Source organism: Halomonas rhizosphaerae, from assembly GCF_030012485.1.
GTDB lineage: Bacteria > Pseudomonadota > Gammaproteobacteria > Pseudomonadales > Halomonadaceae > Halomonas > Halomonas rhizosphaerae.
This window is the reverse complement of sequence record NZ_JASCQQ010000017.1, coordinates 1-56,454: the sequence shown is the minus strand read 5'-3', so window position 1 is coordinate 56,454 and position 56,454 is coordinate 1. Positions and strand designations below refer to the sequence as shown.

The 56,454-nt window shown below is 66.0% G+C and carries 51 protein-coding genes and 4 tRNA genes (1 of these 55 only partly in view); 39 read left to right on the top strand and 16 right to left on the bottom strand.

Annotated elements, in window-relative coordinates; genetic code table 11:
- The 4 genes from QLQ86_RS08610 to folD form a co-directional block, all read right to left on the bottom strand.
- On the bottom strand, window positions 1-443 hold the beginning of the coding sequence (locus tag QLQ86_RS08610; RefSeq protein WP_282816590.1) for an alpha/beta hydrolase. 469 nt of this gene lie to the left of the window's left edge; only the first 443 of its 912 coding nucleotides appear in the window; its start codon is at window positions 441-443; its stop codon lies beyond the left edge, outside the window.
- Between the two features lie 2 nt (window positions 444-445).
- On the bottom strand, window positions 446-1,180 hold the full coding sequence (gene mtnN, locus QLQ86_RS08605; RefSeq protein WP_282816637.1) for a 5'-methylthioadenosine/S-adenosylhomocysteine nucleosidase: 735 nt from the start codon (window positions 1,178-1,180) through the stop codon (window positions 446-448).
- Complete coding sequence (locus QLQ86_RS08600; protein WP_282816589.1) at window positions 1,177-1,644, bottom strand: S-ribosylhomocysteine lyase; 468 nt, start codon at window positions 1,642-1,644, stop codon at window positions 1,177-1,179. The genes mtnN and QLQ86_RS08600 overlap by 4 nt, the downstream gene beginning before the upstream one ends.
- A gap of 104 nt (window positions 1,645-1,748) precedes the next feature.
- Window positions 1,749-2,612 (bottom strand): bifunctional methylenetetrahydrofolate dehydrogenase/methenyltetrahydrofolate cyclohydrolase FolD, encoded by an 864-nt coding sequence (gene folD / locus QLQ86_RS08595; RefSeq protein ID WP_282816588.1) that lies wholly within the window; start codon window positions 2,610-2,612, stop codon window positions 1,749-1,751.
- A gap of 361 nt (window positions 2,613-2,973) precedes the next feature.
- On the opposite strand from folD, the gene QLQ86_RS08590 reads away from it, so the two are divergent.
- The 11 genes from QLQ86_RS08590 (at window position 2,974) to QLQ86_RS08540 (ending at window position 13,429) form a co-directional block, all read left to right on the top strand.
- Window positions 2,974-3,050 (top strand) — tRNA-Pro (locus QLQ86_RS08590).
- Window positions 3,051-3,117: 67 nt separating this feature from the next.
- Window positions 3,118-3,194, top strand: a tRNA-Arg gene (locus QLQ86_RS08585).
- Window positions 3,195-3,266: 72 nt separating this feature from the next.
- Window positions 3,267-3,341, top strand: a tRNA-His gene (locus QLQ86_RS08580).
- 24 nt (window positions 3,342-3,365) lie between these two features.
- Window positions 3,366-3,440: transfer RNA gene (locus QLQ86_RS08575), tRNA-His, on the top strand.
- Window positions 3,441-3,703: 263 nt separating this feature from the next.
- The gene (tig, locus tag QLQ86_RS08570) at window positions 3,704-5,074 is read left to right on the top strand and encodes a trigger factor (RefSeq protein WP_282816587.1); all 1,371 of its coding nucleotides are present in this window, start codon (window positions 3,704-3,706) and stop codon (window positions 5,072-5,074) included.
- Between the two features lie 89 nt (window positions 5,075-5,163).
- A complete protein-coding gene (clpP, locus tag QLQ86_RS08565; RefSeq protein ID WP_278030914.1) occupies window positions 5,164-5,784 on the top strand; it encodes an ATP-dependent Clp endopeptidase proteolytic subunit ClpP in 621 nt (206 codons plus the stop codon).
- Between the two features lie 125 nt (window positions 5,785-5,909).
- Window positions 5,910-7,190, top strand: a complete 1,281-nt coding sequence (gene clpX / locus QLQ86_RS08560) for an ATP-dependent Clp protease ATP-binding subunit ClpX (RefSeq protein WP_282735846.1) — start codon at window positions 5,910-5,912, stop codon at window positions 7,188-7,190.
- A gap of 178 nt (window positions 7,191-7,368) precedes the next feature.
- Window positions 7,369-9,777 carry an endopeptidase La gene (lon, locus tag QLQ86_RS08555; RefSeq protein ID WP_282816586.1) on the top strand — a complete coding sequence of 803 codons (2,409 nt, stop codon included), beginning with the start codon at window positions 7,369-7,371 and terminating at the stop codon, window positions 9,775-9,777.
- Window positions 9,778-9,955: 178 nt separating this feature from the next.
- Complete coding sequence (locus tag QLQ86_RS08550) at window positions 9,956-10,228, top strand: HU family DNA-binding protein (RefSeq protein WP_106231210.1); 273 nt, start codon at window positions 9,956-9,958, stop codon at window positions 10,226-10,228.
- A 181-nt stretch (window positions 10,229-10,409) separates the two neighbouring features.
- Window positions 10,410-12,227: a SurA N-terminal domain-containing protein gene (locus QLQ86_RS08545; RefSeq protein ID WP_282816585.1), complete on the top strand. Its 1,818-nt coding sequence runs from the start codon at window positions 10,410-10,412 to the stop codon at window positions 12,225-12,227.
- 176 nt (window positions 12,228-12,403) lie between these two features.
- A complete protein-coding gene (locus tag QLQ86_RS08540) occupies window positions 12,404-13,429 on the top strand; it encodes a CobW family GTP-binding protein (protein ID WP_282816584.1) in 1,026 nt (341 codons plus the stop codon).
- A gap of 51 nt (window positions 13,430-13,480) precedes the next feature.
- Here the strand turns inward: QLQ86_RS08540 and QLQ86_RS08535 are convergent, their stop codons facing one another.
- The gene (locus QLQ86_RS08535) at window positions 13,481-14,242 is read right to left on the bottom strand and encodes a UDP-2,3-diacylglucosamine diphosphatase (RefSeq protein WP_282816583.1); all 762 of its coding nucleotides are present in this window, start codon (window positions 14,240-14,242) and stop codon (window positions 13,481-13,483) included.
- Between the two features lie 85 nt (window positions 14,243-14,327).
- On the bottom strand, window positions 14,328-14,834 hold the full coding sequence (locus tag QLQ86_RS08530) for a peptidylprolyl isomerase (RefSeq protein WP_282816582.1): 507 nt from the start codon (window positions 14,832-14,834) through the stop codon (window positions 14,328-14,330).
- Window positions 14,835-15,169: 335 nt separating this feature from the next.
- Here QLQ86_RS08530 and QLQ86_RS08525 point away from each other — a divergent pair, with 335 nt between their 5' ends.
- Window positions 15,170-16,867: a glutamine--tRNA ligase/YqeY domain fusion protein gene (locus QLQ86_RS08525; RefSeq protein ID WP_282816581.1), complete on the top strand. Its 1,698-nt coding sequence runs from the start codon at window positions 15,170-15,172 to the stop codon at window positions 16,865-16,867.
- 1 nt (window position 16,868) lies between these two features.
- Window positions 16,869-18,290, top strand: a complete 1,422-nt coding sequence (cysS, locus tag QLQ86_RS08520) for a cysteine--tRNA ligase (RefSeq protein WP_282816580.1) — start codon at window positions 16,869-16,871, stop codon at window positions 18,288-18,290.
- A 96-nt stretch (window positions 18,291-18,386) separates the two neighbouring features.
- Here cysS and QLQ86_RS08515 read toward each other — a convergent pair whose 3' ends face one another.
- Window positions 18,387-19,379, bottom strand: coding sequence for a DUF1853 family protein (locus tag QLQ86_RS08515; RefSeq protein ID WP_282816579.1), 993 nt, complete (start codon window positions 19,377-19,379; stop codon window positions 18,387-18,389).
- A gap of 92 nt (window positions 19,380-19,471) precedes the next feature.
- Between QLQ86_RS08515 and osmF the strand changes: the two genes are divergently transcribed.
- The 16 genes from osmF (at window position 19,472) to QLQ86_RS08435 (ending at window position 37,156) form a co-directional block, all read left to right on the top strand.
- On the top strand, window positions 19,472-20,398 hold the full coding sequence (gene osmF, locus QLQ86_RS08510; protein ID WP_282816636.1) for a glycine betaine ABC transporter substrate-binding protein OsmF: 927 nt from the start codon (window positions 19,472-19,474) through the stop codon (window positions 20,396-20,398).
- Between the two features lie 7 nt (window positions 20,399-20,405).
- Window positions 20,406-21,566: an ABC transporter permease gene (locus QLQ86_RS08505; protein ID WP_282816578.1), complete on the top strand. Its 1,161-nt coding sequence runs from the start codon at window positions 20,406-20,408 to the stop codon at window positions 21,564-21,566.
- Window positions 21,563-22,507 carry an ABC transporter ATP-binding protein gene (locus QLQ86_RS08500; protein WP_282816577.1) on the top strand — a complete coding sequence of 315 codons (945 nt, stop codon included), beginning with the start codon at window positions 21,563-21,565 and terminating at the stop codon, window positions 22,505-22,507. The genes QLQ86_RS08505 and QLQ86_RS08500 overlap by 4 nt, the downstream gene beginning before the upstream one ends.
- Entirely contained in the window at window positions 22,500-23,228 is a 729-nt protein-coding gene (locus QLQ86_RS08495) for an ABC transporter permease (protein ID WP_282816576.1), read from the top strand. The genes QLQ86_RS08500 and QLQ86_RS08495 overlap by 8 nt, the downstream gene beginning before the upstream one ends.
- 164 nt (window positions 23,229-23,392) lie before the next feature.
- Complete coding sequence (locus QLQ86_RS08490) at window positions 23,393-24,607, top strand: thiamine pyrophosphate-dependent dehydrogenase E1 component subunit alpha (protein ID WP_282735859.1); 1,215 nt, start codon at window positions 23,393-23,395, stop codon at window positions 24,605-24,607.
- Between the two features lies 1 nt (window position 24,608).
- Window positions 24,609-25,586 carry an alpha-ketoacid dehydrogenase subunit beta gene (locus QLQ86_RS08485; RefSeq protein ID WP_282735860.1) on the top strand — a complete coding sequence of 326 codons (978 nt, stop codon included), beginning with the start codon at window positions 24,609-24,611 and terminating at the stop codon, window positions 25,584-25,586.
- Between the two features lie 29 nt (window positions 25,587-25,615).
- On the top strand, window positions 25,616-27,232 hold the full coding sequence (locus QLQ86_RS08480) for a dihydrolipoyllysine-residue acetyltransferase (protein WP_282816575.1): 1,617 nt from the start codon (window positions 25,616-25,618) through the stop codon (window positions 27,230-27,232).
- Window positions 27,233-27,393: 161 nt separating this feature from the next.
- On the top strand, window positions 27,394-29,223 hold the full coding sequence (locus tag QLQ86_RS08475) for a protein kinase domain-containing protein (RefSeq protein ID WP_282816574.1): 1,830 nt from the start codon (window positions 27,394-27,396) through the stop codon (window positions 29,221-29,223).
- 32 nt (window positions 29,224-29,255) lie between these two features.
- On the top strand, window positions 29,256-30,245 hold the full coding sequence (locus QLQ86_RS08470; protein ID WP_282816573.1) for a LysR family transcriptional regulator: 990 nt from the start codon (window positions 29,256-29,258) through the stop codon (window positions 30,243-30,245).
- A 94-nt stretch (window positions 30,246-30,339) separates the two neighbouring features.
- The gene (locus tag QLQ86_RS08465) at window positions 30,340-31,143 is read left to right on the top strand and encodes a putative hydro-lyase (protein ID WP_282816572.1); all 804 of its coding nucleotides are present in this window, start codon (window positions 30,340-30,342) and stop codon (window positions 31,141-31,143) included.
- 35 nt (window positions 31,144-31,178) lie between these two features.
- Complete coding sequence (locus tag QLQ86_RS08460) at window positions 31,179-32,243, top strand: TRAP transporter substrate-binding protein (protein ID WP_282816571.1); 1,065 nt, start codon at window positions 31,179-31,181, stop codon at window positions 32,241-32,243.
- 63 nt (window positions 32,244-32,306) lie between these two features.
- Window positions 32,307-32,903, top strand: coding sequence for a TRAP transporter small permease subunit (locus QLQ86_RS08455; RefSeq protein ID WP_282816570.1), 597 nt, complete (start codon window positions 32,307-32,309; stop codon window positions 32,901-32,903).
- Complete coding sequence (locus QLQ86_RS08450) at window positions 32,900-34,183, top strand: TRAP transporter large permease (RefSeq protein ID WP_282816569.1); 1,284 nt, start codon at window positions 32,900-32,902, stop codon at window positions 34,181-34,183. Before QLQ86_RS08455 ends, QLQ86_RS08450 begins: the two co-directional genes overlap by 4 nt.
- Window positions 34,184-34,287: 104 nt before the next feature.
- Window positions 34,288-34,965, top strand: coding sequence for a DUF2848 domain-containing protein (locus tag QLQ86_RS08445; protein WP_282816568.1), 678 nt, complete (start codon window positions 34,288-34,290; stop codon window positions 34,963-34,965).
- 28 nt (window positions 34,966-34,993) lie between these two features.
- A complete protein-coding gene (locus QLQ86_RS08440; protein ID WP_282816567.1) occupies window positions 34,994-35,818 on the top strand; it encodes a hypothetical protein in 825 nt (274 codons plus the stop codon).
- Between the two features lie 141 nt (window positions 35,819-35,959).
- Window positions 35,960-37,156, top strand: coding sequence for an NADH:flavin oxidoreductase/NADH oxidase (locus tag QLQ86_RS08435; protein WP_282816566.1), 1,197 nt, complete (start codon window positions 35,960-35,962; stop codon window positions 37,154-37,156).
- Between the two features lie 3 nt (window positions 37,157-37,159).
- Here QLQ86_RS08435 and QLQ86_RS08430 read toward each other — a convergent pair whose 3' ends face one another.
- From QLQ86_RS08430 to QLQ86_RS08415, 4 genes are all read right to left on the bottom strand, one after another.
- Window positions 37,160-37,678, bottom strand: coding sequence for a winged helix DNA-binding protein (locus QLQ86_RS08430; RefSeq protein WP_282735864.1), 519 nt, complete (start codon window positions 37,676-37,678; stop codon window positions 37,160-37,162).
- A 29-nt stretch (window positions 37,679-37,707) separates the two neighbouring features.
- On the bottom strand, window positions 37,708-39,003 hold the full coding sequence (locus QLQ86_RS08425; RefSeq protein WP_282816565.1) for a TRAP transporter large permease: 1,296 nt from the start codon (window positions 39,001-39,003) through the stop codon (window positions 37,708-37,710).
- A gap of 16 nt (window positions 39,004-39,019) precedes the next feature.
- Window positions 39,020-39,571: a TRAP transporter small permease gene (locus QLQ86_RS08420; RefSeq protein ID WP_282816564.1), complete on the bottom strand. Its 552-nt coding sequence runs from the start codon at window positions 39,569-39,571 to the stop codon at window positions 39,020-39,022.
- 215 nt (window positions 39,572-39,786) lie between these two features.
- Complete coding sequence (locus tag QLQ86_RS08415; protein WP_282816563.1) at window positions 39,787-40,788, bottom strand: TRAP transporter substrate-binding protein; 1,002 nt, start codon at window positions 40,786-40,788, stop codon at window positions 39,787-39,789.
- A gap of 201 nt (window positions 40,789-40,989) precedes the next feature.
- Between QLQ86_RS08415 and QLQ86_RS08410 the strand changes: the two genes are divergently transcribed.
- Genes QLQ86_RS08410 through QLQ86_RS08400 form a run of 3 tightly spaced genes read left to right on the top strand, consistent with a single transcriptional unit; the run spans window position 40,990 to window position 43,399 of the window.
- The gene (locus QLQ86_RS08410) at window positions 40,990-41,745 is read left to right on the top strand and encodes a 5-oxoprolinase subunit PxpA (RefSeq protein WP_282816562.1); all 756 of its coding nucleotides are present in this window, start codon (window positions 40,990-40,992) and stop codon (window positions 41,743-41,745) included.
- Window positions 41,742-42,470 (top strand): 5-oxoprolinase subunit PxpB, encoded by a 729-nt coding sequence (gene pxpB / locus QLQ86_RS08405; protein WP_282816561.1) that lies wholly within the window; start codon window positions 41,742-41,744, stop codon window positions 42,468-42,470. The genes QLQ86_RS08410 and pxpB overlap by 4 nt, the downstream gene beginning before the upstream one ends.
- Entirely contained in the window at window positions 42,467-43,399 is a 933-nt protein-coding gene (locus QLQ86_RS08400; protein WP_282816560.1) for a 5-oxoprolinase subunit C family protein, read from the top strand. The genes pxpB and QLQ86_RS08400 overlap by 4 nt, the downstream gene beginning before the upstream one ends.
- Window positions 43,400-43,433: 34 nt before the next feature.
- On the opposite strand, the gene QLQ86_RS08395 is transcribed toward QLQ86_RS08400, so the two are convergent.
- A complete protein-coding gene (locus QLQ86_RS08395; protein ID WP_282735871.1) occupies window positions 43,434-43,646 on the bottom strand; it encodes a hypothetical protein in 213 nt (70 codons plus the stop codon).
- A 176-nt stretch (window positions 43,647-43,822) separates the two neighbouring features.
- On the bottom strand, window positions 43,823-44,509 hold the full coding sequence (gene csiR / locus QLQ86_RS08390) for a DNA-binding transcriptional regulator CsiR (protein WP_282816559.1): 687 nt from the start codon (window positions 44,507-44,509) through the stop codon (window positions 43,823-43,825).
- Window positions 44,510-44,652: 143 nt separating this feature from the next.
- Here csiR and lhgO point away from each other — a divergent pair, with 143 nt between their 5' ends.
- On the top strand, window positions 44,653-45,852 hold the full coding sequence (gene lhgO / locus QLQ86_RS08385) for an L-2-hydroxyglutarate oxidase (protein WP_282816558.1): 1,200 nt from the start codon (window positions 44,653-44,655) through the stop codon (window positions 45,850-45,852).
- A gap of 86 nt (window positions 45,853-45,938) precedes the next feature.
- Here lhgO and QLQ86_RS08380 read toward each other — a convergent pair whose 3' ends face one another.
- From QLQ86_RS08380 to QLQ86_RS08370, 3 genes are all read right to left on the bottom strand, one after another.
- On the bottom strand, window positions 45,939-46,754 hold the full coding sequence (locus QLQ86_RS08380; protein WP_282816557.1) for an IclR family transcriptional regulator: 816 nt from the start codon (window positions 46,752-46,754) through the stop codon (window positions 45,939-45,941).
- A 137-nt stretch (window positions 46,755-46,891) separates the two neighbouring features.
- A complete protein-coding gene (locus QLQ86_RS08375; RefSeq protein ID WP_282816556.1) occupies window positions 46,892-48,097 on the bottom strand; it encodes a 3-oxoadipyl-CoA thiolase in 1,206 nt (401 codons plus the stop codon).
- A gap of 12 nt (window positions 48,098-48,109) precedes the next feature.
- Window positions 48,110-49,657, bottom strand: coding sequence for a 3-hydroxyacyl-CoA dehydrogenase (locus QLQ86_RS08370; protein WP_282816555.1), 1,548 nt, complete (start codon window positions 49,655-49,657; stop codon window positions 48,110-48,112).
- A gap of 222 nt (window positions 49,658-49,879) precedes the next feature.
- Here QLQ86_RS08370 and QLQ86_RS08365 point away from each other — a divergent pair, with 222 nt between their 5' ends.
- The 6 genes from QLQ86_RS08365 to QLQ86_RS08340 all read left to right on the top strand — a co-directional run.
- On the top strand, window positions 49,880-51,031 hold the full coding sequence (locus QLQ86_RS08365; RefSeq protein ID WP_282816554.1) for an acyl-CoA dehydrogenase family protein: 1,152 nt from the start codon (window positions 49,880-49,882) through the stop codon (window positions 51,029-51,031).
- Window positions 51,031-52,632, top strand: a complete 1,602-nt coding sequence (locus tag QLQ86_RS08360; RefSeq protein ID WP_282816553.1) for a class I adenylate-forming enzyme family protein — start codon at window positions 51,031-51,033, stop codon at window positions 52,630-52,632. The genes QLQ86_RS08365 and QLQ86_RS08360 overlap by 1 nt, the downstream gene beginning before the upstream one ends.
- Window positions 52,629-53,048: a PaaI family thioesterase gene (locus tag QLQ86_RS08355; protein ID WP_282816552.1), complete on the top strand. Its 420-nt coding sequence runs from the start codon at window positions 52,629-52,631 to the stop codon at window positions 53,046-53,048. Before QLQ86_RS08360 ends, QLQ86_RS08355 begins: the two co-directional genes overlap by 4 nt.
- 8 nt (window positions 53,049-53,056) lie before the next feature.
- Entirely contained in the window at window positions 53,057-54,439 is a 1,383-nt protein-coding gene (locus QLQ86_RS08350) for a hypothetical protein (protein WP_282816551.1), read from the top strand.
- A gap of 131 nt (window positions 54,440-54,570) precedes the next feature.
- On the top strand, window positions 54,571-55,752 hold the full coding sequence (locus QLQ86_RS08345; protein WP_282816550.1) for an acyl-CoA dehydrogenase: 1,182 nt from the start codon (window positions 54,571-54,573) through the stop codon (window positions 55,750-55,752).
- Between the two features lie 13 nt (window positions 55,753-55,765).
- Window positions 55,766-56,454: electron transfer flavoprotein subunit beta/FixA family protein (locus tag QLQ86_RS08340; RefSeq protein ID WP_282816549.1), on the top strand; the 689-nt coding region annotated here is incomplete at its 3' end.

The window sequence follows — 56,454 nt, the reverse complement described above, 5'->3', positions numbered from 1 at the left end:
GTGTCGATGCGCCATTCCTCGGCCCTGTCGTGGATCCAGCCCATGGCCTGCTGCAGGTCATGGAGCTGCGCGGGGAAGCGATAGGTCGGGGCGAAGCGGTAGGCGATATTGACCGTCACGTAGCCGCGTTCGGCTAGCCGCTCGGCGATCTCGTCCATGTCGTCGGGGGTGCGCCGCTGCCATCCCCCGCCGTGCACCAGAAGGGCCGCCGGGCGCAGCCGGCCCTCGGGGGTATCCGGGAGCAGGACGCGTGCCTCGAGCGCCTCTGGCCAGTCGGGTGGGGTATAGGTGAGCGGCGCGAGGCGCTCGAAGGCGAAGTCGGCCGGCTCCGCCAACCCCGAGGCCGTGACCGGGCCGTTACTGTCCAGGTGGGTGGCGCAGCCAGCCATCAGCAGGGGCAGGCACAGGGCAAGACCCCACCAGCCACGCGTGGTGCGAGCCATGCTCAGCCCTCGACCGTCTCGGCCTGCCGGCTGTGGTGACCCAGGCGGTCGACCATGGCCGTGACCATGCGCGTGGAGTGATCGGCGGCCTTCTCCAGGAACTCTGCGAAGGAGAGGTGGTTGTCGCCACCGCCGGCGATGTCGGAGAGCGCGCGAATCACTACGAAGGGGCAGCCGTAGTGGCGGCAGGTCTGGGCGATCGCCGCGGCTTCCATCTCGGCGGCCATCATGGTGGGGAAGCGTGAGCGGGTCGTGGCCACCAGCTCGGGGCAGGCCATGAAGACGTCGCCGGTGGCGATCAGGCCCTCCACGACGTTGACCTCGCCCAGCGCCTCGACGCACTCCCTGGCCATGGTGACCAGCCGCGCGTCCGGGAAGTAGGCGGCCGGCATGTTGGGCACCTGGCCGTGCTCGTAGCCGAACACCACGGCATCCACGTCGTGGTGGCGTACCTCGCTGGAGACGACGATATCCCCGATCTCGAGCCCCTCACCGAAGCCGCCGGCGGAGCCGGTGTTGATGATTGCCTCGGGATGGTAGACGTCCAGCAGCAGGGTGGTGCCGATGGCGGCATTCACCTTGCCGATGCCGGACTGCAGGATCACCACCTCGACGCCATGCAGCTTGCCCAGGTGGAAGGTGCAGCCCACGTGCTGGCGGGTGTGGCGATCCTCCAGCTGTGCGGCGAGCGCCGCGACCTCCTGGGCCATGGCGCCGATGATGCCGATGCGCTTCATGCGAAGACCCGGGTCCATTCGTCGCGCTTGGCGAGGAAACCGCGGGCAATCTGCTTGGCGCCTTCCAGGCTGTGGCTTGCCGCCCAGCCGCACTGCATCTCGTTGCAGGCGGGCACCTCGTCGGCCTCCAGCACGTCCTTCAGGGTCCCCTCGACCAGATCGAGCACGCCGTCGTAGTCGTCGTGGTTGATCATCGCGATGTAGAAACCGGTCTGGCAGCCCATGGGGCTGATGTCGACGACCTTGTCGGAGTGCTTACGGGACATCTCGGCCATCAGGTGCTCCAGGGAGTGCAGGCCGGGCATCTCCATGTGGTCCTGGTTGGGCTGGCAGATCCGCATGTCGTACTTGTGGATGGTATCGCCGTGCTCGCCGGTCTTGACATCGGCAAGGCGGATATAGGGCGCCTTCACCTTGGTGTGGTCGAGATTGAAGCTTTCGACGTTCATCTTCTTGTCGGTCATCGGACGACCTCGCGAGTCGGGAAAAATGGGCAGGGTATTCTAGCCGACTTCGACGAAAGGTGCACGACGCTCCTTGCTCCTTGCTCCTTGCTCCTTGCTCCTTGCTACTTCTTCTCGGCGTCATGCATATCGGCGGCCTGCAGGGTGTTCTCGAGCAGGGTGGCCACGGTCATGGGGCCGACGCCGCCGGGGACCGGGGTGATCCAGCTGGCGCGTTCGGCGGCCGGGGCGAAGTCGATGTCGCCGATCAGGCGACCGTCCTCCTGGCGGTTGATTCCGACGTCGATGACGATGGCGCCGGGCTTGATCCATTCGCCCTTGACCAGGCCGGGCTTGCCGACCGCGACCACCAGCAGGTCGGCACGCCGGACGTGCTCCTCCAGGTTCTGCGTGAAGCGATGGCAGACGGTGGTGGTGCAGCCGGCGAGCATCAGCTCCAGCGACATGGGGCGGCCGACGATGTTGGAGGCGCCGACCACGGTGGCGTCCAGCCCGCGGACCTCGAGCCCGCTCGCCTCCAGCAGGGTCATCACGCCCTTGGGGGTGCAGGGGCGCAGCAGCGGCAGGCGCTGGGCCAGGCGGCCGAGGTTGTAGGGGTGGAAGCCGTCGACATCCTTGTGGGGCAGGATGCGTTCGAGGATCGGGCGGGCGTCGAGGTGCTCGGGAAGCGGCAATTGCACCAGGATGCCATCGATGCGTGGGTCGTCGTTGAGCTGGTCGACCAGGGTCTCGAGTTCGGTCTGGCTGGTATCCGACGGCAGCTGGTACTTGAAGGAGCGGATGCCGGCTTCCTCGCAGGCGCGGTGCTTGTTGCGCACGTAGACGGCAGAGGCGGCGTCCTCGCCCACCAGGACCACGGCCAGTCCGGGAATGCGCCCTCCGGCCTCGCGGCGTGCCTGCACCTGGCGAGCGACCTGCTGGCGGACTCGGGCGGCAATGGACTTGCCATCGATCAGTTGGGCGGTCATCGAGCTTCCCTCTGGTGGGTGGTGGATGGGCTTCGGTCGGGGCGGGGGATTTTCGCATGCCGGGGCCCCTAGGCAAAGCGGCCCGGCGGCAGTGGCGCGGTTCGTGCAGATAGCAGCATTGCTCGGGCTGATCCGTCGGCAGGCCTGCGAGGAGGCGCTGTAAACCCTTCCCTGGGCGCTACCGACGCCATCCTTGGCGTAGGACCTCCTCTTCGGCCTGCCCCCGGCGCCCTCGCTATGTTCAACTGTGTCGCGATGGCGGCAGTGGCGCGGTTCTCGCTTGACCCGCCGGGAAAGTTCCGTAGAATACGCAGCGCTTGACGAGGCCCCTGCGGCGGCGTCAGGGCCGTGCAAGAGCCGGCGGGGTGTAGCGCAGTCTGGTAGCGCGCCTGCTTTGGGAGCAGGATGTCGGGGGTTCGAATCCCTCCACCCCGACCACAACCCATTGATTGGGAAGTTTTATTTCTCATTTCGGGTTGCGGTCAGGCGCTCTGAGACGTAGAATGCGCCCATAGCTCAACCGGATAGAGCAACGGCCTTCTAAGCCGTAGGTTGCAGGTTCGAGTCCTGCTGGGCGCGCCATGTGTCGCATGGAGTGGCCGGTAGCGGTTCAGCCGACGCGTTAGAGCTTTCAGCAAGACCCGTGTCGTAGTGGTGGATGTAGCTCAGTGGTAGAGCCCCGGATTGTGGCTCCGGTGGTCGTGGGTTCGATCCCCATCATCCACCCCACCTCGACATGACCCCCAGGCAGTGGTGGATGTAGCTCAGTGGTAGAGCCCCGGATTGTGGCTCCGGTGGTCGTGGGTTCGATCCCCATCATCCACCCCATTGCCTCCCTCAGCAGGTCCCGCGTCTCCCGGTTCATCCCCTGATGCTTCGTGCGTGTCATGTCGCCCGTCGCGACCCGCCTTCCCGTAGTCGAACGCGACAGTAGCCGGTGCGGAAAAATCCCGGTGATACCCCTTGTAATGTGCCGTCAGGCCCCCATCTGTTCAGGCACGGCGCTTGCCAGTACCGGGCGGGATTCTTAGAATCAGCCCTTTGACCCTTTCACGCTTTCACAGAACGCCCCAGTCGGTAGAGGACATTTCATGCAAGTTTCCGTCGATACGACCTCCCAGATTGAACGCCGCATCAAGGTCCAGGTGCCGGCCGCCGAGGTCGACGAGGCCGTTGCCGCCCGTCTCAAGGATGCCGCCAAGAACGTGCGCATGGATGGCTTCCGCAAGGGCAAGATCCCGATGTCGGTGATACGCCAGCGTTACGGACGCGGCGTGCGCGACGAGGTGGTGGGCGAAGTGATGCGCGAGCGCTATGTGCGTGCCATCTCCGAGCACGAGCTCAATCCGGCCGGGTATCCGCAGATCGAGGCCACCGTCAACGAGGCGGGTAAGGACCTGGAGTTCACCGCGACCCTCGAGATCTACCCCGAGGTCGAACTGGCCTCCATCGAGGGCACCGAGGTCGAGCGTCCGGTGGTCGAGGTGACCGAAGCCGACGTCGACGAGATGATCGATACCCTGCGCAAGCAGAATGCCGGCTGGGAAGAGGTCGAGCGTGCCGCCGAGGAGGGTGACCAGGTCACGATCGACTTCCAGGGCTTCCTGGGGGATGAGCCCTTCGAGGGTGGCAGCGCCGAGGGCCACGAGCTGGTGATCGGGTCCGGCAGCTTCATCCCCGGCTTCGAGGAGCAGCTGATCGGTGCCAAGGCGGGCGAGGAGAAGGAACTCAAGGTCACCTTCCCCGAGGACTACCAGGCCGAGCAGCTGGCCGGTCAGGAAGCGACCTTCAAGGTCAAGGTCCATGCCGTGAAGGGCCAGGCCCTGCCCGAGGTGGATGCCGAGTTCGTCGAGAAGTTCGGGGTCGAGGACGGCGATCTGGACAAGTTCCGCGCCGAGGTCAAGAAGAACATGACCCGTGAGGCGACCCAGGCGGTCGACAATCGCGTCAAGCAGCAGGTGCTCGAGGCGCTGAAGAAAGCCAACGACATCCCGGTGCCCCAGGCGCTGGTGCAGCAGGAGACCGAGGGCCTCAAGCGTCAGGCGGCCCAGCAGTTCGGCCTCGGCGAGGACTTCGACGTCAGCCAGCTGCCCGACGAGCTGTTTGCCGAGCAGGCCAGAAGCCGCGTCCAGGTGGGCCTGCTGCTGGCCGAGGTGATCAAGAGCCATGAGCTCGAGGCCACCGACGACGAGATCAAGGCCAAGGTCGAGGAGCTGGCCCAGCAGTATCAGGACCCCGAGCAGGTGGTCGAGCACTACATGGGCAACGACCAGCTCAAGACCCAGGTCCAGTCGGCTATCCTTGAAGAAAAGGCCGTCGATGTCCTGCTCGAGCAGGCCAGCGTCAAGGACGTGGAAATGAGCTACCAGGAGGCCCTCGCCGCGGCTCAGCAGCAGGGCGAGGCCGCCGAGGAAGGCGAAGAGGCCGAGGCAGAAGAGCAGGGCGAAGAGAAGCAGGCCTGATCGCGTCTCGGCGCACCCTGTCTGGCCTCGTGGCCGGGCAGGGACGTTACCCTACGCTTCCATTCATCGGATCCAAGGACATCACCCAGATGAGCAACCCGTTCGATATCCAATCCGCCGGTGGCCTGGTGCCCATGGTGGTCGAGCAGAGCGCGCGCGGCGAGCGGGCTTACGACATCTATTCCCGCCTGCTCAAGGAGCGCGTGATCTTCCTAGTGGGCCCGGTGGAAGACTACATGTCCAACCTGCTGGTGGCACAGCTACTGTTCCTGGAGTCCGAGAACCCGGACAAGGACATCCACCTGTACATCAACTCGCCGGGCGGCTCCGTGACGGCCGGCATGTCCGTCTACGACACCATGCAGTTCATCAAGCCCGACGTCTCCACGGTCTGCATCGGCCAGGCCGCGAGCATGGGCGCACTGCTGCTGGCCGGCGGTGCCGCAGGCAAGCGTTATTGCCTGCCCAATTCGCGGATGATGATCCACCAGCCGCTGGGTGGCTACCAGGGTCAGGCCTCGGACATCGAGATCCACACCCGCGAGATCCTTGGTATCCGCGACAAGCTGAACCAGATCCTCGCCCACCACACCGGCCAGGACATCGAGACCATCGCCCGGGATACCGACCGCGACAACTTCATGAATGGCCCGCAGGCCGCGGAGTACGGCCTGATCGATGCGGTGCTGGAACAGCGGCCGACATCCTGATAGCGTGAATTTCACCCGAGTGACCTTCATGCACTAAGACGTTTCCCGGCGGCCGAGACCGCCGTGGTGAACCCGACGCCTCATGAGCCATACTGTGGGGGCGTCACTATGAAAGAGGTACGCGAATGGCCGACGGCAAAGGCAAGGACGAAGGCGGCAAGCTGCTCTACTGCTCGTTCTGCGGCAAGAACCAGAATGAAGTACGCAAGCTGATTGCCGGCCCGTCCGTGTATATCTGCGATGAGTGTGTCGACCTCTGCAACGACATCATTCGCGAGGAGGTGCTCGATGCCGATGCCGAGACCGACGAGGAGCGTCTGCCCGCTCCCCGCGAGATTCGTCACACCCTCGATGACTACGTGATCGGCCAGGACCGCGCCAAGATGGTGCTGTCGGTGGCGGTCTATAACCACTACAAGCGCCTGCGCTTCGGCGCCAAGGACGACGACGTCGAGCTTGGCAAGTCGAACATCCTGCTGATCGGTCCCACCGGCAGCGGCAAGACCCTGCTGGCCGAGACCCTGGCGCGTCTGCTCAATGTGCCCTTCACCATCGCCGACGCCACCACCCTCACCGAGGCGGGCTACGTCGGCGAGGATGTCGAGAACATCATCCAGAAGCTGCTGCAGAAGTGCGACTACGATGTGGAGAAGGCCCAGCGCGGCATCGTCTACATCGACGAGATCGACAAGATCTCGCGCAAGTCGGACAACCCGTCCATCACCCGTGACGTCTCGGGCGAGGGCGTGCAGCAGGCGTTGCTGAAGCTGATCGAGGGCACCACCGCCTCGGTGCCACCTCAGGGCGGACGCAAGCATCCCCAGCAGGAGTTCCTGCAGGTCGACACCGGCAACATCCTGTTCATCGTCGGCGGCGCCTTCGCCGGCCTGGACAAGGTGATCCGTGATCGCGCCGAGAAGGGCGGCATCGGCTTCAACGCTGTGGTCAAGAGCAAGGACGAGACCAAGGGCGTGGGTGACCTGCTGCTTGACGTGGAGCCCGAGGACCTGGTCAAGTTCGGCCTGATCCCCGAGTTCGTCGGTCGCCTGCCGGTGATCGCGACGCTCACCGAGCTCACCGAGGACGCCCTGATCCAGATCCTCACCGAGCCCAAGAACTCGCTGATCAAGCAGTATGCTCGGCTGTTCGAGATGGAAGGCGTGGAGCTGGAGTTCCGCGAGGATGCCCTGCGTGCGGTGGCCGGCAAGGCCATGGCGCGCAAGACCGGCGCCCGTGGCCTGCGCTCGATCCTCGAGTCTGTCCTGCTCGATACCATGTACGAGATTCCCTCCCTGGAAGGCGTGTCCAAGGTGGTGATCGACGCCTCGGTCATCAGCGGCGAGAGCGAACCGCTGTTGATCTACTCCCAGCAGGAGGCGCAGCGGGTCGACGGCACCGACGGCTGAACCACCGGGCGCAAGACGCCCTGAGAGGGAGCGGCTTCATCCGCGAGGTGCCCAGCCGGCATCTCGGGTGATGGACCGCTCCCCTTCTTTTGCGCGCCGGCGCGTGTTGCCTTGCAATGCCGCCGGTTCGCCCCCACTCCTTGGGTATCCATCCGATTTCGTGTGAGGAACGTCTGCGATGCAGCAGAACGCCGAACAGACCCTGAGTCTGCCCCTTTTGCCACTGCGCGACGTGGTCGTCTATCCGCAGATGGTCATCCCGCTGTTCGTCGGTCGCGAGAAGTCGATCCAGGCGCTCGAGGCTGCGATGGCGGCCGACAAGCGCGTCCTGCTGGTGGCCCAGCGCGAGGCCAGCAAGGACGACCCCGACAACGAGGACATGTTTTCCATCGGCACCGTGGCCGAGATCATGCAGCTGCTCAAGCTGCCCGACGGCACCGTCAAGGTACTGATCGAGGGCGAGTCCCGGGCCGATATCCGCGAGATCGTCGCCGTCGACGGCGGCTACAGCCGCGCCGAGGTAAGCCTGCGCGAGAGCGAACCGCTCAGCGAGCGCGAGCAGGAGGCCCTGGTGCGGGTGCTGCTCAACCAGTTCGAGCAGTACGTGAAGATGTCGAAGAAGGTGCCCAACGAGGTCCTCAACTCGCTCTCCGGCATCGAGGACCCCAGCCGCCTGGTGGATACCATCTGTGCCCACCTCTCGCTAAAGATCGACGACAAGCAGCAGCTGCTGGAGATGGACCGGGTGCGCGATCGCATCGAGCACCTGATGGCGCTGATCGAGTCCGAGATCGACCTGCTGCAGGTGGAGAAGCGCATCCGCTCGCGGGTCAAGGACCAGATGGAGAAGTCCCAGCGCGAGTACTATCTCAACGAGCAGATGAAGGCCATCCAGAAGGAGATGGGCGAGCTCGAGAACGTGCCCAACGAGGCCGAGAAGTACGAGAAGGCCATCGAGGAATCCGGCATGCCCAAGGAGGCCCGCGACAAGGCGCTCCAGGAACTGGGCAAGCTGAAGATGATGTCGCCGAACTCCGCCGAGGCCACGGTGGTGCGCTCCTACCTGGACTGGCTGGTGGCGGTGCCGTGGAAGAAGCGCACCCGCATCAAGCATGACCTGGTGCATGCCCAGAAGGTGCTCGACGAGGACCATTACGGCCTCGACGAGGTCAAGGCGCGTATCCTCGAGTACCTCGCGGTCCACAAGCGGGTCAAGAAGCTCAAGGGCCCGGTGCTCTGCCTGGTGGGGCCGCCGGGGGTGGGCAAGACCTCGCTGGGGCAGTCCATCGCCCGGGCCACCAACCGCAAGTACGTGCGCCTGGCGCTCGGCGGGGTGCGCGACGAGTCCGAGATTCGTGGCCATCGTCGCACCTATATCGGCTCGCTGCCCGGCAAGATGGTCCAGCGCATGGCCAAGGCCGGGGTCAAGAACCCGCTCTTCCTGCTCGACGAGGTCGACAAGATCGGCATGGACCACCGTGGCGACCCCTCCTCGGCGCTGCTCGAGGTGCTGGACCCGGAGCAGAACGACACCTTCAGCGACCACTACCTGGAGCTGGACTACGACCTCTCCGAGACGCTGTTCATCTGCACGGCCAACTCGATGAACATCCCCGGTCCGCTGCTCGACCGCATGGAGGTCATCCGCCTGCCGGGCTACACCGAGGACGAGAAGCTGGCCATTGCCCGTCGTTACCTGGTGCCCAAGCAGCTCAAGGCCAACGGCTTCAAGGAGGACGAGCTGTCGTTCTCCGACGACGCGCTGCTCGAGCTGATCCGCTACTACAGCCGCGAGGCCGGGGTCCGCGAGCTGGAGCGCCAGATCGCCAAGGTGTGCCGCAAGGTGCTGCGCGAGCGCCTCGAGAAGGAGAGCCAGGAGGGGGCTCAGGCACCGGTGCTGCTTGCGGCCGTCGACATCGAGCCCTATGCCGGCGTGCGTCGCTACAGCTACGGACTGGCCGACCAGGAGGACCAGGTCGGTCGGGTGACCGGCCTGGCCTGGACCTCGGTGGGTGGCGAACTGCTCAACATCGAGTCGGTGATCACACCCGGCAAGGGGCGCCTGGACAAGACCGGCTCGCTCGGCGACGTGATGAAGGAGTCGGTGAGCGCGGCCCAGACGGTGGTGCGCGCCCGGGCCCTGGCGCTGGGCATCGACCCGGAGCGCTTCGAGAAGGAGGATCTGCATATCCACGTGCCCGAGGGCGCCACGCCCAAGGACGGTCCCAGCGCGGGCATCGCCATGGTCACGGCCATGGTCTCGGCCTATACCGGGCGTCCGGTGCGCTGCGACGTGGCCATGACCGGCGAGGTCAACCTGCGCGGCGAGGTGTTGCCGATCGGCGGGCTGAAGGAGAAATTGCTGGCCGCCAGGCGCGGTGGTATAAAGACAGTGCTAATACCCGAGGAGAACCGCCGCGACCTCAAGGAGGTTCCGGACAATATCAAGGATGCCCTCGATATTCGGCCGGTTCGCTGGATCGATGATGTTCTGGAGGTGGCTCTGGCCGACAAGCCGGCGCCGAAAAAGGAAGATCCCAGAACGGAAGATTCCACCTCCTCGGCGTCGATGGTCAGTACGCACTAACGATAATTTTTCTCGCCATGCCGGGGCTGGAATCCCGGTATGGCGGGGCTTGGCAGGGAAGGTTGCTTGACAGGTCTTTCACCGCATTGCTATAAACTACCGCCATGCTGTGATCGCGTCAGTCAGCCGAACGTCTCGCCGATTAGAGCCAATTTACGAAAACGTCAAGGGGTGAAGTGTGAACAAATCCGAGCTGATCGAAGCCATTGCCGCGTCTGCCGACATTCCCAAGGCAGCGGCTTCTCGTGCGCTGGATGCCATGGTCGAGACCGTGACCGACAGCCTGAAGAAGGGTGACAGCGTTTCCCTGGTGGGCTTCGGTACCTTTCAGGTGAAGGAGCGTGCCGCCCGCACCGGCCGTAACCCGCAGACCGGTCAGCCGATCGAGATCAGCGCTGCCAAGGTGCCCAGCTTCAAGGCCGGCAAGGCGCTCAAGGACTCCGTCAACTGAGTCGACGGCGCCTGCCGCACCGCTGACGGTTGATTCCATAACAGGCGCATCGCCCCGGCGGTGCGCCTGTTCTTTTTTGGGTCCCTTATTTCGGCCACCTTCACCGCTGCCGGCGTCGCGTGATGCCCCGTGATGCGTATAATGTGGCGCGACCTGACTCACTTGATCCGCAGAGGCCTGCATGCTGCAAAGTATTCGTGACCGCTCCAGGAGCTGGGGCGCGAAGATCATCATCGGTGCCGTGGTCGTGACCATGGCGCTTTTCGGCGTTGAATCGCTGGTCGGGCTGCTGGGCAACAGTGGCGACGAGGTCGCCGAGGTCAATGGCGAGCCGATTACCCGTCAGCAACTGGAGATGGAAGTCCAGCGAGCGATTCGCAGCGGGCAGGTCCCGCCCGAGCAGGAGCGTGCCCTGAGGGCGGAGATGCTCGACATGCTGATCACCGATCGCCTGCTGACTCAGTATGCCGAGGAGGGTGGCCTGCATGTCTCCGAGGAGCAGCTCGACGAGCTGATCGTGAACCTGCCGGAATTTCAGGACGCCAACGGCCGCTTTGATCGCGACCTGTTCCGCAACCGTCTCTCCAGTGCCGGCTTCACGCCGCTCTCGTTTCGCCAGCAGCTCAGCGTCGACGTGAAACGCCAGCAGCTCCAGCAGGGCCTGGCGGTGAGCGACTTCACCCTGGAGGAGGAGCGAGAGCGCCTGGCCGCGTTGCAGCGCCAGACCCGCACCTTCCGCCACCATGCCCTGGTACCGGAGGACCTGGAGACGCCGCCCGAGGTCGATGAACAGGCCCTGGAGGACTACTACGCCGCCCACGAGTCGGATTACCGGCGTCCCGAGCAGGTCAGGTTGAACTATGTGGTCCTCGACCGCCAGCAGATGGCCGAGGAGGCCGAGGTCAGCGAGGAGGCCCTGCGCGAGGCCTGGGAAGAGGGCGCCGCCGAGGCGGACCGCCGGGTATCGCACATCATGGTGACATTCGGCGACGCGCGCAGCCGTGAGGAGGCCGAGGCCATCCTCGAGCAGGTGCAGGAGCGCCTCGCCGAGGGCGAGGCCTTCGCCGAGCTGGCCGCCGAGGTGTCCGAGGATACCTCCACCAGCGGTGACGGGGGCGACCTGGGCGTCATCTCCCGCGGCTTCTTCGGTGAGGAATTCGAGGAGGCGGCCTTCTCCCTGGGCGAGGGCGAGGTGTCCGAGGTCGTCGAGACCGATAACGGCCTGCACCTGGTCAAGGTCACCGAGCTGGACCGTCCCGCCTTCGAGGAGAGCCGCGACCAGCTGCGGCGTCAGCTGGCCCGCGAGCAGGTCAGCGATGCCTTCAACGAGCAGGCCCAGCGCCTGATCGATGACAGCTTCGCCGCCGAGGATCTGGCCAGCGTCGCCGAGGACCTGGAACTGGAGCTGCAGCAGAGCGACTGGGTCGGTCGCGACGGCGCCGACGGCGTCCTCTCCGAGCCGGGCGTGATGGACCAGGCCTTCAGTGGCGATGTCCTGGAGGAGCGTTATAACAGCGAGGTGATCGAGCTCGACGAGGATCGCCGCCTAGTGCTGCGGGTGGCCGAGCATCGCGAGGCGACCACCCTGCCCCTGGACGAGGTGCGCGACGAGGTCGAGGCGGCGGTGCGCCGCGAGAAGACCCGCGAGGCACTGGTCGAGCTGGCCGCCGAACGTGTCGAGCGACTGCGCGCTGGCGAATCCCTGGAGATCGATTGGCAGCAGGCCGAGACCATCAGCCGCCAGGGTGACACCAACCTTTCCGATGCGTTGATCGAGGCGGCCTTCCGCCTGCCGCACCCCGAGGACGACGCGCCGGTCTACGGTCATGCGGTGGACGGCGAGCGCGTGATGCTGATCGCCCTGGACGAGGTCGAGGCCGGCGAGCCCAACGAACAGATCGAGTCCTTCGTGGCCCGCATGGCCGAGCGTCTGAGGGCCCAGGCGGCCATCCAGGGGCTGCTCGACGACCTGCGCGAGGAAGCCGAGATTCGTCGCTAAGGCCTACGGCCAGCCGCAAGGCACAAGGAGCAAGCAACAAGGAAACCCCTTGGCTTGCTCCTTTTGCGTTTGATGATACTGCCTTGCCCCTTGCCCCTTGCCCCTTGCCCCTTGCCCCTTGCCCCTTGGTGCAATATGTTATTCTATAACATTATCCCCGCCCCCGGAGGCTATCCATGCCCGCTCCCCTGGCTAATGTGCCTGTCCACCTGGTTACCGGTTTCCTGGGGAGTGGCAAGAGTACCCTGATTCGCCGGCTGATCGAGCAGAAGCCCGCCGGGGAGCGCTGGGCGGTGGTGATCAACGAGTTCGGAAGGGTAGGGATCGACCAGGCGATGTTCGCCGAGCGCGACGACCTCGTGGTCAAGGGGTTGCCGGGCGGTTGCCTCTGCTGCCAGCTGGCCTTCGTGCTGCAGGCCTCCCTGGTCAATCTGCTGCATCGGCACCGGCCGGATCGGCTGATCATCGAGCCCTCGGGACTGGGTCATCCCGCCGGGCTGCTGGACGTGCTGCGAGGCGAGGGCTTCGATGGGGTCCTGGACGTCCGGGACATCATCGCGTTGCTCGACCCCCGTCGCCTGGACGATTCACGTGCCCGGCATCACGAAACCTTCCTCGACCAGCTGGCCATGGCCGACGGGGTAGCCTTGACCATGACAGACCTGGCCACTCCCGACCAGCGTGAGGAGGCCCGCGCCTGGCTGGGCGAGTTCTGGCCGCCCAAGCGCTGGATCGCCGAGGCGCCCCATGGGGCGCTGCCGCTCCCTCTGCTGCTGGAAAGCCGCCGGCATGCGGGGTCGACCGGCGCTGCCTCGTCCGCTCACCAGGCGGCCCGTCCGGCGGCGGCGACGCTGATGCTGGAAGACGTCGAGCTTCGCGAGCCGGAACCCGGCAGGCCGCTTCGGGAGGAGGGGGCCTCGCTGGGTCATGCCACCCTGGGGTGGCGCTGGCATGCCGCCGATCTCTTCGAACTGGATCGCGTCACCCGGCTTCTGGGCGAGTTGCCCGCGAATCTGCGCGTCAAGGGGGTGCTGCATACGGCAGATGGCTGGAAGCTCTATAACCGCGCCGATGGCACGGTCAGCCTGACAGGCACCGCCTGGCGGCGGGACTCGCGGCTGGAGTTGATCGGCGAGGCGGGCCACCTGCCTGACACCAAGGCGCTGGAACTCAAGTTGGCGGGCTGCCTGGTCAGTGGATAATGACCCGGTTGGCATGGGAGCGCGGCTTGCCGCGCGATCGGGAGCGCAATGTCAGGAAAGCGGGATCGCCTGAAGCCGCAGCTCACTGAGGTTCTCGACGACGATCTCCCAGCCCTTGTCGGGCTGCCAGTCGCCCAGCACAAAGCGCCTGGCCGGCTGGCCGTCGACTTCTATCTCATGCACGTCGGGGCGGTGGGTATGGCCGTGGATCAGCGTCGTGACGCCGTGCTCGGCCATCACCTTCACCACCTCGCCCGGGGTCACGTCCATGATGTCCTCGGCCTTGTTGGAGTTGGCCTCCCCGGACTGGTCGCGCAGTTGCCTGGCCAGGGCGATTCGGTCCTGGATGGGCATCGACAGCACCTGCTCCTGCCATAGCGGGTTGCGTGCCTGGGCGCGAAAGGCCTGGTAGGCCTCGTCGCGGGTGCAGAGGCTGTCGCCATGCATCAGCAGCACCCTCTGTCCGCCAAGCGCCACCACGCTGGGGTCCGGCAGCAGGGTGGCACCGGCTTCACTGGCGAAGCGCTCACCCAGGAGGAAGTCTCGGTTGCCGTGCATCATGTAGATGGCAATGCCGTCATCGGCCAGGCGCTTCAGGGCGGCGGCGATGCGGGCCGCCAGGGCGGCGTTGCCGGTGGGGTCATGCGCGCCCAGGTCGAGCAGGTCGTCGCCGATCCATGCCTCGAAGAAGTCGCCGAGGATAAAGAGGGCATCACAACCCCGTGCGCGCTCGTCCAGCCACTTCAGGAACCCCTCGGTGATCTCGGGGGCGCCGGGGTGCAGGTGCAGGTCGGAAATCAGCAGGGTGGTCATGAGTGGCCCTGTTCAGACGGTGAAACGAAGCACGCCCGCCTCGGTCGGGAATGTCGGGCGGGCGTGGTGGCAAGGCGGGGGAGGATCAGGCCTGCGGCTCGTCCTTCACGTAGGCCTTCTGGATGACCACGTCCTCGGCGGGCACGTCGGCATGCATGCCGCGACGGGTGGTGGGCACGGCCTTGATCTTCTCGACCACGTCCATGCCCTCGACCACCTCGCCGAACACGCAGTAGCCCCAGCCCTGAACATTCTTGCCGCTGTGGTTGAGGAAGTCGTTGTCGGCGACATTGATGAAGAACTGCGCGGTGGCGGAGTGCGGGTCCTGGGTGCGGGCCATGGCCAGGGTGCCGGTGGTGTTCTTCAGGCCGTTGTCGGCCTCGTTCTCGATCGGGTCCCGCGTCGGCTTCTGGTTGAAGTCGGTGTCGAAGCCGCCGCCCTGGACCATGAAGCCGGGGATCACACGGTGGAAGAGGGTGCCGTCATAGAAGCCGTCGCGGACGTACTGCTCGAAGTTGGCGGCGGACTTGGGTGCCTTCTCTTGGTAGAGCTCGACGGTGATGTCGCCGAAATTGGTCTGCAGTACGATCATCGATAAGTTCCTGTGCGGTAAAGGGGAGTTGCCTTGGCGTTGCCCATGGCTGTGGCGCTATAATACCGTTTTTGCTGCGATGCGCGAAGCGAGCGTGGGGGCTGTCTGGAGCTAGTGTCGATGTTAGGCGCCACTCGGGGCTGATCCGGCGGCAGGCCTGCGAGGAGGCGCTGTGAACCCCTCCCTGGGGGCTACCGACGCCATCCCTGGCGTAGGACCTCCTCTTCGGCCTGCCCCCGGCGCCCCTCGCTGAGGCACTGCCACCCAATAGCCCAAGGCCCGTCATGCTCGCGCCGCCAGGCCCGCACCTTCAACCAGAGGTCGTTTTTTCCGACATGTCCACCGACACCACCAGCGCGCCGAATTTCATCCGCAACCAGATCCGCGAGGAGATCGAGGCCGGCCGTAGCGGGAAGATCGTCACCCGCTTCCCGCCGGAGCCCAACGGCTTTCTGCATATCGGCCATGCCAAGTCGATCTGTCTGAATTTCGGGCTCGCCGAGCACTTCGGTGGCGACTGTCATCTGCGCTTCGACGACACCAACCCGGCCAAGGAGGAGCAGGCCTACATCGACGCCATCAAGTCGGACGTTCACTGGCTGGGCTTCGAGTGGGCGGGTCCGGTGCGCTTCGCCTCGGACTACTTCGACCAGCTCTATGCCTGGGCACAGCACCTGGTGCGCGAGGGCAAGGCCTATGTCGACGACCTCTCGCCGGACGAGATCCGCGAGTACCGCGGCACCCTGACCGAGGCGGGCAAGCCGAGCCCCTATCGCGAGCGCAGCCCGGACGAGAACCTCGACCTGCTCGAGCGCATGCGTACCGGCGAGTTCGCCGAGGGCGAGAAGGTGCTGCGGGCGAAGATCGACATGGCCGCGCCGAACATCAACCTGCGCGACCCGATCCTCTACCGCATCCGTCACGCCAGCCACCACCAGACCGGCGACAAGTGGAAGATCTACCCCTCCTACGACTTCACCCATGGCCAGTCGGATGCCATCGAGGAGGTGACCCACTCGATCTGCACCCTGGAATTCGAGGATCACCGGCCGCTCTACGAGTGGTTCCTGGACAATCTGCCGGTGCCGGCGAAGCCGCGCCAGATCGAGTTCGCCCGACTCAACCTCAACTACACCCTGACCTCCAAGCGCAAGCTCAAGCTGCTGGTGGAAGAGGGCATCGTCGACGGCTGGGATGACCCGCGCCTGCCGACCATCTCCGGCATGCGGCGTCGTGGCTACACGCCGGCCTCGATCCGCAAGTTCTGCGAGATGATCGGCGTCACCCGCGCCGATGGCGGCCTGGTGGATATCGCCATGCTCTATCATGCCATCCGCTCGGATCTCGAGGACAACGCCCCTCGCGCCATGGCCGTTCTCAAGCCGCTGAAGGTCGTGCTGACCAACGTGCCGGAGGACTTCGAGGAGGTCTATGAGGTACCCGGCCACCCGGCCCGCGAGGACATGGCGGTGCGCAAGGTGCCGTTCACTCGCGAGATCGTCATCGACCAGGATGACTTCATGGAGGAGCCGCCCAAGAAGTTCTTCCGCCTGGCACCGGGCAAGGAGGTGCGCCTGCGCAACAGCTATGTGATTCGCTGTGACGAGGTGGTCAAGGATGCCGCCGGCGAGATCAGCGAACTGCGCTGCTCCGTGGACTTCGACACGCTCGGCAAGAACCCCGAGGGGCGCAAGGTGAAGGGCGTGATCCATTGGGTCAGCGCCGAGCACGGGGTACCCATGGAGGTGCGGCTCTACGACAACCTCTTCCTCAAGGAGCAGCCCGACAAGGACAAGGATGCCGACTTCCTCGAGCACCTCAACCCCGAGTCGCTGCTGACCGTGCAGGCCATCGGCGAGCCGAGCCTGGCGGGAGCCGACCCGGAGAGCCGCTTCCAGTTCGAGCGCGTGGGCTACTTCTGCGCCGACCGCCATGCCAGCCGCGGCGACCGCCTGGTGTTCAACCGCACCGTGGGCCTCAAGGACAGCTGGGCCCGAATGCAGAAGAAGGAACAGGACAAGAAGAAGGGCTGACATGCAGATCTACAACACGCTGACCCGCCGCAAGGAGCCCTTCACGCCCATCGACCCGGGCAAGGTGCGCATGTATGTCTGCGGCATGACGGTCTACGACTTCTGCCACCTGGGTCACGCGCGGGTGATGGTGGCCTTCGATGTCATCACCCGCTACCTGCGTGCGCGGGGCTATGACGTCACCTATGTGCGCAACGTCACCGATATCGACGACAAGATCCTCCGGCGTGCCGAGGAGAATGGCGAGACGATCGCCTCGCTCACCGAGCGGATGATCGAAGCCATGCATCAGGACGAGGCGCGCCTGGGCGTGCTGCCCCCGGATCGTGAGCCCCGCGCCACCCGGCATATCGGCGAGATCATCGCCATGATCGAGACCTTGATCGGCAAGGGCTACGCTTACGCCGCCGACAACGGCGACGTCTACTACCGGGTGCGCCGCTTCGAGGGCTATGGCCGGCTGAGCAACCGCGACCCCGATGAGATGCGCGCCGGGGCCCGCATCGAGGTGGACGAGCACAAGGAGGACCCGCTGGACTTCGTGCTGTGGAAGGCGGCCAAGCCCGGCGAGGCCAGCTGGCCCTCGCCCTGGGGCGAGGGGCGGCCCGGCTGGCACATCGAGTGTTCGGCGATGTCCACTTGCTGCCTGGGCGAGACCTTCGACATCCACGGCGGCGGGCCGGACCTGATGTTCCCCCACCACGAGAACGAGATCGCCCAGAGCGAGGCGGCCACCGGCCACGCCTACGTCAATACCTGGATGCACGCCGGGGCGGTGCGGGTGAACCACGAGAAGATGTCCAAGTCGCTGGGCAACTTCTTCACCATTCGCGAGGTGCTCGAGCATCACGACCCCGAGGTGGTGCGCTACCTGCTGGTGGCCAGCCACTACCGCAGCCCGATCAACTACGCGCCGGAGTCGCTGGCCGAGGCGCGCAAGTCGCTGGAGCGCTTCTACAACTCACTTGAAGGACTGTCGCTCGAAGGTCTGGCCCTTGACGGCGCCGACTCCGAGGAAGGGAAGGTGGATGGCCGCTTCGGTGCGCGTTTTACCGCGGCGATGGACGACGACTTCAACACCGCCGAGGCACTCTCGGTGCTCTTCGACCTGGCCCGCGAGCTGAACCGCGCCAGGAAGGAGGCGCCCGAGCAGGCGCCGGCGCTGGCCGCCGAGCTCAAGCGCCTGGGGGGCATCATGGGGCTGCTGCAGCAGGACCCGGTTGCCTTCCTCAAGGGCGGGGCTGGTGATCTGCCGCTATCGGAGTACGAGATTCAGGCGAAGATCGACGCGCGGGCCGCGGCCAAGAAGGCCAGGGACTTCGCCACCGCCGACGCCATTCGCGATGAGCTGGCGGCACTCGGCATCATCCTCAAGGATGCCCGCGAGGGCACCAGCTGGGTGTTCGAGAAGCCGGAAGGCTGACGCTCCCCGTCCAACGCCTCCCGTTCGCCCGGCCCGCCGCAAGGAGGGCCGGGCGTTTTACGCTCACGACGGCATGCGCCTGGAGCAGCCTGTCGCTCATGTCGGCGAGACGCTCGTATAGGGCGGCAAGGGAATCTGCCGGGGCCAGTCATCGTCGACCATGAACACCCGGTGCCAGCCCATGTCGGGGTGCCACAGGGCCACCTGGACGGGGGAGGCCGGCGCGTTGAAGTGCTGGGCCAGCCTGGCCTCCAGGTCCCGGAGCGGCAGCAGTGCCTCGCGACGGGGCAGGGCGAGCCAGTGGGGCTTGTGCAGCCAGGCGCCTCGGGTACCCCGGGGCAGGCCGTCGCGCAGCCGTTGCCAGTCACGGGCGAACAGCCAGCGACCCTGCAGGTGGGCGGGCGTGGCCTCACGTGGGGCCGGCAGGGGGGAATGCCAGGGATAGAAAAGCACCCCCGGGATCGCCAGCCGTGCGGCCAGGGCGGGCGCTGGCCCGTCCAGTCCCGGCGCCGAGTGGGGCGACAGCAGCTGCGTCAGGATCTCGCGGGCCTCGGGGGAGCCGGCGAGCCTGAGTTGATGGCGATGCAGGTGTTCGCGCTTGGCGGCCAGGCTGTCGGCTCCGCCCGGGCCAATCCAGCGAGCCTGGCTGTCCGCCGCTCCCGGCCCCTGGGGCAGGCCCAGGTAGAACTTGATGGCGACTTCCAGGTGCACTGGGCCGGGAGCGTGGCGTCGACAATAGAGCAGGTCCAGCTCGCCCAGGGTGCGCTTGCCCTGGTGGATGCGCAGGTTGTGGGCCAGCAGTCGGGTGCCGGGCGCCTCGTCGAGCAGGAACTGCCAGAGTCGTTCATGATAGAGCCCCATGCGCCCCTTGAGCGCCGGTGCCAGGTGATCCTCCAGCGCGTCGGGTGCCGCTTCCAGGGCATCCAGCCAGGCCGCCAGCAGGCTGTCATCGCCCAGGCCCAGTTCGCCACGCGAGGGGCGCCCCGGCCAGGGCATCGCGATCAGGTCAGGGGCCAGCAGGATCCACGCCAGGTCACGCACCAGCGGATGGTGGCAGTGGTCTAGGAGTCGACTCCCGGGTAGGGTCATGCTGATGTCCTGACGTTGGAAAGGGGGGTCTGACAGGGAAGCTGTACAGGCCTTATACTCAGGATACATTCACAAGGAACCGGGTGAACATGATGATTCGTACGCTGATTTCCAGCCCAGTGTCTCGTTGCGCGGCCCTGGCCGCCGGTACCCTCATCGCCTTCTCGGCCCAGGCGCAGGACCCCGTGGTGGTTTCCTCCAAGATCGATACCGAGGGCTCGGTGCTCGGGCAGCTGATCCTGCAGCGCCTCGAGCAGGGCGGTATCGAGGTCGAGGATCGTCTCCAGCTGGGCGGCACCAGCATCGTGCGCGAGGCGCTGATCGCCGGCGAGATCGACCTCTACCCCGAGTACACCGGCAACGGCGCCTTCTTCTTCGACATGGCCGACAGCCCGGTGTGGAACGACCCCGACAAGGCCTTCGAGACCGTGCGCGAGAAGGACCGCGAGGCCAACGGGCTGGTCTGGCTGACCCCGGCCGAGGCCAACAATACCTGGGCGATCAGCGTGCGCGGTGAGCTCGCACGCGAGCATGATCTGGCAAGCCTCGAGGACTTGGCGGCCTACCTCGACCACGAGGGGACGTTCAAGCTGGCCGCCAGCGCCGAGTTCGTCGAGTCGCCCCAGGCGCTGCCGGCCTTCCAGGAGGCCTACGGGTTCGAGCTCTCCGAGGAGCAGCTGCTGGTGCTCTCCGGCGGCAATACCGCGGCCACCATGCGTGCCGCGGCCCAGCAGACCAGTGACGTCAATGCGGCCATGACCTACGGGACCGACGGTGGCCTGCAGGCCCTGGACCTGGTGGTCATGGACGACACCCTGGGAGTGCAGCCGGTCTACCAGCCCGCTCCGGTGGTGCGCGAGCAGGTGCTCGAGACCTACCCCGAGATCGAGTCCCTGCTCGAGCCGGTCTTCCAGGCCCTGGACCTCGACACTCTGCAGCGGCTCAATGGCGACGTGGCGGTGAACGGTCGGGATCCTGCGGCGGTCGCTGCCGACTTCCTCGACAGCCTGGACGACTGAGGCCGTCTTGCGCCAGGACACGGCCGGTCCCAACGTCGTCCTGCTGACCCTGTCGCTGGTCGCCCTGGCGGCCTGGCTGGGGCTGGACACGGTCAGCGTGGCCGCCAATCGTATCGTGCCGGGCACCGGCTATCGGGTCGCCGAGGTCATCGGTGTCAGCGGTGCGTTGGTCACCTGTGTTCCCTGGCTGGCGCTGGCAGGGCTCGCCTGGCGACCCACCCCTCGTCGCTTCGCCCTGGGGCTCGCGCTGGTCGTACTGATGTTGTCGGCCCTGCCGGTCTGGCTGTCGCTGTCGGCCGTCACCCTGGCCGACAGCGCCCAGGCCCGGCTGGGCATCGGGGCCGGCATCTGGGTGGCACTCTTCCTGCTGCTGCTGCTCATGATCGAGCTGCGCACTCGCCTCGTCCTGTCGCAGCCTATCGGCTGGGCGTTGCTGCTGCCTCCGGTGTCCAGCATGGGGCTGTGTCTCGCCCTCTGGCTGGAACCCCTGGCGCTGTGGCAGGAGTATCGCAGCCGCAGTGGCCAGTTCCTGGGGGCCGTCGGCGAGCACCTGCTGCTGGTCGGGGTAGCCGTGGGGACGAGCCTGGTGCTTGGCGTGGTCCTGGCGCTGGCCATGCGCCGCTGGCCCGGCGTCCAGAAGGCCGGGTTCGGGGTGCTCAATTTCCTGCAGACGATCCCCAGCATCGCGCTCTTCGGCCTGCTGCTGGCGCCGCTCGCCTGGCTCTCGGCTCACGTCGACTGGCTGGCGGCGCTGGGTGTCAGCGGCATCGGCTGGGCGCCGGCCCTGCTGGCGCTGGTGGGCTACAGCCTGTTGCCCATGGTGCGCAACACCTTTGTCGCCCTGGAGGCCGTCGACCCGGGGGTGATCGATGCCGCCCGCGGCATGGGCATGAGCCGGGGCCAGGTATTCCGTCAGGTGCGCCTGCCGCTGGCGCTGCCGGTGATCCTCGAGGGCATCCGCATCACCACGGTACAGGCCATCGGCCTGACCGCCGTGGCCGCGCTGATCGGGGCCGGCGGCCTGGGGACCTTCATCTTCCAGGGGCTGGGCCAGGCCGCCATGGACCTGGTCCTGCTGGGCGCGCTCCCCATCCTGGTGCTGGCGTTGCTGGTGGATGCCCTGCTCGGCGCCCTGACCGACATCCTGCGCCCGGGAGGGGCCGAATGATCGACCTGATCCATGTCACCAAGCGCTTCGGCGTCGCCACCGCGGTGGACGATATCTCGCTCAGCGTGGCCCAGGGAGAGCTCTGCGTGCTGGTCGGGACCTCCGGCTGCGGCAAGTCGACCACGCTGCGCATGATCAACCGGCTGATCGAGCACAGCGAGGGTGAGATTCACATCGATGGCCAGCAGATTCGCCGTTTCCGCCAGGAGACCCTGCGTCGGCGGATGGGCTATGCGATCCAGAGCACGGGGCTCTTTCCCCACTGGACGGTAGCCCGCAATATCGGGCTGGTCCCGCGGCTGCTCAAGTGGCCGGCCGCGAGGATCCAGGCGCGGGTCGAGGAACTGATGGCGTTGCTCGGGCTCTCCATGGAGGAGTTTGCCCACAAGTATCCCCACCAGCTCTCCGGCGGCCAGGCGCAGCGAGTGGGGGTGGCCAGAGCGCTGGCCGCCGACCCGGACATCCTGCTGATGGACGAGCCCTTCGGCGCCCTGGACCCGATCACCCGGGAGAGCCTGCAGGACGAGTTGCGCGAGCTGCAGGCCCGGCTTCACAAGACCATCGTCTTCGTTACCCACGACATGGACGAGGCGCTGCGGCTGGCGGATCATCTGGTGGTGATGCATCAGGGGCGGATCGTGCAGCAGGGGCGGCCCCTCGAGCTGCTTCGCGAGCCGGCGGACGGCTTCGTCGAGTCGCTGTTCGGAGGCGAGGATCGTGGCCTGAAGGAGGCGGCACTGCTGCCGGTCAGCCAGCGGATGCAGCCGCTGGGCCATGACCTCCCGGCTCGCGAGCGGATCGGCCAGCAGGCCAGCCTGCGTGAAGCGCTCTCGGTGATGCTGTGGCGTCATGCCGAGCGGCTCACCGTGGTGGACGACGACGGCCAGCCGGTGGGCGAGCTCTCCCTGCGCCGCCTGGTGGGAGCACGGCGCGATGACTGAGCTTCGCCGCTGGGTCGTGCCGCTTTGCTGGTTGGCGCTGCTGCTGGCGGCAACGCTTGGCATGGAACAGCTGGAGGGGCTGTTTCGCTGGATCGAGGCCGACAGCCGCCAGGTGATCTATGAGCGTGCCGACTTCCTGACCCTGCTGGGTCGCCACCTGCTGGTGGTCAGCGTGGCCGCCGTGCTGGCCATCCTGGTGGGCGTGGGTGCTGCCATCGCCGCGACCCGCGGCTGGGGACGGGACTTCCTGCCCCTGGTCAGCCAGCTGGCCTCGATCGGCCAGACCTTTCCGCCGGTGGCAGTGCTGGCACTGGCGGTGCCGGTGCTGGGTTTCGGCACCCTGCCGATCATCGTGGCGCTTTTTCTCTATGGCCTGCTGCCGATCGTGCGCAACACCCTGGCCGGCCTCGAGGGCATCGATCCAGGAGTGATGGAGGCAGCGCGTGGCATGGGCATGAGCGGCGGCCAGATCCTGCGCCAGGTGGAACTGCCGCTGGCCGCGCCGGTGATCCTTGCCGGGATCCGCACCTCGGTCACCATCAACATCGCCACGGCGGCCATCGGCGCCACCGTGGGGGCGAGCAACCTGGGCGATCCGATCATCTCGGGCATCGTCAACGGCAACACCGCCTATGTGGTCCAGGGGGCGCTGCTGATCGGCCTGCTGGCGATCAGTGTGGACAGCCTGTTCAGTCGACTGCCGCTGGCCGGTTCCCGCTGATCGGTCGGCACAGGCAGGCGCCCATTTCGACTTTCGGGTCTACCCAAGCTCGCCAGTTTACGTTAACGTCAATCCTGTTGCGTTGACCGGCCCCGGGGCGACCCCCTGGCGGATCGGAACATTAAAGACAACACTGCCCCCAAAAGGGGCACAGGATCACGACGATGACAACAACACCGGATATCCACGAGCCGACCTTCCTGGCCGGTGACGAGTTCAGCATTCCCACCTTCCGGCTGCTCAAGCAGGACGGCACCCTCCACGAGGGCGCCAGGGCACCCGGCCTGGAACACGACAAGGCCCTGGCCATCTACCACGCCATGGTGGCCACCCGCGTGCTCGACGAGCGAATGCTCGCCGCCCAGCGACAGGGCCGGCTCTCCTTCTACATGCAGTGCACCGGCGAGGAAGCCGCGGTGATCGGCGCCACGGCGGCGCTCGACGATGCCGACATGATCATGGCGCAGTATCGTGAGCAGGGCGCCCTGGTCTATCGCGGCTTCACCTTCGACGAGTTCATGAACCAGCTGTTCGGCAACGAGCTGGACTACGGCAAGGGCCGCCAGATGCCGATCCACTACGGGTCGCGCAAGCTCCACTACATGACTATCTCGTCGCCGCTGGCCACCCAGATTCCCCAGGCCACCGGTTATGCCTATGGCCAGAAACTCGCCGGCGATGGCCAGTGCACTACGGTCTTCTTCGGCGAGGGTGCCGCCTCCGAGGGCGACTTCCATGCCGCCCTGAACATGGCGGCGGTGCACGAGGTACCGGTGATCTTCTTCTGCCGCAACAACGGCTATGCGATCTCCACCCCGTCCATCGAGCAGTTCGCCGCCGATGGCGTGGCACCCCGGGCCTTCGGCTATCGCATGCACGTGATCCGCGTGGATGGCAACGACATCCTCGCGGTCTACTCCGCCACCCGGGAGGCACGCCGGATCGCCGTGGAGCACAACCAGCCGGTGCTCATCGAGGCCATGAGCTATCGCCTGGCCGCCCACTCCTCCTCGGATGACCCCTCAGGCTACCGCTCGAAGAAGGAGGAGGAGGCCTGGCGCGAGAAGGATCCGATCCTGCGCATGCAGCGCTGGCTGATCGACCTGGACTGGTGGAGCGAGGAGGAAGAGAAGGCCCTTCAGGAGAGCCTGCGCCGCGAGGTGCTGGAGACCATGAAGCGTGCCGAGAAGCGCCCGCCACCGCCCCTGGACAGTCTGGTGACCGATGTCTATGCGGATGTCACCCCGGAGCTGCAGCGTCAGCTCGACGCCTTGAAGACCCATATCCGCCAGTATCCGGAGGCCTACCCGAAGGGAGCGCGCTCCCTGGACCCGGACGTGCGCGCCGGTGACGACGTCGCTGCCAAGGGAGGGGAGTGAGATGCCGACCATGAACATGCTGCAGGCCATCAACAACGCCCTGGACATCGCCATGGGCGAGGATGACAAGGTGCTCTGCTTCGGCGAGGACGTGGGCAGCTTCGGCGGCGTCTTCCGTGCCACCAGCCACCTGCAGGAAAAGTACGGCCGCGCGCGGTGCTTCAATACGCCGCTGGTGGAGCAGGGCATCATCGGCTTTGCCAACGGCCTGGCCGCCCAGGGCTCGGTGCCGGTCGCGGAGATCCAGTTCGCCGACTACATCTTTCCGGCCTTCGACCAGATCGTCAACGAGACGGCCAAGTTCCGCTACCGCTCGGGCGATCTCTTCAACGTCGGCGGTTTGACCATCCGTGCCCCCTACGGCGGCGGCATCGCCGGCGGCCACTACCATTCCCAGTCGCCCGAGGCCTACTTCGCGCATACGCCCGGTCTCAAGATCGTGGTGCCCCGCGACCCCTATCAGGCCAAGGGGCTCTTGCTGGCCTCCATTCGTGATCCCGACCCGGTGATCTTCTTCGAGCCCAAGCGCCTCTATCGTGCCGCGGTCGGCGAGGTGCCGGAGGAGGACTACCAGCTGCCCATCGGCGAGGCCGAGGTGACCAAGGAGGGCACCGATGTGACCCTGGTGGGGTGGGGCGCCCAGATGGAGGTGATCGACCGTGCCGTGGAACTGGCCGAGAAGGACGGCATCTCCTGCGAGGTGATCGACCTGCGCACCCTGTTGCCCTGGGACCAGGACAGCGTGGCCGAGTCGGTGTTCAAGACCGGCCGGCTGGTGGTTACCCACGAGGCGCCGCGCACCGGGGGCTTCGCCGGCGAGATCGCCGCGGCCATCCAGGAGCGCTGCTTCCTGTACCTGGAATCGCCCATTGCCCGGGTGACCGGCCTGGATACGCCCTTCCCGCTGACGCTGGAGAAGGAGTACCTGCCGGATCACCTGAAGATCGTCGAGGCCATCCGCGCCAGTGTGAATTTCTGACGACCCGGGTTCAGGACAGGAGAGACAAGATGACAGAGTTCAAGCTGCCCGATATCGGCGAAGGTATCGTGGAGTGTGAGGTAGTCGAGTGGCGCATCAAGGAAGGTGACGTCATCGAGGAGGACCAGCCGGTGGTCGAGGTGATGACCGACAAGGCGCTGGTCGAGATCACCGCGCCGGAGGCGGGGCGGGTCACCCGGCTTCACGTACCCAAGGGCGAGATCGCCAGGGTCCATGCGCCGCTCTTTGCCTACGAGGCCGAAGGCGAGGCACACGCACCGGCAACGCCGGACAAGCAGGAGGAGTCCCCCGCGGTCGAGCAGCCCGAGACGCAGAAGGCCCCCCAGGCAGCGCCCCGTGGCGCCACGTCCAGGGATTTCATCCTGCCGGACCTTGGCGAGGGGATCGTCGAGTGCGAGGTGGTGGAGTGGCGCATCGCCGAGGGGGAGACCATCGAGGAGGACCAGCCGGTCGTGGATGTGATGACCGACAAGGCCATGATGGAGATCACTGCCCCCGAGGCAGGGACGGTCACCCGGCTGCATGTTCCCAAGGGCGAGATTGCCCGCGTCCATGCCCCGCTGTTTGCCTACGCCCCGGAGCACGCCGAGGACATGGACGAGACCGCCTCGACGGCACCGGCGCCCGCCGAATCTGCCCCGCGCCCGGCTCCTCGTCCGGACATGGCCGCCAGTTCGTCGGCTGCGGCTCCGCAGGCCACTGGACTTGGGCCCCACGGGCGAATTCCGGCGAGCCCCGCGGTGCGGCGCCTGCTGCGTGAGCATGGGGTGCGCCTCGAGCAGGTGCCGGGATCCGGCAAGCAGGGGCGGGTGCTGAAAGAAGATGTCCAGGCCTTCCTGGAGCGCGGCGACACGGCCGCCGCGGAGCCGGCGCCCGCCCGAGAGGCGGTGCCGTCGGCCCGGCCATCGACGGGCGAGGCGGAGGTTCGCGTCGAGCCCTTGCGCGGCGTTCGGGCCGCCATGGCCCGCCAGATGGTGGCCTCGGCCTCGACGATCCCGCACTTCCAGTACGGCGAGGAGCTCGATGTCACCGATCTGCTGGCGCTGCGCGAACGCCTCAAGCCCGAGGCTCAGGCCCTTGATGCGCGCCTGACGCTGATGCCCTTCTTCATGAAGGCCATGGCGCTGGCGATTCGTGACTTCCCGATCCTCAACAGCCGCCTCAACGAGGCGGGCGACGAGATCCACTACCTGCCGTCCTGCAACATCGGCATGGCCGTGGACGGCAAGGCGGGGCTGATGGTGCCCAACGTCAAGGGGGTGGAGCGACTGACCCTGCTGGAGATCGCCGGCGAGATCCAGCGGCTGACCGCCGGGGCCCGCGAGGGCAGGGTAGCATCATCCGACCTGAAGGGGGGCACCATCAGCATCTCCAACATCGGGGCACTGGGCGGGACCTATGCGGCGCCGATCATCAATGCCCCGGAGGTGGCCATCGTCGCCATCGGCAAGACCCAGTGGCTGCCGCGCTTCGACGAGCAGGACAGGGTGGTCAAGCGGGCGATCATGACCATCACCTGGGCGGGGGATCATCGCCTGATCGATGGTGGCACCATCGCCCGCTTCTGCAACGCCTGGAAGGGGTATCTCGAAGCGCCGGAGAGCATGCTCCTTCACTTGGGATGAGAAACCCTGATTCATTGCTGCGCTCGATATCCTGGCCGCCGGCGGTGCTCGCAATCCTCATTGAGCAGCCAGTCAACTCCGGTTGCTTCGCTCCGGCGGCGGCCAGCCTCTCATCGCTCGCGACATGAATCAGCGCTTCTCCAACATTCTAGGGTAATGCGATGACCCAGGCGTCCCTGCAGCAGTTCTATATTCCGGAAGAGCAGTCGATCTATCTGCTCAGCCATGACGACGCCCGCAAGCTCAAGGCGTGGGTGGCGTTGTGTCAGGCCCAACTGGAACAGCTGGGTTACCGGAACATCGAGCTGATCGGCAAGGGCGCCTATGGCTTCGTCTTCGCGGGACTCACCGGGCTTGGTGAGCAGTACGTCTTCAAGTTCACCCGCGTCAACCTGCCCCAGCACCTCCAGGATCGCCTCGAGGAAGAGGCCTTCATGCTGGAGCAGGTCGATCACCCACGGGTGCCCAAGCTGATTGTCTTCCAGCGGGTGCGCAGCCAGTCGATCCTGGTGATGCAGCGCGCCCCGGGCTTCAACATGGAGGAGGTCTCGCTGCATGAGGGACGCCTGTCGCCGCGCCTGGTGGTGCGCATCGCCGACCAACTGGCCGATATCCTGCGCACCCTTCGCCGCGAGAGCGGACCGGCCGGCAGGCCGGTGGTGCATGGCGATATCAAGCCCTCCAACCTGGTCTTCGATGATGCCCAGGAGACCATCGCCCTGATCGACTGGGGCTCCTCGGTCTTCGCCCAGCTCGACGCCAGCCTGCAGTTCGTGGCGACCAACGTCATGGAGCTGATGTCGGACAACCTGCAGCAGACCAACGCGCGACTGGGGGATGTCTACTTCATCGGCGAGGAGCAGCTCAACGGGGCGCTGTCGTCGCCTCGCTTCGACGAGCAGGGGGCGGCGGCCACCCTCTATGCCCTGGCCTCGGCCCAGTCCTGTCGCTTCGGCCACCGGGCCATTCCCGCCACCTCCCTGGGATTGCCCATGGAGTTCGCGCGCATGCTCGATGGCATGCTCGATCCTGACCCACGCACCCGCATGCGCGCCGGCGACCACTTCATCCGCGAGATGCCCCGGCTCGCCCGGCTGGTGATGCTTGACCTCCCCACGCCCCAGGAGCCCCCCCTGGTGCCGGTCTGGAGTCGCCCGGCCGGTCGCGAGATCGATACCGTGGTCTACAGCTCGCGCAAGTCCTTCCTGCGCGAGGAGGGCGGTCGCGAGACCCTCAACGACGTCAACGACGTCCAGCTCGATCGCTACTACAAGAACTTCATGCAGAACATGGGGGAGACCGAGAAGGCCTTCCTGGCGGCGGTGAGCCGGCTGGGCAAGTACCCGGTGGTGGGCGGGCTGGCCGTGCGCTGGGAGGCCGAAGGGGTCTATATCGACACCTCGCTCAACCTGCACGCCCCGGAGCGACGCGCGGCCTTCATCGCCGCGGTCAACAACATGGTCACCCTGGCCCGGGCGATCCACCGTCGCGGCATCTTCAAGAGCTGCCTGTTCAATGCCCGCGATACCCTGCACCTGGACCGGGAGAGCGTGGACCAGCCCTTCGAGATCCTGCCCGGGATGCGGCTGCACTATGAGGTCAGCGCGGTGCCTGAGCTGGAGGACCGCTCACGCCTGCACAGCTACTTCGAGGATGGCCCGGACCCGGAGGAATTTCTTGTCCTGCCCGAGGCGATCATCGCCTCGCTGGAGGCGCTCAACGAGATTCACCACACCGGCATGATCATCTTCGAGGCGCTGCCCCAGCACCTGAAGATCCATAGCCACTATCGGCTGCTCGACCCCTCCCGGGAGGAGGAGTTCCGGGGCCGCCTGGATGACATCCTCGAGGCAGTGGGGCTGATCGAGGGACTCGGGGTGTCGGGCTTCATGAAGATGCCCTACAAGGACACGCGCTTCTTCGCTCATATCGAGCGCCAGCCGGAACGCTTCTATCCCCGCGATCCCCGTGCGGCGCTCCAGAACGGCTAGCGTCGGCGTCAGGCCGGGCGCCCGGGCCTGTCGTGCCGGGGCTCGATGCGATAGCCTGTTTCAACCGCCCGTCCCGATGGCCGCGTGCCGATGGTATCGCCATGAACATTCGTACCTTGGAGACCTTCGTCTGGATCGCCAGGCTGGGAAGCTTCAGAGCGGCAGCCCAGCGCCTGTATGCCTCTCAGCCGTCGGTCTCGGCTCGGATTTCCGGCCTGGAGGACCAGTTGGGCGTCGAACTCTTCGCCCGGGTCGGCAGGAAGGTCACCCTGACCGCCAAGGGCAGGGAACTGCTGACCTATGCGGAGAAGATTCTCTCCCTGCACGGCGAGATGTTGCAGGTGGTGGCCAAGCCGGCGTCCATCCATGGGACGATCCGTCTCGGCGTCTCGGAGACCATCGCCCATACCTGGCTGCCGCGGCTGATCGAGCGGGTCAGTGAGGCGTATCCGGCCATCAATCTCGAGCTCGATGTCGACATCTCCGTCAACCTGGCGGACAAGCTGGTCAACCATGACATCGATATCGCCTTCCTGATGGGCAAGGTCAACCATCCCGGGGTCATCTGCCGGGACCTCTGCCGATACCCGCTGGTGTGGGTGGCCAGTCCGACGCTCGGTATTCCGCACACCATGTCGCTTGCCGACCTGGCCCGGTGGCCGATCATCACCTACCCGAGGCGCAGCGAGCCCTACACCCACATCCGCTCGCTCGTCGATCCGATGAATCACTCGACCCGGATTCACTCCAGTTCGTCTCTCTCGACCATCATTCGCATGACCGTCGATGGCATCGGGGTCAGTGCATTGCCCCGTGAAATCGTGGCGCAGGCGCTGGCCGCCGGCGTGCTGCGTGAGTTCGAGGTGGATGCAGCGATTCCCGACCTGTCGTTCACCGCTGCCTACGCGACGGGCCCGGGCAGTATCGTGGTGCAGGCCGTGGCCGAGTTGGCGCTCGCGACCGCCGGCAGCCCGGCGGCGCAGGATTCGGCTGTCCTGGACCGCACGCAACGCCTTGATTGATCCAATTTTATGATCAAAAGTGATACTAACTTTCGATTTGTATAAATCAGCGTTTCTGCCTTAACTGTACGGGTACGCACAGAGAGGCAGTGCCATGTCGTCAGCTAACCCACTGGATGCCCTTTCGTCACCGCAGGCCGTCCGCCAGGCAGCCCGGGAAGGGCGCCTGAAGGGACCCACGTCGGGTCTCGCCAATGGCCATGTCCAGGTGAATCTGGTCATCTTGCCGGAGGCCCAGGCCAACGGGTTCCTGCGCTTCTGTCAGGCCAACCCCAAGCCCTGCCCGCTGATCGCGGTCACCGAACCGGGCCAGCGTGGATGCAAGGTCCTGGGCGCGGATCTTGATATCGCACGGGATGTGCCCGCCTATCGCCTCTATCGCCACGGGACCTCGGTCGGCTCGGTCGAGGACGTGGTCGACGAGTGGCGTGATGACCTCGTGACCTTCGCTCTGGGGTGTTCCTTCACCTTCGAGCACGCGCTCCTCCAGGCGGGACTTCGCGTCAGGCACATCGACGAGGATCGCAATGTGCCGATGTTCAACACCTCCATTCCCCTGGCTCCGGCCGGGGGCTTCGACGGCAAGCTGGTGGTGTCCATGCGTCCCTTCCTGGCCGCCGATGCCATCCGTGCCGTCCAGATCACTACCCGTTACCCCCAGGTTCACGGTGCGCCGGTGCACCTGGGAGCCCCGGCCCTCATCGGCATCCCGGACATCCACGCGCCGGACTACGGGGATGCCGTTTCCCTGGGTGAGGGCGAGCTTCCCGTCTTCTGGGCCTGTGGCGTGACGCCGCAACAGGTGCTGCTGGACGCGGGAGTCGAGTTCGCCATCACCCACAGCCCCGGCCACATGCTCGTCACGGATATCCCGGACAGCGGACTGGCCCTTTTCTAGCCAACTTCCCCGGAAACCATCGCGAGGACTCCACCATGTCGACAAGAACAATGCTCGCTTCTGCCGTCGCCGCAGGCATGGCCGTCAGTGGCACCCAGGTGCTGGCGCAGGACATCGACGAGACCAGCATCGCCTATGTGGGCAGCTGGAGCAGCCTGTCCCTGTACCAGAATTTCGAGCGCCCCTTCTGGGGCGACCACATTCCCGAGGCCTCAGGGGGCAAGATCTCCACCGAGGTGACCACCTTCGACCAGATGGGGCTGGGTGGCGGCGAGGTCTATCGCCTGATGGACAGGGATGTCATCGAGGTGACATCGACGGTAGCCGACTACGCCGTCCAGGATGCGCCCGAGCTGGAAGGGCTGGACATGCCCATGATTGCCCCGGACGTGGAGACCGCACGGAAGGTAGCCGAGGCGTATCGACCGGTGCTGGCCGATGCCTTCGCCGAACGCTACGGCGGCGCCCAGCTGCTGGCTGTCGTCCCGTATCCCTCGCAGATGGTCTTCTGCAATGCCGAGATCGACGGGCTCGGCGATCTCGCCGGCAAGAAGGTCCGAGCGAGCGGTCGCACCACCGCCGAGTTCCTCGAGGCGCTGGGCGCCGAGGGCATCACGCTCAACTTCAGCGAGGTGCCGGGCGCCCTGCAACGTGGCGTCATCGATTGCGCCGTGACCGGCTCGCTGTCCGGCTACAGCTCCGGCTGGTACGAGGTGTCTACCCACCTGTACCCGCTACCCGTGGGGGGCTGGGACCACGTGGTGACCGCCATGAACGGCAGCAAGTGGGACTCCCTGTCCTCCGGGACCCAGGAGTGGCTGATGGCCGAGATCAAGGAGAACTACGAGGACCCTGTCTGGGAGTCCGCGGTCGAGGAAACCCGTGAAGGCATCGCCTGCCTGACCGGTGAGGGTGAGTGCACGCGTGGCGACCCGGGCGACATGGTGCTGGTGGAGGCCACCGACCAGGACTTCACCGATGCCAGCCGTCACCTGGAAGAGACCCTGCTCCCTAACTGGGCCGAGCGGGTGGACCAGGAGTGGGTGGATCGCTGGAACGAGACCATCGGTGGTGTGACCGGTCTTACCGCTGCCAAGTAACCCGCCTCGACCCATGCCTGGCGACCGGGCGGGGAAACCCGCCCGGTCGCCTTGGAGACTGACATGTTGCAGCAGGTGAATTCTGCGCTCGACCGGGTGCTCGGTGGCGTCCAGGTGGGGTCGCTGTGGATGGCACGAGCAGGGGGCGTATTGATCCTCATGACCGTGGCCCTGGTGACCATCGAGGTGTTCTCGCGCCAGTTGATGGGACGTTCCGCCGTCCATGCTACCGAACTGACCGGCTATGTGATGGCGATCAGTACCAGCTGGGCGTTTGCCTACACCCTGGTACGCAAGGCGCACATCCGCATCGACGCCCTCTACCTCAACTTCCCGAAGCGCATTCGGGGTGCACTCGACCTGCTCGCCCTGCTGGCCATGGCGCTGTTCTGCATCCTGGTGGTAGGGGCCGCCTTCGAGGTCGCCAAGGCGTCCTTCACCGGTGGCGCCCGAGCCAACACGCCGCTGGGAACGCCGGTGTGGATCCCGCAGTTCCTGTGGGTGGTGGGGCTTGCCTGGTTCAGCCTGGCCGTCGGCCTGCTGGCGCTTCGCGTGCTGCTGGCATTGCTGGCAGGGGACATCGAACGCGTACAGGAGCTGGCCGGAAGTCCGACACTCGACGAACAGATCAGCGACGAAAACCACGAGGCTACCTCATGATACTCACCGCATTGCTGGTCCTGCTCGTGCTGCTGGTGCTGAGCATTCCGGTGGCCGCCACCCTGATCGTGCTGGGGCTGTTCCTCGACGAATTCTTCTCGCCCTTTCCATTGGCCCGCGCCATGGGAGATGTCATCTGGTCGGCGTCGGACAGCTTCCTGCTGATCGCGATTCCGCTGTTCATCCTGCTGGGGGAAATTCTGGTGCGCACCGGCATTGCCAAGGGCACCTATCGCGCGCTGGAGAGCTGGCTGTCATGGCTGCCGGGCGGCTTGCTGCACGCCAACATCGGCACCGCGACGCTGTTCTCGGCGACCTCCGGCTCCAGCGTGGCCACCGCGGCCACGATCGGTACCGTGGCGATCCCGCAGGGCAAGGAGATGAACTACGACCCCAGGCTCTTTACCGGCTCGATTGCCGCCGGCGGCACCCTGGGCATCATGATTCCTCCCTCGATCAACCTGATCGTCTACGGCTTCCTGACCGAGACCTCCATTCCCCAGCTCTTCGCCGCCGGCCTGGTGCCGGGGCTGCTGCTGGCGGTGCTGTTCATGGCGGGAACCGCGCTGATCTGCATGTGGCGCCCGAGCCTGGGTGGCCCGAGCAGTTCGCACTCCTGGTCGGAACGCGTTTCCGGCCTCAGGCATCTGCTGCCGGTGCTGATCCTGTTCGGCGTGGTGGTAGGCTCGATCTACGCGGGGTGGGCGACCCCGACCGAAGCGGCATCGCTCGGGGTGATCGGGGCGCTGTTGATCGCCCTGTTCATGCGCAAGCTGTCGCTTTCGATCATCGTCGAGGCGCTGGACGGTACCATGCGCACCACGGGCATGATCATGCTGATCATCATCGCCTCCTATTTCCTCAACTTCGTGCTCGCCTCGACCGGGGTGACCCGGGAACTGACCGCCTTTCTTGAGGCGGCCGGTCTCGGGCCCTATGCGACGCTGATGCTGGTGATTGCGCTCTACATCGTGTTGGGGTTCTTCATCGAGACCCTCTCGCTGATGGTGATCACCATTCCGATCGTGGCGCCCATCGTGATCGGCATGGGGTTTGATCCGGTATGGTTCGGCATCCTGCTGATCCTGCTGATCGAGATGGCGCTGATCACCCCGCCCGTCGGCCTCAATCTCTATGTGGTGCAGGGCGTGCGCCAGGGCGGCTCGTTCAATGACGTGATGGTAGGGGCGATGCCCTATGTCGGTTTCATGTTCCTGATGGCCATCCTGCTGATCCTCTTCCCGTCACTTGCCATGTTCCTGCCCGGCGTGCTGGGCTGAGCGATTCGCCACGTGCGTTCACTTCATGCCGGGATGCACCGTCACGACAGCCCTTGAGGTGCTGCCCGGTTCCTCTCCATAAACAGTGTGCAAGGAGCCCGAGGATGACGACGTTTCACATCATGGACAGCAGCGAGACCGTCGAGGTCGAGATCGAGGAGCTGATCATTGCGGGGTGGGCCGGCCGCGAGCAGGCGGCCATCGAGGAGCATGTCGAGGAGCTCAAGGCGCTCGGCGTCACGCCGCCCTCGAGCACGCCGCTGTTCTACCGGGTGGCGGCCGACCTGCTGACTCTCTCTGACACCATCCAGGTGCTGGGGACGGCCTCCAGTGGCGAGGTCGAGGTGGTACTGATCGGCACGCCGCAGGGTACCCTGGTGGGCATCGGCTCGGACCACACCGACCGCGAGGCAGAAGCCTGGTCGGTCGCGCACTCCAAGCAGGTGTGCGCTAAACCGGTCGGCCGGCAGGTGTGGCCGCTGGACAGCGTGATCGATCACTGGGATGAGCTGCAGATGGCGTCCTACGCTACCTTCGACGGCAATGAGGTGCTCTATCAGCAGGGCGGGGTAACCGGCCTCCTGCATCCCGCCGACCTGCTGCGCCGCTTCGGCCTCGACCGGACAGGCCTGGCGCCCGGCCAGGCCATGCTCTGTGGCACCCTGCCGGTGATCGGCGGCGTGCGGCCCGCAGAGGCCTTCCGCATGGTGTTGACCGACCCCGTCACCGGGGGTGAACTCGAGCATCGCTACGCGATGACTACGCTGCCGGTGGTGGCATGATGCCCCCCGCCGCCGTTCCGCCACGACCATGCTGAGCGTCCTGCTGGCCAAGCTGATCGCCACCGCGCTGGTGGTGGTCGGGGTGTCGATCTCGGTCGGCAAGCTTGGGCCGAGGCTGGGCGGCATCCTTGCCGGCACCCCCATCGTGCTGGGGCCCGGGTACTTCTTCATGCTCCAGGAACGGCCTGCCGAGTTCATCGAGGTGGCGGCGCTCTCCACCCTGCATGCGCTGGTGGCCACGCTGCTGTTCAGCATCTGCTTCGTCGTCAGTGCCCACCGAATGGGGGCCCTGGCCAGCCTGGGGCTTGCCACGCTGTGCTGGATTCCCGCAGCGATCGTGTTCTCCCTGATGCCGGGCGGAGTCTGGCTGGCGGTGCTGTTGTACGCCGGCGTGCTGCTGCTGGCGGAAGGCGTCAAAAGGGCGCTCAGGTTGAATCAACCCGCGGTCGTCGCGACCTCGGGGTGGTTCGATCTGGTGCTGCGTGGTCTGCTGGCGGGCGTGCTGGTGAGCGTCGCCACGACCCTGGCCGCCCGCTCCGGACCGCTGCTCTCGGGCATGCTGGTGGGCTTCCCGGTCGGCCTGTTCACCATCGGCTGGACCCTGCATCAGCGCTACGGCGCCGAGGTGGCGCGTGCCACCGTGGGTGCGGCCCAGCAGGGCATGTTGAGCCTGGTGGCCTTTGCGGTCGTCACCGCCACCCTGGTGAGCATCACGCCGCCGATGGTCACCTTCCTGCTGTCGCTCGCGGCCTCGATCAGCGTGAGTGCCCTGTTGTTCCTGCGCAGTCAATGGCGAGTGCGTCGGACCCTGGCGCGGTGCGCGCAGGGTCCGGATCCGTTGCGCAAGCAGTAGGCCCTGTCACGGGAGCCCACTCGCGGCGACGTGCATATCGAGACCGGCGTATGGCCATGGGAGGCGATGCAATTGACCGTGTGTTCAGACAACACAGCTTGAATCAGCCAATGCCAACAACAACAAAGGGAGGCAGATCCCATGTCCGACAGGCCCGACGCTGACAGTGGCGAATCCGCTGCGCGTTCCACCCGACACGAGACCATTGTCGATTCCCGCTCCGGCGGAGAGAATGCTCGCCGCATCCTGCGCCGCGATCCCAACCCTCACATGTTCCGCCCGGTGCAGTTCCGGTCGGTCACGGCCCGCAACCGCATCATGCTCTCCCCGATGTGCCAGTACTCCGGCCATGACGGGCTCGCCAACGACTGGCACCTCGTGCACCTGGGGGCGCGAGCCACCGGCGGTGCCGGCCTGGTGTTCACCGAGGCGGTACACATCGAGCCCAGGGGAAGGATCACACCTTACTGCCTCGGGCTATGGAACGATGAGCAGCGTGATCGGCTCGCGCGTATCGCGTCATTCGTGGAAGGGCAGGGGGCAGTGCCGGGCATCCAACTCGGGCATGCGGGGCGCAAGGCCTCGGTCGGGCGTCCCTGGGAGGGCTCGCACCCCTTGCGCCGGGACCAGGGCGGTTGGGATGACCTGGTCTCGGCGTCCGCGCTGCCCTATGCCCGGGGCTGGCACGTGCCGGCCGCCATGACCTCGTCGCAGATCGAGGCCTCACTGGAGAGTCTCACGGCCAGCGCTCGCCGCGCCCGGCAAGCCGGTTTCCGAGTGCTGGAACTGCATGGCGCCCATGGCTACCTGATCCACCAGTTTCTCTCGCCGCTGAGCAACCGGCGCGAGGATGACTACGGCGGCTCCTTCGACAACCGCATCCGTTTCTTGCTGGAATCGATCAGCGCGGTGCGCGAGGCGTGGCCGGAGGAGCTGCCGCTGTTCGTGCGCCTCTCCTGCACCGACTGGGTCGAGGGTGGCTGGACCCTCGACGACACCGTGCGTCTCGCCGGATTGCTGCGTCAGCAGGGGCAGGTCGATCTGATCGATTGTTCCTCGGGGGGTAACGACCCGCGCCAGCAGATACCGATCCATCCCGGCTACCAGATCCCGCTGGCCCAGACGGTGCGCGCCGATGCCGGCATGGCCACCGGCGCGGTGGGCCTGATCCACAGCCCTGACCTGGCGGAGTCGGTGATCGCCAACGCTCAGGCCGACCTGGTGATCCTGGGGCGTGCCCTGCTCGCCGACCCGGCCTGGCCGCTGCGAGCAGCGGCCAGTCTCAAGGCGGAAAACGTCGCGTGGCCGGCGCAGTACGAGCGGTCGAATATCTTCTGAGTCTCACAGCGAGGCGGCGGAGCGGGCGGCCTGGTCATAGAGCCCGGACATGGCCCGCAGCAGTCCCGCCAGGCGACTCATTTCCTCGCGCTCAATACCCATGGAGGAGAGCGAGTCGACCAGACAGGCCTCGCGGATCTCGGCATAGCGGCCACAGGCGTCCCGCCCCAGGTCGGTGGTGCGAAAGTAGGTCTCCTTGCCCTGCTTCTCGCCGGCCACCAGCTCCAGCCGGGCCAGCTTCTTCAGGGCATAGGTCACCGTGTGGGTATCCTCGACGTTGAGCACCAGGCAGATGTCTGCCTGGCGCTTGGCGCGCTCCCGATGGTTGACGCTGTGAAGCACCAGCACGTCCAGGGCGCCGAGTTCCGGATAGCCGGTGGCCGTCATGCAGCGCACCATCCAGCGGTCGAAGGCATGCCCGGCGATGATCAGGCCGAACTCGAACTCCGAGAGCTCCTGACTGCTGCGCGACAGGTGCTCCGAGGAGACGATGGGGCCGCGAGGTGTCCGTATGCGTGTCACTTGGTGCTCCTTTTCCCTGTTTTCCATGCTCAGTTGCCCATGGCCTGTGGCAGCCAGGTGACGATGCCGGGGAAGAGGCTGATCAGCACGACACCGAGCATCATCAGGAAGAAGAACGGCATGGCCGCCCAGGCGATCGACAGGATATTGCGCCCTGTCATGCCCTGAAGCACGAAGAGGTTGAAGCCCACCGGCGGGGTGATCTGCGACATCTCCACCACGATCACCAGGTAGATGCCGAACCAGATCAGGTCGATGCCGGCGGCCTCGACCATGGGCAGCATGATGGAGGTGGTCAGCACCACGACCGAGATGCCGTCCAGGAAGCAGCCCAGCAGGATGAACAGGAGGGTCAGCGCCGCGAGCAGCATGAACGGCGACAGCCCCATGGTGCCGATCCAGGCGGCGAGCTCCCGGGGCAGCCCGGTGAAGCCCATGGCGGCGGTGAGGAAGGCGGCGCCTGCCAGGATGAAGGCGATCATGGTCGAGGTGCGTACCGCCCCGAGCAGGGCGTCGCGAAACACCGTGCCGTCCATGGTGCCCTGGGTACTGGCCAGCAGCAGTGAAAGCACCACCCCCACGGCGGCCGCTTCGGTGGGGGAGGCCAGGCCGGCATAGATCGAGCCGATGACCCCCACGATCAGGGCCAGCAGGGGAATCAGGCGGCGTGCCCGACGTAGCTTCTCGCCCAGCGGCAGGCCGGTCTCGGCGGGGGGGATCTTGTCCGGGAAGCGCCACGACCAGAGCATCAGATAGCCGGCGAACAGCGAGATCAGCAGCAGGCCGGGGAAGATGCCGGCCATGAAGAGGCGGGCAATGGACTGGTCGGTGGCCACCCCATAGACGATCAGGATGATCGAAGGCGGGATCAGCAGGCCGAGGGTTGCCGAGCCGGCCAGTGTGCCGATGACCAGCTTTTCGTCATAGCCGCGGCGAGTGAGCTCGGGAATGGTCATCCTGCCCATGGTGGCGCAGGTGGCCGCCGAGGAGCCGGAGACGGCGGCGAACAGGCCACAGCCGATCACGTTGGTATGCAGCAGGCGCCCCGGAATGCGCTGCATCCAGGGCGACAGGCCGGTGAACATGTCGTCGGCGAGCCGCGATCGGAACAGGATCTCGCCCATCCAGATGAACATCGGCAGGGCGGTGAGCTCCCAGCTGTAGCTCTCCCCCCAGACGTTGGAGGCGAGCACATCGCCGGTCGGCACCGAGGTGAACTGCGAGAGCCCCAGCCAGCCCAGCCCCAGCAGGGAGAAGGCCACCCAGACGCCGCTGCCGAGCAGCAGCAGCAGCGTGGCGAAGAGAACCGTCATCATCACGAGCATGGTGTGTCTCCCGGGCTCATTCCTGGCCGCTGTCGTCGATGGTGAAGGTGGAGGGCCGGGTCACGGCGGTCACCAGGGTGGTAAGCCAGGCCTCGGCCAGCGCCAGGCAGAACAGCGCCACGCCGCTGAGCATGGCCGACTGGGGGATCCACAGCGGGATGCTCAGCAGGCCGTAGGAGGTCTCGTTGAAGGCGATGCTGTCGTCCAGCAGCCAGTAGAGGTACCAGCCGAGATAGAGGCTGAGTACCAGGGCAATGCTCAGGCAGAAGAGCTCGACGAAGGCCCGCGGCGCGGCGGGGAGCCGCCCGATCAGCAGCGTCACGCGGATATGGCCGCCGTGGACGAAGGTGTAGGCGAGCCCCAGGAAGCTGGCGCCGACCAGCAGGAAGCCGGAGATCTCCGAGAGGCCGGGAATCGCCAGGCCGATGCGTTCACCGCCGATCCCGGTGGCGATGCGATCGATGATGCGCCCGAGGATCTGGGACGTGATCAGGGCGCAGATCAGGCACAGGCAGAGCGCGGCCAGGTAGCCGCCCAGGTTATAGAGCGGTCGCAGACGATAGGTCATGGCGGTAACCGGAAGCAGGGCCGGGGCGTGGGAGCCTGTCGGTCTTGACCGATCGTGACGAGAGGTTCGGATTTCGAGACAAGTTTATCGATCTGATAAGGCGAATAGCCCGCTATTTAACGAATCAGATCGAATGAAGTTGGCCGAAAGACCGGATCTCGCCGTAGATCAGTGTCAAGCCCGACAGGCTCCTTTTGTCCCGGCGGGTGGTGGGTTCAGTCGCGGGCGGCCTCGTAGGCTTCGAGGATGGCGGCCCCCTGGTCACCGGCGCGGCCGGCCCACTCCTCGGTCATGGTCGCGCCGATCTCCTTGAGCAGCTCGGCGAGTTCCGGGGTCGGCTCGCTGACCTCGATGCCGTTCTCCTTGAGCACCGCGAGGGCATCATCGGTCTCCTGACGGCTCATCTCCCAGCCCCGCGTCTCGGCCTCGGCGGCTGCGTCCAGGACCGCCTGTTGGGTGGCCTCGTCGAGGCGCGAGAAGGCCTTCTCGCTGACGATTACCATGTTCTTCGGCAGCCACAGCTGCGCGTGGTTGAAGTGGCTCAGGTAGTCCCAGGCCTTGGTGTCGGCGCCGGTGGCCGGTGAGGTGATCATGGCGTCGACGCGGCCGGTGCTGAAGGCGGTGGGGATGTCCGGTACCTCGACCTGGGTCGGCACGGCGCCGACCAGCTGGGCGATCCGTTCGCTGGCGGTGTTGTAGGCCCGCATGCTGAGGTTCTTGAGGTCGTCGCCGGACTCGATGGCCTGGTTGGTGTAGATGCCTTGGGGCGGCCAGGGGACGGCGAAGAGCAGGCGCAGCTGCTGTTCGGCAAGCTCCTCGGCGATGACCTCCCGTGAGGCCTCCCACAGGGTCTGGGCATCCTCGTAGCTGGAGGCCAGGTAGGGAACCGAGTCGACCTCGAAGATCGGGTTCTCGTTGGCCAGGCGGGACATGATCAGCTCGCCGATGGGCACGATGCCGCGACGCACCGAGTTCTTGATCTCGGCGTGGCCGATCAGCGAGCCGTTGGAGTGCACGGTGATGTCCAGTTCGCCATCGGTGGCCTCGCGCACCTCGTCGGCGAACTCGCGGATGTTGACGGTGTGGAAGGTCATGTCGCCGTAGGGCGTGGGCATGTCCCATTCGGTCGCGGCCTGGGCGGTGCTGCCCAGGGTGGCTAGGCTGATACCGATGGCGGCAGCCGAGGTCAGATGCAAGAGGGGGAAGCGGGCAGTCATGTGCGGTTCCTCGTGTCGGGTTCTTGTTGTCGCTGCAGGTCGTCGGACAGCGGGCCGTCCAGAAGGAGTCTAGCGAGTGTTCGCGAGGAAGGTTAGGCAGGCGATCGACGCCCAGTCAACGATGTGTAGACTAAAGAACGATGTCTTATCGATAAAACATTGATAAATTCTCGTCATAACGTAGCTCAGAGGAGGTGGATCATGAAGACCCTGCTGCTCAATGCCGATATGGGCGAGAGCTTCGGTCCCTGGGTCATGGGCCTGGACCACGAGGTGATGCCCCACGTGGACCTGGCCAACGTGGCCTGCGGTTTTCACGCCTCCGACCCCGACGTGATCCGCATGACCGTGCGGCTGGCCAAGCGCCATGACGTCACCGTGGGCGCCCACCCCGCCTACCCGGACATGGTGGGCTTCGGACGCCGTTCGATGGCCTGCTCGGCCGAGGAGGTCGAGAACCTGGTGCTCTACCAGGTCGGTGCCCTGGCCGGGGTCTGCCGGGCCGAGGGCCTGGAGGTCGGTTACGTCAAGCCCCACGGGGCGCTCTACAACGACATGATGCGCGACCCCGAGATCCTCGATGCGGTGATGCGCGCGCTGGTGGCCTACGATGTACGCCTGCCGTTGATGGTGATGGCCACCCGGGATACCGCTGCAGCGCGGGCACTGGCCGAGCAGCATGGCGTGACCCTGTGGTTCGAGGCCTTCGCCGATCGCGCCTACGATGCCGAGGGGCGGCTGGTCTCCCGGCGAGAGATGGGGGCCGTGCACCACGACCCCGAGGTGATCGTCGACCAGGCGCAGCGCATCGCCCGCGGAGAGCCACTCACTGCCAGCGACGGCAGCGACCTCGTGCTTGCCGCCGATACCCTATGCGTGCATGGCGACAACCCCGAGTCGGTCGCCGCCATCAAGGCGATCCGTCAGGCGCTCAATGACCTGGCGAGTGCCTCATGAGCGGTCGGTTTCCTCAGGGGCTGCCGCGCCTCGAGCCCGCCGGGCTGGACGGCTGGATGGTGCGTCTGTTCGATGCCATCGACGAGGGCAACATGCCCTGGCTCACCGCCCTGGTGAGAGAGTGCGAGACGGCTTTTGGCGACCGCCTGGTGGATCTGGTGCCGTCCTATACCACTCTGCTGGTGGTCTTCGACCCGTTGCGACTCTCGCCAGGCGAGGCCAGGAAACGGCTGGTCGAGCTCCTGCAGCGGCTGCAACCCGACGAGGAAGCGGCGGATGCACCGGTCAAGGAACTGCCGGTCTGGTACGACGCCTCGGTGGGGCCCGAGTTGTCGCGACTGGCCGAGCTTGCAGGCATGAGCCTCGACGAGGTGGTGGCCTGCCATAGTGAGCGCAGCTACCGGGTCTTCGCCCTGGGCTTCGCACCGGGCTTTGCCTTCATGGGTAGCGTCGATCCCAGGATCGAAGCCCCGCGCCTGGAGTCCCCACGGCGCCGCGTGCCGGCCGGCAGCGTGGCCGTTGCCGGAAGGCAGACCGCGGCCTATCCCACGGTCACTCCGGGTGGCTGGAACCTGATCGGCCGGACGCCGGCGGTACTCTTCGACCGTGACCGTGAGGGTTTCAGCCTGCTCCAGGTGGGCGACCGTGTACGTTTCGTGCCCATCGAGCGTAACGAGTTCGAGCGTCTGGGTGGCGACACCCGAGCGATGGAGGAGGGATCATGACGCCTGCGGTAGATGGTCTGAGGGTGGCGCGGGCCGGCCCCCTGGCGCTGCTCCAGGATGCCGGTCGCTTCGGCGTGCGGCGGCTGGGGGTGACCCAGGGCGGACCGGTCGACCTGCACGGCTGGGCCTGGGCCAACCACCTGGTGGGCAACGCCTGGGGGACCCCGGCTCTGGAGGTGACTTTTGGCGGCCTCGAGCTCGTGGCCGAACGCGATCTGGTGCTGGCGGTGGCGGGGGCGAACCTGTCCGCGACCCTGGAAGGCGAGCCGCTCGCCGGCTGGCGATCACTCTCCGTCAAGGCGGGCCAGCGGCTCGCCTTCGGTGCGCCGGTCAACGGCCTGAGGGCCTACCTGGCGGTGGCCGGTGGCTTCGCGGCGGAGCCGGTGCTGGGCAGCGTGGCCTGTGTGGTGCGCGAAGGGCTGGGCGGCCATGATGGCAAGGGGCATCGGCTGGCCGAGGGCGACACTCTGCAGGTCACGCCGTGTCGCACCTCTGCCGGCAGCGAGGCCCCCCGTGAGGCGCGGGTCGACTATCGCGGGCCGGCCGAGCTGGCGCTGCTGCCGGGCGCCCAGATAAGCGAGTTCAGCGGGGCGAGCCTCTTTCGGGCGTTCAATGCAGACTGGCGGGTGGACGATCGTGCCGATCGCATGGGGGTGCGCCTGACCGGCCCGCGGCTTCATTGCCGGATGACCAGCATGATCTCCGAAGGGATCGGCCTGGGGGCGGTGCAGGTGCCGCCCGACGGCCAGCCGATTGCCCTGCTCAATGATCGCCAGACCATCGGCGGCTACCCTCGGCTCGGCGCACTCACGCCGCTTGCCTGCTCACGGCTGGCCCAGTGCCTGCCGGGGCAGGAGGTGAGACTGAAGGCGGTCTCGACCGAACAGGCCCTGGCGGCCTATCGTCGCTTTCGCGCCGGTTTCGCTTGAGGCGCCGTATCAGGCGGCTCCTCAGGCAACTCTTTCAGGCACCCAGGCCACTCTCGCGCAGCAACTGGTCGATGCTGCGCTCGGCGCGGGGTGTTGCCGTATCCTCGAGGAGCAGCTGGGTCTCCAGGTCGGCCAGCCCGTCCTGCACCAGGCGCTCGATCAGCTCGGCCTTGGTGATGCCGGTATGGTGGCTGGCGCGCTCCAGGCGGGCTTCCAGGTCGCGGGGGAATCTCAGCAGGTGGGGCATGGTCTGTCTCCTGGGGCTGGCGCCGGGTCCCCGGGCGCATGGAATGTATCCTGAGTGTAACATTGGCATTTCGTCGGGAGATGCCTGACGGGAAGTTTCATGCCTGGTGATGACGCCGGTATGACAGCTGTCAGTCGCGTAATGGAGGTCCTGGCCTCAACGGGGCGAATGCCACCTCACGCCAGTTCCCGCCGTCGCATGACCTCGGTGATGATGGGGACCGGCGTCATCAGGTGCTCGCGCATCATCTCGGCGGCGCGTTTTGCATCGCGGGAGAGGATGACCTCCACCAGGGCGGCATGTTCGCGCCGTTTGCGCTCAAGAGCCTCGGCGGAGAAGACCGTCTCGCGTAGCCAGAGATGACGGTAGCGCTCCACCTGGTCGAACAGGCTCTCGCGGACTTTCAGCAGGTGGGGGGAGTTGCAGCCGGCGGCGATGGCGGTATGGAAGGCCTTGTGGCGGGTGTCCCAGACGTCGAGCAGTTCCTCGGAGCTGTTGACCTCTGTCACCTTGGCCAGCGTATGGGCCTTGGCCAGGATGTCGGCCTCCCAGTCGTCGCCACCCCGTTGGATGGCGAGCTCCAGGATGAGACCCTCGAGCTGGGCCCGGGCGTCATAGAGATCGGCGAGTTCCGACAGCGACATGGGCGCTACCCGATAGCCACGTTGGCTGATGGCCACGACCAGGCTCTCGGCTACCAGCTGCGACAGCGCCTCGCGCAGGGGGCCGATGCCCAGCCCGTATCGGTCCTTGAGACCACTCATCAGCAGCTTCTCGCCGGGCGAGAAGACGCCGCGGATGATGTCGCGTTTCAGCCAGTGGTAGGCACTGACGCCCAGGTTCTGTTTCGAGGAGGTGTCCATGGCGTGCTGTCGTTCCGAATGTGGCAGTCATCATACCCAATCATCGCCACTGTGGTGAATCGTGCCGTGGATCATCGAAAAATGGAAACAGTCGGAGAACATGGATATTCTCCGGTCACATGCCTGTCATTCCGAGGTGAGCCTTGTACGACTTCATCATCATAGGCGGGGGTATCCTCGGCATGTCCACCGCCATGCAGCTGAGCGAGACCTTTCCCGATCGGCGCATCCTGCTGCTGGAGAAGGAGTCGGGCCCGGCCCATCACCAGAGCGGCCGCAACAGCGGTGTCATCCATGCCGGGGTCTACTACACCCCCGGCAGCCTCAAGGCGCGCTTCTGCCGCGAGGGGAACCGGGCCACCCGGGCGTTCTGCGAGGCCCATGGCATCGAGACCCGCATCTGCGGCAAGCTGCTGGTGGCCACCAACGACCTCGAACTCGAGCGCATGCAGGGGCTCTGGGAGCGAACCGGTGCCAACGGTCTCGAACGCGAGTGGCTATCCGCCGAGGCGCTTCGCGAGCGCGAGCCGGCGATCACCGGGGTCGGGGCCATCTTCGTGCCCGCCAGCGGCATCGTCGACTATGCCCGGGTCACCCGGGCCATGGCCGAGGAGTTCGAGCATCGCGCTGGGCAGATCCGTTACGATCAGGAGGTCACCGGGATCGACGAGCGCCCCGGCGAGGTGGTGGTCAGGACCCGCGATGACGAGTTCTCTTCCCGCTACCTGATCTCCTGCGCGGGGCTGATGTCTGACCGCATTGTGAGGATGCTGGGGCGCAATCCCGGCTTCATCATCTGCCCCTTCCGCGGCGAGTACTTCCGCCTGCCGCAGACGCGTGACGGGATCGTCAATCACCTGGTCTACCCCATCCCCGATCCGGCCATGCCCTTTCTCGGCCTGCACCTGACGCCATTGATCGATGGCGGCGTGACCCTTGGCCCCAATGCCGTGCTGGCATTGGCCCGCGAGGGATATCGCAAGTCGGATGTCTCGCTGCCGGACCTGGCGCGGCTCTTCACCCATCCCGGGGTGTGGCGGATGCTGGCCAGCAATGTGCGGCCGGGGCTGGAGGAGCTGCGCAACTCCTTCTCCCGTCGCCGCTACCTGGCGCTGGTGCGCCGCTACTGTCCCGACTTGACCCTCGATGACCTCCAGCCCTGGCCTTCGGGCGTGCGCGCCCAGGCGGTTTCCCGCGACGGGCGGCTGATCGATGACTTCCTGTTCGTCAACACGCGGCGCACCGTCAACGTCTGCAACGCGCCATCACCGGCGGCCACCTCGGCCCTGCCCATCGGGCGCTACATCGTCGACAAGGTGAAGGAGCAGGTGGAGGTCGGTTGACATGATGTCGCCGCCGGCGCCCTCATTCCTTCAGGGGGAGCGACGCACGTGCCGGCCGTTCTCGTCGTGAGCTCCTGACTGGGGTGTCAGGGAATTGCACCATGACGCAGTTCCGCATGAATCTGCTGCTCGATCTCCTTCAGGCGGGGTCCCAGGTTCTCGACCAGGATGCGATGGCTCAAGCGTAGTGATGAACCGCCGCAATTCATCGCCATGACCTCGGCGCCATCTTCGAGTACCAGCGGGATGGCAACGGCGCTGACATCGCGCTCCCACTCGCCTTCAGACAGACAGATACCATAGCGGGCATATTCGTCCAGGCTCTTCTCAATGGCCTTCTTGACGGCGGGCCATCCAGCGGGGTCACGTCTCCTGATCTCTTCCAGGAAGGCCTCACGCTGTTGCTCGGAAATGCCGCAGAGCCAGGCACGGCCGATAGCCGTAGTCGTGACTGGAATACGCGAGCCGACTTCGAGGCGCATCACCAGGGGGCCCTTGCCTTGGCATACCTCGATATAGGTCATGCTGTGACGATCAACAGTGCCCAGGGCGATGGCGCAATCGGTCGCATCGGCAAGCTGCTGCATATATGGGCGGGCAATCTCGCGGATGCCCTGGCTGGCAAGGAAACGATAGCCGAGTGCCAGGATGCCCGCTCCCAGTCGATACTTCTCGAGCCTTGTGTCGTGCTTGAGATAGCCCAGCTGGGTCAGCGTATAGGTGAGTCGCGACACGGTCGGACGGGGAATGCCGGTGCGGCTGGAGAGCTCGGCATTGCCGAGGAATTCCTCTCCGGGACCGAAGGCGCGAAGTAGTTCCAGGCCTCGGGCCAGGGCGGTCACGAAGCTGCGGTCCTTTACGGGTTCTGATGGATCATCATCGAGTCGGGCGGGTTGGTTCATTCGCATTCCCTGTGCCGGTACCATTTGCGGAATACAGTATCGCATAATTTGCGGCTCTGGAGAGCGCCGCGTTCTCTCGACCGACACGATGCCTGGCACGACGCCCGTATGTGCCGGGCGTCGTGAATGGGGATTGTTTAGTCGAGGCGCTCGATGATGGCCGCGATGCCCTGGCCGACGCCGATGCACATGGTGACCAGCGCATACCGGCCGCCGCTGACTTCCAGCTGGCGCAAGGCGGTTAGCGCCAGCCGCGCTCCCGACGCGCCCAGCGGGTGGCCGATGGCGATGGCACCGCCGTTGATGTTCAGACGGCTGTCGTCGGCCGAGAGCCCGAGCTGCTTGACGCAGCCCAACACCTGCACGGCAAAGGCCTCGTTGATCTCGATGACGTCCATCTGGTCGAGCGTCATACCGGCACGTGCCAGCACCTTCTGCGAAGCGGGTACCGGCCCCAGGCCCATGACGCGGGGCGCCACGCCCGCCACGGCCCCGGCCACGATGCGCGCCCGCGGCCTGACCCCGGCGTTTTCCCCCGCCTGGCGGCTGCCGACGATCAGGGCGGCGGCGCCGTCGTTGAGGCCCGAGGCGTTGCCGGCGGTGACCACGCCACCCTCGAACAGCGGCGACAGCCGGCCAAGCTTCTCGGCATCGGTGCCGGGCCGCGGGTGCTCGTCACGGTCCACCAGCAGTGGGGGCAGCTTACGACCCTGGGATACCTCGATGCCGAGGATCTCCTCGTCGTAGAAACCCTGGTCCTGGGCGGCGCCGTAACGAGCCTGGGAGCGCGCCGCGAAGGCGTCGCTCTCGTCGCGTCCCAGTCCCAGGTCCTGGGCCACGTTGTCCGCGGTCTCCGGCATGCTATGACTGCCAAATGCCTGACCGATCCAGGGGTTGGGGAAGCGTGAACCGATCACGGTGTCGTACAGCGGCTGGTTGCGGGCAAACGCCCCCTCGGCCTTGCCCAGCACATAGGGCGCCCGCGACATCGATTCCACCCCGCCGGCCAGGAACAGCTCGCCTTCCCCGAGACGGGTGGCGCGTGCGGCGTCGATTACCGCGGCCAGGCCGCTGCCGCAAAGGCGATTGATGGTCTGTCCGGCGACCTCAACGGGTAGACCGGCCAGCAGGGCGCCGTGGCGGGCCACATTGCGAGAATCCTCGCCGGCCTGGTTGGTGCAACCGGCCAGCACCTCTTCGTAGTCCTCGGGGGCGAAACCGTTGCGCTCGACCAGGGCACTCAGGGTCCTGCCCAGCAGGTCATCGGGGCGCACGGTGGCCAGACTGCCGCCGTGGCGACCGAAGGGGGTACGGATACCGTCATAGATGAAGGCGTCGTGCATGGGAAACTCCTGTCAGGTCAGTTCGGGGGTCGTCAATGACATGCCCAGGGCGGCGCGTCGGCGCAGCCAGGGGCTGGGGCGGTAGCGGGGATCGCGGGTGGCGGCGAAGAGGTTATCGAGGATCGTGAGAATGCGCCGGCCACCGTAGTGGTCACCCATGGCCAGCGGGCCACGGGGATAGCCCAGTCCCAATTCCACGGCGCGGTCGAGGGTGTCTGGCTCGGTCACGCCCTGCTGGGCGATGTCGGCCCCCACGTTGACGATGCAGGCCACCACGCGCTGGAGCACGAAGCCGTTGCTGTCGTTGAGTGGGCTTACCGGGGTGCCGTCGGCGCCAAGCAGGGCCCAGGCGGCATCCCGATAGCGGGTTTCGGTAGCCGGGGTGGTCATCAGGCTACGGCGCCTGTCGAGGCCGGGCAGCATGTCGATGGCCACGCAATGGCGGGCCTCGAGACCCTGGCGCAGGCTGGCTTGGGTGGTGTCCTCGCCCAGCGGCGAGAGCAGGCACAACGACTCGGCACCAGGCCGCTCGCCTCGGTCCAGCGGCCAGCCGGCGGCGGTGACCAGTGCCGAGAGTGCCTGGATGGCCTCGGGGTCTTCGGGGCTGATCCACACCGGCAGGGGAGCGCTCGCCGGCGGAGCCGGTTCCTCCGGTTCTACCGTCTTGCCCTCCTCATAGCGATAGAAGCCCTCGCCGCTCTTGCGTCCCAGCAGGCCGGCATTCAGGCGTTGTCGGGTCAGGGGTGACGGCCGGAAACGCGCCTCTTCGTAGTACTGGTGATAGATCGACTCCATCACCGCGTGGGAGACATCGAGACCGGTCAGGTCCAGCAGGCGGAAAGGGCCCATGCGGAACCCGCCCTGGTCGACCAGGATGCGATCGATGGTGGCGTGATCGGCGACGCGCTCGCCGAGAATCCGCAGGGCCTCGGTGCCATAGGCGCGACCGGCGTGGTTGACCAGAAAGCCCGGCGTATCGGTGGCGCGGGCGGTAAAGTGGCCCATGGCCCGGCCCAGAGCATCCACTCGGTCGACGACCTCGGAGGCGGTCCGCAGGCCCGGAATGACCTCCACGATCTTCATCAGCGGCACGGGATTGAAGAAGTGGAAGCCGATCACGCGCCGTGGCAGCCGGCAAGCGGAAGCGATTGCCGTTACCGACAGCGACGAGGTGTTGGTGGCGAGAACGGCCTGGTCATCCAGAATCCCTTCCAGGCGCGTGAAGAGTTCCTGCTTGGCCTCGAGCTTCTCGACGATCGCTTCCACCACGATATCGCAGCCGGCCAGGTCCGCCAGATTGGCCGCGCCGTGCAGCCGGGCCCCGTAGCGCGCCAGGTCGTCCTCGCTCAGGCGGCCCTTGGCCACCCCGCGTGACCAGATGCCGGTGATGAATTCCCTGGCCTCATCCACTGCGCCCGTGCGGGCATCGTGGAGAGTCACTTCGAGGCCGGCCTGGGCGGCCAACTGGGCGATGCCGCGGCCCATGGCCCCCGTGCCGACCAGTCCGAGGCGATGGAAGGGAGGGGCCGGGGTGTCCTGCGAGGGGGCGACGGTCGACATGGCGGGCTTCTCCTTTCAGGTGGTGGCATGCATGGAAGGTTGCAGAATCGCCTATTGATTTTGCAGAGCGATATGCCATTTCATTTATTGACTGACATCCTAGGCTATGCAAGAGTGCCTGGCAAGACTTGCGAACTCCTATTCCGCGATACAGAACTTGTGGCGTTGGTGTTTGCTGATTCCCGGGAACTACCCAGCCACGTCCATCAATGAGGCCCCGCCATGATTCGCGATCCTGAACTCCTGAACCAGCTTCTCGATACCATTTCTCGTTTCGTGCGTGAACGACTGATTCCCAACGAGGCCCGCCTGGCCGAGGAGGATGCCGTACCCCCCGAGTTGCTCGAGGAGATGAAGGAGATGGGATTGTTCGGCCTGTCGATCCCCGAGGAATACGGCGGCCTCGGCTTGACCATGGAGGAAGAGGCACTGGTGGCGATGGAGATTGGCAGGACGTCTCCGGCGTTTCGCTCGGTCTTTGGCACCAACAACGGCATTGGCGCCCAAGGCATTCTCATCGACGGTACAGCGGAGCAGAAGGCGCGTTACGTGCCGCGGCTGGCTACCGGCGAGATCCTGAGCTCGTTCTGCCTGACCGAACCCGATGTCGGCTCCGATGCTGCCAGCCTGCGCACCACCGCCGTACGTGACGGCGATGACTATATCCTCAACGGTACCAAGCGCTACATCACCAATGGCCCCGAGGCGGATCTGTTCACCGTGATGGCGCGAACGGATCCCGACAAGAAGGGGGCCGGCGGCATTTCGGCCTTTATCGTCGAAGGTTCCACCCCTGGCCTGGAGCGCGGGCCTGCCGACAAGAAGATGGGCCAGAAGGGCGCCCATACCTGCGATATCATCTTCAACGACTGTCGGGTGCCGGCCGAGAACATCATCGGCGGCCGCGAGGGGCAGGGCTTCAAGACGGCGATGAAGGTGCTCGATCGCGGCCGCCTGCATATTTCCGCCGTCTGTGTCGGTGTCGCCGATCGGCTGGTGGAGGAGTCGCTCAGCTATGCCATGGAGCGCCAGCAGTTCGGCGTGCCGCTCTCCAGCCATCAACTGATCCAGGCGATGCTCGCCGACAGCAAGACCGAGGCCTATGCCGGTCGCACCATGGTCCTCGATGCCGCACGCCGCAAGGATGACGGCGAGGACGTCTCGACCCTGGCCTCCTGTGCCAAGCTGTTCTGTGCCGAGATGGTCGGCCGCGTCGCCGACAGGGCGGTCCAGGTGCACGGCGGGGCAGGTTACATGGCGGAGTACGCCGTCGAGCGTTTCTACCGCGATGTGCGGCTGTTCCGCATCTATGAGGGGACCACCCAGATCCAGCAATTGGTCATCGCACGCAATATGGTGCGGGAGGCGTCCTGATGGTCCTGTCCGAGATACGCCAGGCCCCGGACGAACTCATCTTCGGTCGCTGGGCCACTGAGCTGGTGGCGGAGCTGCCCGATCGTCTGAGTACCCGTGTGCTCGACAATGCGCAGCGCATTCCCGACCAGGCGGCACTGGTCGACGGTGATGTGCGTTGGAACTACGCCGATCTGGGTCGCGAGATTCACGAGGCTCGCCAATGGCTGGCCTCGCTGGGGATCCGACACGGTGATCGCCTGATGACCGTCGGCGAGAACAGTCGTGCCCTGGTGGTGCTGTTGTTGGCGGCCAGCGAACTCGACGCCTGGGTAGCCATCGTCAATTCGCGCCTGTCGGCGAAGGAAATCGACCTGATCCGTGATAATTGCCTGCCGCGTCGCGTCTTTTATACCAGCGAGGCGTCACCCGATGCGGAAGAGCACGGGCGTCGCCACGGCGCCGACCCGATGGCGCATCCCAGCCTGGGCGCTTTGAGAGTGGGGGCACAGGCTGAGAGCGACCCGGAACCGGTGGAGGCCAGTGGTACCGAGCAGGTCGCGGCGATGATCTACACCTCCGGGACTACCGGCACGCCCAAGGGCGTCATGCTCACGCACCGCGGCATCCTCTACATCGCCTCGATCTCGGGTGGCATGCGGCATCTCAGTGAGGGCCAGCGCGTCTACGGGGTGTTGCCCATGTCCCATGTCTTCGGGCTCTCTTCGGTGTGCATGGGGTCGCTCTACAACGGGGCCTGTCTCTATACGGTGCCGCGCTTCGATGCGGCGATGATGCTCGATGCGCTGAAGCGAGAACGCATCACCGTCCTGCAGGGGGTGCCAGCCATGTACGCACGAACCCTGGAGTTTCTTCGCCAGCCGGGGCAGGCCCTGGAGGCGCCAGCGCTTATCTATATCTCCGCGGGGGGCTCCCCGCTGGATGCCGACATCAAGGGGAGGGTCGAGGCGGCCTTCGGCCTGACCCTGCACAACGGCTATGGGTTGACCGAGGCCAGCCCGACCATCAGCCAGACCCGCATCGATGATCGTCATGTCAGCAATACCGTGGGGCGTGTGCTGCCGCTGCTGGAGTATCGCCTCGAGCCGTTAGGCGCGAACGGCGATGCCCCCGATGACGGTGACGAGGTGGGCGAGCTCTGGGTGCGCGGGCCCAACGTGATGAAGGGCTACTTCCGTCAGCCCGAGGCTACGCGGGCCTGCCTTACCGACGATGGCTGGCTCAATACCGGCGACATCGCGCGCTTCGACGAGGACGACCAGCTCTATATCGTGGGGCGCAGCAAGGAGCTGATCATCCGCTCCGGGTTCAACATCTACCCACCCGATGTGGAGGCGGTGATCAACGAACATCCCGGCGTGACGCTGTCGGCCGTGGTGGGGCGCCAGGTATCGGGCAACGAGGAGGTGGTGGCCTTCGTACAGTGCGAGCCGGGGGCGGATCTGGAGGAGACGGCGCTCCGGGCGTTCATTGCCGAGCGACTGGCGCCCTACAAGCGGCCTAGCCGGATCGTGCTGATGGATAGTCTGCCCGCGACGGCCAGTGGCAAGATTCTCAAGGGGCGGCTGCGTGACATGGCACAAGGGAAGGATCCGTCATGAGTGATTCCTTGCCGGTGTCATGGCGCATGGTGGGTTTCCAGGACTTTCTGGGAATTCGCGTCGTCGACTGGAAGCCAGATCAGGTGACGCTCGAACTGACGGTCGAGCCACATCACCTCAACCGCAGTGGGATCGTGCACGGCGGCGTCCTCAGCACCTTGCTGGATGTGGCCACGAGCTTCTCGGGCCTGTACTGCGAGGCTCCGGATCAGCTGCGCAAGGCGATGACGCTGTCGCTCACCACCACCTTCGTAGCGTCGGCCAAGGGAGCTACGTTGCGCGCTACCGGTCGGCTGGAGGGGGGAGGGCGCAGTACCTACATGGCCAGCGGTAAGGTATTCGACGGCGAGGGGAACCTGGTGGCGATGGGGGAAGGAACCTTCCGTCGGCGTCGGGGGAGCGAGGCCGCGGAGTGAGAGGCCCAGTGAGCCGGGATCGCCTGAGGGCTACCCTGCTGTTGGTCGTGACCCTGGCGACCCTGTCAGACCTGGTGCTCCTCAGCTCCCAGGCCCAGTGGTTGGCCCTGGTCGCCCTGGGGGGGTATCTGCTCACCCTGCGTGGACTGTCGACCATGGCTCTCACCCTGTTGGGTGCTGCGCTCATGTTGAGCCTGATAGCGCTATGGAAACACCCCGCTCCCCTGGAGTTGCTGCGCGAGGCGGCGGGTCGCTTCGCCTTCTTCGCGACCTTTCTGGTGGCGCTGGGCCTGCTTCGGCTACCCGCCTACCGGTCGAGGCTGGTGAAGCGCTGTGGGCATGCCATGCTGCTTCAACCGCCCAGCCGACGCTATCCGATCCTGTCACTGGGCTCGTCGCTGTTCGGCATCATCCTCAATATCGGCGTGCTCAATCTCGTTGCCGCCATGATCGAGAAGAGCAATACCCTGGCGGCAGCCCAAGGGCGTCTGTGGGTACAACAGGCACGACAGCGGCGCATGATGCTGGCGCTGCTGCGCGGTTTTGCACTGGCGCCACTGGTCTCGCCCATGGGCATCGGCATGGCGGTGGTGCTTTCCAGCATGGAGGGCCTGCGTTGGATCGAACTGGCTCCCTACGCCCTGGGGGCGGCGCTGGTACTGTTCCTGGTCGGCTGGGGCGTCGATCGGGTGACCGGCCCGCGAATGCAGCACAACAGGCAACATGCTGTGCCTTCGCTGCGACCCCTGGCCCATTTCTCCCTGTTGCTGCTCTCGCTGGTGGCTTTGATCTTCTTTCTCGCCTGGAGCCTCGATCTACAGTTGCCCACCGCCGTGCTGTTGGGGGCGCCCCTGGGGGCTTTCCTGTGGCTCTCCTGGCAGTTCCGTCGCCATGGCCTGGCGGGGATACCGACTGCCGTCGTTGCCTTGCATCGTGGGTTGCCCAGGCTGGTTTCGCCGGCGTCCAACGAGATTGTGGTGCTGGGGGCGGCAGGCTATCTGGGGCATCTCTGCGTGGGATTAGTGGATGTGGCAGCCCTGGCCGAGAGAGTCGGCTTCCTGTCGTCGCTGGGGGCAGGTACCGCCGTGGTCGCCATGCTGCTGGTGGCAGTGTTGGCTCAGGTCGGCATCAATCCCATCGTCAGCGTCACCCTGCTGGTCGGCATTCTGCCGGCCCTGGGCATCGAAGGGTTGACGCCGCCCGTTCTGGCGGTCTCCCTGCTGGTGGGGTGGACGCTGGCGCTGATGTCATCTCCCATGACCGTCTCGATGCTGATTCTTTCCAGGTTCACTGGCGTTTCGTCCCTGCGGATCGGTTATCGCTGGAACGGCCTTTTCCTCTGTCTCGCCATGCCGCTATTGGCGGCGTGGTTCCTGGTAGCACGCTTTTAAGCATGGCAGTTGCCGCTTGACTGTGTCAGCGCAGTTCAGCATCATGATAAAAAATGAAATCTGGTTTTGCATAGCAAAATTATATTGGCTTGTGACGACGGGCCAACACGACAAGTAGAGGAAATTCCGACATGTCCCAGAACCCCGCCTTCCATTGGCAGGATCCGTTGCTCCTCGACCAGCAGCTCAGCGACGAAGAGCGCATGGTCCAGCAGAGTGCCGCCCAGTTCGCCGCCGACAAGCTCGCGCCCCGCGTGCTGGAGGCCTTCCGTCATGAGCAGACCGACCCGGCGATCTTCCGCGAGATGGGCGAGACCGGCCTGCTCGGCGCCACCATCCCCGAGGAGTACGGCGGCAGCGGCCTCAACTACGTCTGCTACGGCCTGATCGCCCGGGAGATCGAGCGCGTTGACTCCGGCTACCGCTCGATGATGAGCGTGCAGTCCTCGCTGGTGATGGTGCCGATCAACGAATTCGGCAATGAGGCGACCAAGCAGAAGTACCTGCCCAAGCTGGCCAGCGGCGAGTGGATCGGCTGCTTCGGCCTGACCGAACCCAATCATGGCTCCGACCCCGGTTCCATGGTATCCCGCGCCCGCAAAGTCGAGGGCGGTTATCGGCTGACCGGCAGCAAGACCTGGATCACCAACAGCCCCATCGCCGACGTCTTCGTGGTGTGGGCCAAGGATGACCAAGGAGATATTCGCGGCTTCGTGCTGGAGAAGGGCTGGGAAGGCCTCTCCGCCCCGGCGATCCACGGCAAGGTCGGCCTGCGCGCCTCGATCACCGGCGAGATCGTCATGGACGATGTCTTCGTGCCCGAGGAGAACCTGTTCCCCGAGGTGCGCGGCCTCAAGGGTCCCTTTACCTGCCTCAACTCGGCCCGCTACGGCATCGCCTGGGGCGCACTCGGCGCCGCCGAGGACTGCTGGCACACCGCCCGCCAGTACACCCTGGACCGCCAGCAGTTCGGCCGCCCGCTCGCCGCCAACCAGCTGATCCAGAAGAAGCTGGCCGACATGCAGACCGATATCTGCCTGGCCCTGCAGGGCTGCCTGCGCCTGGGGCGCATGAAGGACGAGGGCAGCGCCGCGGTGGAGATCACCTCGATCATGAAGCGCAACAGCTGCGGCCGTTCCCTGGATATCGCCCGCCTGGCTCGCGACATGCTGGGCGGTAACGGCATCAGCGACGAGTTCGGGGTGGCGCGCCACCTGGTCAACCTCGAGGTGGTGAACACCTACGAGGGCACCCATGACGTCCACGCCCTGATCCTCGGCCGCGCCCAGACCGGCATCCAGGCCTTCTGCTAAAGGAGAGAACACCATGAAGATCCTCGTCGCGGTCAAACGCGTCATCGACTACAACGTCAAGATCCGGGTCAAGCCGGATAACTCCGACGTCGACCTCACCAACGTCAAGATGGCCATGAACCCCTTCTGCGAGATCGCCGTGGAAGAGGCGGTGCGCCTCAAGGAGCGCGGGGTGGCCACCGAGATCGTCGCCGTCACCGTCGGCCCCAAGGCCGCCCAGGAGCAGCTGCGCACCGCCCTGGCGCTGGGTGCCGATCGCGCTATTCACGTCGAGACCGACGAGCGCGTCGAGTCGCTGGGGGCGGCCAAGGCGCTGGCCAGGCTGGTCGAGGAAGAGCAGCCCGGCCTGGTGATCCTCGGCAAGCAGGCCATCGACACCGACAACAACCAGACCGGGCAGATGCTTGCTGCCCTGACCGGCCTGCCCCAGGGCACCTTCGCCTCGGAAGTCGTCATCGAGAACGACAAGGCCCAGGTGACCCGCGAGATCGACGGCGGCCTGCAGACCCTCGAGCTGACCCTGCCGGCCATCGTGACGACGGATCTGCGCCTCAACGAGCCGCGCTACGCCAAGCTGCCCGACATCATGAAGGCCAAGAAGAAGCCGATGGACGTCAAGAGCCCGGCGGATCTCGGCATCGAGGTGGCCTCGAAGATCACGCTGCTCAAGGTCGAGCCGCCGGCCGAGCGCCAGGGCGGCGT

What these genes read in the sequence shown, in the direction of transcription:
- mtnN (WP_282816637.1), bottom strand. Translation starts at nt 1,180, where the DNA reads ATGAAGCGCATCGGCATCATCGGCGCCATGGCCCAGGAGGTCGCGGCG.
- QLQ86_RS08600 (WP_282816589.1), bottom strand. Translation starts at nt 1,644, where the DNA reads ATGACCGACAAGAAGATGAACGTCGAAAGCTTCAATCTCGACCACACC.
- folD (WP_282816588.1), bottom strand. Translation starts at nt 2,612, where the DNA reads ATGACCGCCCAACTGATCGATGGCAAGTCCATTGCCGCCCGAGTCCGC.
- tig (WP_282816587.1), top strand. Translation starts at nt 3,704, where the DNA reads ATGCAAGTTTCCGTCGATACGACCTCCCAGATTGAACGCCGCATCAAG.
- clpP (WP_278030914.1), top strand. Translation starts at nt 5,164, where the DNA reads ATGAGCAACCCGTTCGATATCCAATCCGCCGGTGGCCTGGTGCCCATG.
- clpX (WP_282735846.1), top strand. Translation starts at nt 5,910, where the DNA reads ATGGCCGACGGCAAAGGCAAGGACGAAGGCGGCAAGCTGCTCTACTGC.
- lon (WP_282816586.1), top strand. Translation starts at nt 7,369, where the DNA reads ATGCAGCAGAACGCCGAACAGACCCTGAGTCTGCCCCTTTTGCCACTG.
- QLQ86_RS08545 (WP_282816585.1), top strand. Translation starts at nt 10,410, where the DNA reads ATGCTGCAAAGTATTCGTGACCGCTCCAGGAGCTGGGGCGCGAAGATC.
- QLQ86_RS08540 (WP_282816584.1), top strand. Translation starts at nt 12,404, where the DNA reads ATGCCCGCTCCCCTGGCTAATGTGCCTGTCCACCTGGTTACCGGTTTC.
- QLQ86_RS08535 (WP_282816583.1), bottom strand. Translation starts at nt 14,242, where the DNA reads ATGACCACCCTGCTGATTTCCGACCTGCACCTGCACCCCGGCGCCCCC.
- QLQ86_RS08530 (WP_282816582.1), bottom strand. Translation starts at nt 14,834, where the DNA reads ATGATCGTACTGCAGACCAATTTCGGCGACATCACCGTCGAGCTCTAC.
- QLQ86_RS08525 (WP_282816581.1), top strand. Translation starts at nt 15,170, where the DNA reads ATGTCCACCGACACCACCAGCGCGCCGAATTTCATCCGCAACCAGATC.
- cysS (WP_282816580.1), top strand. Translation starts at nt 16,869, where the DNA reads ATGCAGATCTACAACACGCTGACCCGCCGCAAGGAGCCCTTCACGCCC.
- QLQ86_RS08515 (WP_282816579.1), bottom strand. Translation starts at nt 19,379, where the DNA reads ATGACCCTACCCGGGAGTCGACTCCTAGACCACTGCCACCATCCGCTG.
- osmF (WP_282816636.1), top strand. Translation starts at nt 19,472, where the DNA reads ATGATTCGTACGCTGATTTCCAGCCCAGTGTCTCGTTGCGCGGCCCTG.
- QLQ86_RS08500 (WP_282816577.1), top strand. Translation starts at nt 21,563, where the DNA reads ATGATCGACCTGATCCATGTCACCAAGCGCTTCGGCGTCGCCACCGCG.
- QLQ86_RS08495 (WP_282816576.1), top strand. Translation starts at nt 22,500, where the DNA reads ATGACTGAGCTTCGCCGCTGGGTCGTGCCGCTTTGCTGGTTGGCGCTG.
- QLQ86_RS08490 (WP_282735859.1), top strand. Translation starts at nt 23,393, where the DNA reads ATGACAACAACACCGGATATCCACGAGCCGACCTTCCTGGCCGGTGAC.
- QLQ86_RS08485 (WP_282735860.1), top strand. Translation starts at nt 24,609, where the DNA reads ATGCCGACCATGAACATGCTGCAGGCCATCAACAACGCCCTGGACATC.
- QLQ86_RS08480 (WP_282816575.1), top strand. Translation starts at nt 25,616, where the DNA reads ATGACAGAGTTCAAGCTGCCCGATATCGGCGAAGGTATCGTGGAGTGT.
- QLQ86_RS08475 (WP_282816574.1), top strand. Translation starts at nt 27,394, where the DNA reads ATGACCCAGGCGTCCCTGCAGCAGTTCTATATTCCGGAAGAGCAGTCG.
- QLQ86_RS08465 (WP_282816572.1), top strand. Translation starts at nt 30,340, where the DNA reads ATGTCGTCAGCTAACCCACTGGATGCCCTTTCGTCACCGCAGGCCGTC.
- QLQ86_RS08460 (WP_282816571.1), top strand. Translation starts at nt 31,179, where the DNA reads ATGTCGACAAGAACAATGCTCGCTTCTGCCGTCGCCGCAGGCATGGCC.
- QLQ86_RS08455 (WP_282816570.1), top strand. Translation starts at nt 32,307, where the DNA reads ATGTTGCAGCAGGTGAATTCTGCGCTCGACCGGGTGCTCGGTGGCGTC.
- QLQ86_RS08450 (WP_282816569.1), top strand. Translation starts at nt 32,900, where the DNA reads ATGATACTCACCGCATTGCTGGTCCTGCTCGTGCTGCTGGTGCTGAGC.
- QLQ86_RS08445 (WP_282816568.1), top strand. Translation starts at nt 34,288, where the DNA reads ATGACGACGTTTCACATCATGGACAGCAGCGAGACCGTCGAGGTCGAG.
- QLQ86_RS08440 (WP_282816567.1), top strand. Translation starts at nt 34,994, where the DNA reads ATGCTGAGCGTCCTGCTGGCCAAGCTGATCGCCACCGCGCTGGTGGTG.
- QLQ86_RS08435 (WP_282816566.1), top strand. Translation starts at nt 35,960, where the DNA reads ATGTCCGACAGGCCCGACGCTGACAGTGGCGAATCCGCTGCGCGTTCC.
- QLQ86_RS08425 (WP_282816565.1), bottom strand. Translation starts at nt 39,003, where the DNA reads ATGCTCGTGATGATGACGGTTCTCTTCGCCACGCTGCTGCTGCTGCTC.
- QLQ86_RS08420 (WP_282816564.1), bottom strand. Translation starts at nt 39,571, where the DNA reads ATGACCTATCGTCTGCGACCGCTCTATAACCTGGGCGGCTACCTGGCC.
- QLQ86_RS08415 (WP_282816563.1), bottom strand. Translation starts at nt 40,788, where the DNA reads ATGACTGCCCGCTTCCCCCTCTTGCATCTGACCTCGGCTGCCGCCATC.
- QLQ86_RS08410 (WP_282816562.1), top strand. Translation starts at nt 40,990, where the DNA reads ATGAAGACCCTGCTGCTCAATGCCGATATGGGCGAGAGCTTCGGTCCC.
- pxpB (WP_282816561.1), top strand. Translation starts at nt 41,742, where the DNA reads ATGAGCGGTCGGTTTCCTCAGGGGCTGCCGCGCCTCGAGCCCGCCGGG.
- QLQ86_RS08400 (WP_282816560.1), top strand. Translation starts at nt 42,467, where the DNA reads ATGACGCCTGCGGTAGATGGTCTGAGGGTGGCGCGGGCCGGCCCCCTG.
- QLQ86_RS08395 (WP_282735871.1), bottom strand. Translation starts at nt 43,646, where the DNA reads ATGCCCCACCTGCTGAGATTCCCCCGCGACCTGGAAGCCCGCCTGGAG.
- csiR (WP_282816559.1), bottom strand. Translation starts at nt 44,509, where the DNA reads ATGGACACCTCCTCGAAACAGAACCTGGGCGTCAGTGCCTACCACTGG.
- QLQ86_RS08380 (WP_282816557.1), bottom strand. Translation starts at nt 46,754, where the DNA reads ATGAACCAACCCGCCCGACTCGATGATGATCCATCAGAACCCGTAAAG.
- QLQ86_RS08375 (WP_282816556.1), bottom strand. Translation starts at nt 48,097, where the DNA reads ATGCACGACGCCTTCATCTATGACGGTATCCGTACCCCCTTCGGTCGC.
- QLQ86_RS08370 (WP_282816555.1), bottom strand. Translation starts at nt 49,657, where the DNA reads ATGTCGACCGTCGCCCCCTCGCAGGACACCCCGGCCCCTCCCTTCCAT.
- QLQ86_RS08365 (WP_282816554.1), top strand. Translation starts at nt 49,880, where the DNA reads ATGATTCGCGATCCTGAACTCCTGAACCAGCTTCTCGATACCATTTCT.
- QLQ86_RS08360 (WP_282816553.1), top strand. Translation starts at nt 51,031, where the DNA reads ATGGTCCTGTCCGAGATACGCCAGGCCCCGGACGAACTCATCTTCGGT.
- QLQ86_RS08355 (WP_282816552.1), top strand. Translation starts at nt 52,629, where the DNA reads ATGAGTGATTCCTTGCCGGTGTCATGGCGCATGGTGGGTTTCCAGGAC.
- QLQ86_RS08345 (WP_282816550.1), top strand. Translation starts at nt 54,571, where the DNA reads ATGTCCCAGAACCCCGCCTTCCATTGGCAGGATCCGTTGCTCCTCGAC.